The organism is Staphylococcus sp. GDY8P94P (genome assembly GCF_017892255.1).
In the GTDB taxonomy this organism is placed as follows: domain Bacteria; phylum Bacillota; class Bacilli; order Staphylococcales; family Staphylococcaceae; genus Staphylococcus; species Staphylococcus cohnii.
Map to the genome: position 1 here is coordinate 115,343 of NZ_JAESKU010000015.1, position 57,671 is coordinate 173,013.

The window sequence follows — 57,671 nt, forward strand, 5'->3', positions numbered from 1 at the left end:
TGTGCACGTTTTGCTACACCTATTCCAATTCTTCCAGCACCAATGACACCTAACGTTTTGTTATAAAGTTCAGTTCCTCTATATGCTTTACGATCCCATTTTCCATTTTTCAATGATTGGTGGGCTTGAGGGACGTTACGTGCCATGGATAAAATCATTGCCATCGAATGTTCAGTAGCTGAAATTGTATTCCCATCAGGTGCATTAATAACGATAACACCATGTTTAGTAGCAGCTTCTACATCAATATTATCCACACCAACGCCTGCACGTGCGATGACTTTTAAGTTTGGTGCAGCAGCAATGATATTAGAAGTGACTTGGGTTTGGCTTCGTACAATTAGACCCTCATAGTTAGGAATGATTTCAGCTAATTCTGTTTCATTCAAATCAGTTTGAATGTCGACATTAAAATCGCTATGATCTGTTAAATTTTTTAAACCATCTGGTGAAATTGGATCTGAAACTAAAATTTTATACATATGCTTTTACGACCTCCATATATTGTGTGATAGCTTTACCAACATAAGATTCATTTCTAAATTCTGACAATAGTATTTCTAACGCTGATACAACTTGTAAAATATCAAAAGGCGATACTTGACCCATATGGCCAATACGTAATATTTGGCCTTTTAAATGACCCTGGCCACCAGCAATCGTAATGGCAAATCTATTTTTTAATTCATTTTTAATATAGTTTAGTTCATCTTTAGATTTTGGAATAAACGCTGTGACGGTAGGAGATGCATAAGCATCTTGGACCAATAACTCTAAATCTAATGCTTTCAAAGCTTGTCTTAGTCCATCTCTTATTGCATAGTGTCTATCTATTACTTGATCTAATCCTTCATCATTGACTAGTTCGGCATATGCGTTTACACCTCTAAATAAAGAAACATTAGGTGTGAAAGGTGTTGAATGCTCAGACAATGATTTTAAATATTTATTTAAATCTAAATAAAATCTAGGCGTTATTACTTCGTTAAATCGTTCTTTTGCACGATTATTATAAGCTACAAATCCAAGACCAGGTGGAAGCATAATTGCCTTTTGACTACCTGAAACAAGGACATCGATATAATCTCGATCTAAATCTACATCAACAGCTCCAATACAACTGACACCGTCAACCACAAAATAAATCGATGAATCAAAGTCGCTTAATGCTTTACCTAGTTCATGTACAGGATGTAATACAGCTGTAGAAGTCTCACAATATTGGCTAAAGACTGCTGTGATATCAGTGTTTAAAGATTTTAAAAAGTCGATAAAATCAGGAACATTAACTGCTTGACCCCATTCAACTTCGAATATATGTACATTATCGTAATAAGTCTCTGCAATTTGTTTAAATCTATTGCCAAATGCACCAGAAACAATAATAACAATGTCATCATCTGGGTTTGCTATATTCAGCATACTCGCTTCAAGTACGCTTGTACCACTTGAAGTAAGTATCATAACCTCATTTTTAGAACCAAAGATTGGTTTAAGTGATTTAAAAGCTTGTTCTGCGATTGCTTCAAAATCACTTGATCGATGTCCGACCATCGGTAATTGTGTAGCGTGTAATATATGTTCTGGTACAGGTGTAGGTCCTGGTGTAAGTAACAAAGGATGATAATATTTCATGTGTAATTCCCCCAATGCTTATGATTGTCAAGTTTAGCAAATTTTCAGAAAATATAAAAGTGTAAAAATTTAAAATTATTAAATATATTCAAATTTCAAATAATATGTAAGGGTATACATTGTTATTATAATCATATTCCGTCATACATAAAATGATTGCAAAATTATTTTAATATTGGTTCTATTTTGACGTCGACATTGCCTCTTATAGAATTTGAAATCATGCAATTATTGTCTGCAATCTTTAGTAACTTTGGTAGTTTCTTTTTTAATTGTTCTTTCTGTGTTGTATCCACTTTTATTTCTGGATAATGTGTAATCGTGTCCATTTTAAATTTGGCATTTTCGAATATAGCTAATCCAATTGTTGATTGTTGGATATCTATCTGCGTAAAACCTGAGCGTTCTAATACAGCTGCAAGGGAAATGATATAACAAGATGATGCTGCCGAAACTAGTAACTCATCAGGATTCGTACCAGTTCCATTTCCGCCTAAACCTGCTGGGATAGATATTTGTTCATCTAAAATATCACCAGATAGTTTACCGACTGATTCCCGTCCATCTGCCCATTTTGTAATTACTTTAAATTGATGTTGGACCATTGCTTTGACCTCCAATGTTTTTATGATAACTTAAGTTTAGATGATTCTACTTTATATTGAAAGGGGAGGGCACTTTTTATGACATTTGAATTCGAAGATCATCACATAATGTTAGTTGCGCATCGTGGCTTGGCAATGGATTATCCAGAAAATACTATCATTGCAATTCAAGCTGCCCTTCAAAGCAATGCAGATATATTAGAGATAGATTTACATAAAACGCGGGATGGTCAGTTAGTTGTGTTACATGATGATTCTATTGACAGAACATCCGATGGTAGTGGGAAGGTTAAAGAACAAACACTTAATGATTTAAGAAGATTTGATTATGGTATAAATAGTAATCCAAGATATAAAAAACAAACATTACCGACATTAGATGAAGTATTAACATTAATCAAAGCATCACCCAAGTTATTATTAATAGAAATGAAGCAACCTAAAAACTATCCTGGCATTGAAAATGATTTAATTGATAAATTAAAGCAATATGAGCTAGATAAAAATCAGGTGATCATTCAATCATTTGATCAAAATTTTATAAAACAACTATATCCGAAACATTATGGTTATCGACTAGGTGTTTTACTTAGCAAAAAACGATATTGGTATAAAATGCCATCTTTTAAAAAAATAGCTGAATATGCTGACTATGTTAATCCACACTACTCATTAGTGACTGAAGCGTTTATGAAGAAGGCACATGACTATGGATTGAAAGTAATACCTTATACTGTTAATGAAAAAAGGCAGGCAATAAAACTGATACGTATTGGTGTAGATGGTCTTATTTCGGACAAACCACATCGTTTATTTTGTTAAATCAAAGATTTGTTTTAAATAAAAGTTTGTGATGCCACTTTATCTGTTCTGTTAATGCATAAATTTAAATTGGAATATAGTATCAAAATTGACATGGTATAGCCATCGAAGTAACTTTTTTAACATGCAGTCTGACAAGGGAAGATAACTTAGATTTCAGGATTAGTTAAGCTAAAGCTCATGAATAAATCCCACTAACTCAATAAATTGAGAAGTGGGACTTATTCATGTTAGTTTAGAGAATATTTTCTATAATTTTGTTGCTTAAATGTAGTTTATATTTACATTACAAAAGTAAGTTTCATTTACAGTTATATGTTTATTTTTGTTGATTAATCCAAGCATCTCTTAAAAGTCCCATTACATGACAATCATTATATTTTCCTCGTGTATAGAAATGCTCTTGTAGGGTACCTTCAATTTTAAAGTTTTGTTTTTGGTATATATGTACAGCTTTTTCGTTCGTAACGTCTACAAATAAATATATTTTATGAAGGTTTAACACTAAAAAGGCATAATCTATAGCCATTTTAAATGCTTGAGAGGCATATCCTTTGCCACCATATCCCTCATCCACGATAATTTGTATTTCGCAATTGCTATGTATAAAATCAATTTCTACTAATTCAACGACTCCGATACGTTCAGAATCATTTTCAATAATAAATCTTCTTTCAGATTCATCTAATAGATGTTTTTTGTAGAGTGATTGTAATTCACTTAGAGACTGATAGGGTTCCTCAAACCAATAAGACATAATGGAATATTCATTATTTAAATGATGTACAAAGTCTAAATCTGTTTCTTCTAAAGCTCTGATTTTCAATGATAACACTCCTTTTTACTAAATATAAACAAAGTGAAGTAAAAAGTAAAATTGAAAGGGCGTGCAGAGGGGATGTTATATCTTTCTTAAACATTGAGTAAATGCAATGGCAAACAGGAAGAAGGCTTTTAACATAGCAAAATTTATTATGCATTAGCTCTGAAATGATAGCATAATGGTTCATTGCATATAAATTAGCATGGAGAAATAAAAAAACACCGACAAAATTGTCGGTGTTTGAGTATGAAACTTATTATCTTGAGTAGTACTCAACGATAAGTTGTTCATTGATTTCAGCTGGTAATTCACTACGTTCAGGAATGCGAATGAATTTACCTTTTAAGTTGTCTGCATCAAATTCTAAGTAATCAGGTACAAAGTTGTTGATTTCAACAGATTCAGCAATGATATCTAATTTAGCTGATTTTTCACGTACTGAAATTTCTTGACCAGGTTTAAGTGTGTATGACGGAATGTCAACACGTTTACCATCAACTTCGATATGACCGTGGTTAACGATTTGACGTGCTTGACGACGTGTACGAGCTAAACCTAATGAATATACAACTGCATCTAAACGTGCAGCAAGTAATTGCATGAAGTTTTCACCGTGTACACCATGTTGGTTACCAGCGATTTCGAATGTGTTACGGAATTGTCTTTCAGTCATGCCATATAAATAACGTAATTTTTGTTTCTCACGTAATTGTAAACCATACTCTGACATTTTTTTACGTTGGTTAGGACCATGTTGTCCTGGTGCGTATGGACGTTTTTCTAATTCTTTACCTGTGCCACTTAAAGAAATACCTAAGCGACGAGATTTTTTCCAGTTTGAACCTCTGAATCGAGCCATAAATTGACTCCTCCTTTTTCTCTTTTATTGTTATGAAAAAACAAAAAAGAGTGTTGTATGCTTAATTGGATATATTGTTTTATGTGTCCTCGCCTCATAGCTACGGTTACACGGCACGCCCACTTTGGGAACAACATAGCGCCAATTAATATACAACTGCTAATTTCGTTTATTCACACAAAGAACATTGTACCATGATATATTAATCTGTCAATAGTCGACTTTGCGTTTGTTTGTGATAGATAAGCATACAATTTATGATAATTGTTGTTCAATGATTTTTACAATCGCTTCTAATCCTTGTTTATCTTCATTATTAAAACGGTTTGTGATAGGTGCATCTATATCTAAAACACCTATTACATTATTATCTTTATGAATCGGTACTACAATTTCAGATTTACTGTTAGCATCGCAAGCAATGTGTCCAGGAAACGCATTGACGTCTTCTACTAATTGCGTTTTATCTTGGGCAACAGCAGTACCACATACCCCTTTACCAATAGCGATATGTACACAAGCAGGGTGACCTTGAAATGGTCCGAGAATCAATTCGTTATCTTCTACTAAATAAAAGCCAATCCAGTTAATTTGATCTATTGAGTCATTTAATAATGCAGATACGTTACTTAGGATAGCAATCATATTTGATTCATCTTCAATTAAACTTGAAACTTGTTTTTGTAATAAATCATAATTTGTTTCAGTGACCTCTAGCATAAAAAAACCTCACTTTTTACTTTTCATTTATTATAAAGACTGTTTTAATAGTAATCAATCAATAGATTTTATAAGTTTTTCAAAATATCGTTTTACATATGATTTAGGTGAGAATGAACTTATGATTAATTTTAAATAATTGAGATGATTCACTCATTTTCTCTTTAATGGGTAGGTATCTTACGTTATAATGAATAGTGATAAAATAGGAGGAGAAAACATATGGTATTGTATGTCATTTTAGCAATTATTGTTATTATACTGATTATTGTCGGTGTATTATTCTATATGCGTTCCAACAAAAGCCAAATGATTGAAAAGGCTGAAACGCGTAAATCAAAAGTAGAACAATTACCCTATGATGAAAGTCTATCTCAATTATCTGAGCTAACTTTAACTGGGGAAACAAAAACGACTTATAATGGTTTAAAACAAAATGCATTAGATAGTAAAAATCAATATTTATTGCCAGTAGAAGAAAAAATTCATCATGCGGAAGGATTGCTTGATAAATTTAAGTTTTCACAAGCTCAAACTGAGATTGATGAAGCACATGAACTCATGGATAAATATGAAGAAAACTACAATGAACTTAATTCAAATATTGAAAACATATTAAATCTACATAAAGAAAGTGATCACCTATATGAAGAATGTAAGGTGGATTATCGTGAAATGAAGCGTGATGTGTTAGCCAATAGACACCAATTCGGTGAAGCGGCTGCTCCATTGGAACAAGAAATTGAAACTTTTGTTCCAGAGATGGAAACGTACGAAACACTAAAAGAAGACGGCAACTATAACCAAGCGTATAATCACATCAAAACACTTAATGAAGATATGAATTATCTTAAAAAAGATATGGATGAAATTCCTGAATTAATTAGAGAAGCACAAAAGGAATTACCAGGTCAATTCCAAGATTTAAAATATGGATGTCGAGATTTGAAAGTCGAAGGTTATGATTTAGACCATGTCAAGATTGATAGCTCATTACAGACGCTTAAAACAGAATTGAGTTTCGTAGAACCGATGATTAGTAGGTTAGAATTAGACGAAGCAAATGATAAATTAAATAGTATCAATGATCGTCTTGATGAAATGTATGAATTAATCGAACATGAAGTGAAAGCAAAAAATGAAGTAGAAGAAACAAAAGAAGTCATCACAGATAATTTATTTAGAGCTAAAGAAATGAATTATACATTACAAACTGAAATTGAATATGTGCGTGAAAATTATTATATAAATGAAAGTGATGTTCAAAACGTCAGACAGTTTGAAAATGAAATTCAGAGTATGATTTCAGTTTATGATGAAATTCTACAAGAAATGGCAAAGTCAGCTGTAAGATATAGCGAAGTTCAAGATAACTTGAAATATATCGCAGAACATGTTGATGTTATCAATGAAAAACAGGAAAAATTACAAAATCATTTAATTCAACTTCGCGAAGATGAAGCAGAAGCAGAAGAAAATATCTTGCGTGTACAAAGTAAAAAAGAAGAAGTTTATAGAAAACTCTTGGCATCAAATTTACCAAGTGTACCTGAAAGATTCATCATTATGAAAAATGAAATAGACTACGAAGTGCGTGAAGTAAATAAAAAATTCAGTGTAAGACCGATTCATGTAAAACAACTTAAAGATAAAGTATCTAAAGTGGTCTTACAAATGAATAAATTTGAAGACGAAGCTACAGATGTCCTCGTTAATGCAGTTTATGCTGAAAAATTAATCGAATACGGTAACCGTTATCGTAAAGAAAGTTCAAATATTGATAAAAGTCTTAACGAAGCGGAACGTTTATTTAAAAACAATCGTTATAAACGCTCAATTGAAATATCTGAACAAGCACTTGAAAGTGTAGAACCGGGCGTTACAAAACAAATTGAATCACAAGTTATTAACTAAATAATAGTAATCTTTTTCGAGGCTGGAGCATTTTTATGTTCCAGCCTCGAATAATTTGTTGGACATAGATGTTCGCATTAATAGATGATTAATATGTAATGGTCATTCAAAAATTTATTTCGATAGTGATGAAGAAATTATATTTTAAAAATCAATTTCTGTTTCACTCTCTTTTCTTTTTAATAAAAGCGAGTATAATGCTAAAAGGGAAACTTTAAAATATGAAATGAAATGTTGACATAAAATATAAATATGAAGCGTTTAAAAATATAAAATGATATACAATTGGAGTGAAAACATTGATTTATCTTGATAATGCAGCGACAACAAAACCAAGACAAGACGTATTAGATACCTATATAAAAGTAAATGAGTCGTTATATTTTAATCCTAATAGCCCACATAAAGCAGGTATACAAGCAGAGCAGTTATTACAACAATCAAAAGATCAAATCAAAGCGCTATTTAAATTAGAAAAAGATTTTGATATTGTATTTACAAGTGGAGCAACTGAATCGAATAATATTGCAATTAAAGGAATTGCATACAAGAAAAAGGCATTTGCAAATGTCATAATTACCTCTGTTTTAGAACATCCTTCTGTTTTAGAGGTGGTACGTTCATTGGAAACTGAAGGGTTCGAAATAAGATATGTAAATATTACAAAAGATGGACAAATTGATTTAGAACATTTGGAATCGTTAATGTCAGACAAAGTAGCACTCGTGACTTGTATGCATGTCAATAATATTATGGGACAAATTCAACCTGTCGAAGCAGTGTCAAAAATAGTTCATCAATACCCTAAAGCACATTTACATGTCGATGCAGTACAAGCAGTAGGCAAAATTGCTTTAAATTTTGAAGCTGCTGACACACTGAGTTTAAGCGGTCATAAATTTCATGGCTTAAAAGGCCAAGGTCTTTTATTTGTTCGTAATTTACATCAAATTGAGCCCATTGTACATGGTGGCGGTCAAGAGTATGGACTTAGAAGTGGCACAGTCAATCTTCCTATTGATATAGCTATCATAAAAGCTTTAAAGATCGCTGCTAAAGAAAGTACGCAACTGTATGAAAAACTAAGTGAGTTCAATCAGGAAATTATACGATTTATAAATGAATTTACTGGCGTGAAAGTTAATTCTCCTAGCGGTGCATCACCACATATTTTGAATGTTGGCTTTCCGGGTGTGAAAGGTGAGGTTTTAGTAAATGCATTTTCAAAATATGATATTATGCTTTCTACTACAAGTGCGTGTTCATCCAAAAAAGCTTCATTGAACGAGGTGCTTTTAGCAATGGATATTCCAAAAAAGCAAATAGAAGGCAGTATTAGAATATCGATGGGTGCCAACACTACCGCTGAAGATATTCGTGATTTTAAAGATAAATTTAAGCTTGTATATGAAGAAGTGAAGGAGTTGTTAATATGATTTATGATCACATTTTAGTGAGATATGGTGAGTTGACTTTAAAAGGTGCTAACCGTAAAATGTTTGTTAATAAATTACGTTCGAACGTCAAGCGTGCATTAATGCCATTGCAAGGATATAACGTCAAAGCCAATAGAGATAGAATGTACATTGAATTGTATGAAGGTGCAGATATTGAAGAAATGTGTCGTCGACTAGAAAAAGTATTTGGTATTTATTCTATCAGTCCTGTATTAAAAATTGATAAAACAATAGAAGCAGTACGTGATATAGCAGTAAAATTTGCACAAGGTTATGCACATGGAGATACATTTAAGATTGATGTCAAACGTTCAGATAAAAACTTTCCGTTTGATACATATCAATTGCAAAAAGAACTCGGTGGTACAGTGTTAAACGCTACTGATAATCTAACAGTAGATGTACATAACCCTAACCATACGATTAAAGTAGAGGTTCGATTAGACGCTATTTATGTATATGATAAAGTAATTGCTGGATCTGGTGGATTACCAGTCGGTACTGGCGGTAAGACATTACTCATGTTATCTGGAGGTATAGATTCTCCAGTAGCTGGTATTGAAGTTATGAGAAGAGGCGTTACTGTAGAAGCCATTCATTTTCATAGTCCACCATTTACGAGTGAAAAGGCTAAGGACAAAGTAATTGAACTTACAAGAATCATGTCCTCTCATGTAGGTCCTATAAAATTGCATATCGTGCCATTCACTGCTTTACAAAAACAAATTAACAAAGTGGTACATGAGCGCTATACGATGACTTCAACACGTAGAATGATGATGAGAGTGGCGGACAAGCTTTTGCATGATATTGAAGGACATGCCATAGTAAATGGAGAGAATTTAGGGCAGGTTGCAAGTCAAACCCTTAAGAGTATGTATGCTATCAATCATGTGACGTCTACACCAATTTTACGACCGCTTTTAACATTAGATAAAGAAGACATTGTGAAGAAAGCTAAAGAAATTGGCACATTTGATGTATCTATCCAACCATATGAAGATTGTTGTACAATCTTTACACCTAAAAATCCTGTGACGGAGCCAGATATTGAAAAGGTGGAGAAATTTGAAACAGTGTATGATTTTGAACCACTTGTAAAGGAAGCATTTGAACAAATAGAAACATTAACAATTACGCCAGACTATCAAAGTGAAAAAGATACTGAAACGCAAGCACTGGCAGATGATTTATTTTAACTTTTATTATGAATATTCAATTCCATACAAACAACATTAGTTAATCAGACATAAGAATAAAACAGACAGGGGATGGAATTATGCTAGATTGGGATATTTCAATCGTTCTTATAATTATACTTCTAGGGTTTTTAGCAGCGTTTATTGATGCTGTTGTAGGTGGCGGCGGTTTAATTTCTATTCCGGCATTATTAGCTGTTGGTATGCCACCAGCCGTCGCTTTGGGTACAAATAAATTAGCAAGTTCATTTGGTTCACTTACAAGTGCATTTCGGTTCTTGAGATCGGGTAATGTCGATTTGAAGATAGTAGGGAAGTTATTTCCATTTGTATTTATTTTGGCAATTTGTGGCGCGAGTGTAGCCACATTTCTACCCGCCGAGCTTTTAAAACCACTGGTTATCATTATTTTGACGTTAGTCATGATTTATACATTGGTAAAAAAAGATTGGGGCAATGTACGTACATATACAAAATTGACATTTGGTAAAGCAATTTTATTTGTAAGTATTATGTCGCTTATTGGATTTTATGATGGTTTTTTAGGTGGCGGCACTGGCTCATTTATGCTTTTTATTCTACTAATGTTCGGTTTTGATTTTTTAGGCGCTGCTGGCAATGCAAAAGTATTAAATTTTGCTTCTAACTTAGGCGCTTTAATTTTATTTATGATTTTAGATCAAGTTGACTATTTTTATGGTTTGATTATGGCAGTGAGTATGATTTGTGGATCGTATGTTGGGGCGACATTCGCAATTAAAAAAGGTGTCAGTTATGTAAAAACTTTATTTATTGTAGTAACTGCTATTTTGATTATTAAAAATGCTTACGATTATATGATGCAATTAATCAATTGATTATGTTGAAAATTAAACTGTAATACTTCAATGGTATTCGGGTGTGTGCATGTGGCTGAGACAAAAAACTGTCTCAGCTTTTTTCATTTTAAAACGATTAGTTTTCTATACCACTCAGATCTTACTCTTATTTTATTTTTCTTATAAAGGTATACATTGTTTAATTGATTATGTTTAAATTGTATTTGGAACGATTGAAAAAAATTCTGGGAGTGAATACGTTATGTCGAAAAAGAGAATAATAGCAATAGTACTTGCCGTAATAATCGTGCTTGGTGGTATTGTTATGAGTTCGATATCTACTGTGATATCTTCGCTTTTTAGTGAAGATGGCATGTCAGAAATGGATCCTTTTACTGAAACGGTAGAATCAGAAGGTGACAGTTCAAAACGCATTGTACACCTAACTTTAAATGGTGAAATTAGTGAAGGTACTGGTGAAGGATTGTTTGGAAGCTCTGGTTATAATCATGAAGCATTTCTTAAACAGTTGGATAAAGTGAAAAAAGATAGCTCGATAAAAGGAGTTTTATTAACCGTTAATACACCTGGCGGAGGTACATACCCAAGTGATGAAATTTATAAAAAAATTGAAGAAATAAAACAAAAGGATAAAAAGGTATATGTACATATGGATGCGATGGCTGCGTCTGGTGGATATTATATTTCTGCTCCTGCCGATAAAATATATGCTGGCCCTCAATCTACTACTGGGTCCATTGGCGTTATTATGTCAAACGTTGATTATTCTGGATTACAAGAAAAACTTGGTATTAAAGAAAATGTCATTAAATCTGGTGAACATAAAGATATTATGAGTAGCTCTCGAGAAATGACTAATGAGGAAAAAGATATTTTGCAATCTGTATTAGATGATAGTTATGAAAGATTTATTAATATTGTTGCAGAAGGTAGAGATATGCCAGAGAAAAAGGTTAAAAAGTTGGCTGATGGACGTATTTATAGTGCACAACAAGCTGAAAAGAACGGTCTGATTGATGAAATTGGTTATAACGATAATGCATTAAAAGCTCTTAAGAAAGACATAAAAGCAAAAGATGCAGAAGTGTTTAAATATAGTGCAGATGAAGGTTGGTTTAGTTCTATCTATTCAACCAAATCAACAATAAACCAATTCAAAAACGAACTCAGTGATTTGAAATCAATTATAAGCAATGATACAGAAGCTGAACCTATGTATCTATATAAAGGTTAGGTGTATAAAATGGAGCATTATACAAATGAACAAACATTACAAACAACTCCAGAAAATGATAAATCTGATATAGAAGCAATGTATCATAACCAATTAGCACAGTCTGTATATGCAGGTTTTGGTATAAGGTTTTGGAGTTTTATTATTGATTTACTCATTATATTTGGTATACAGGGTCTGATATTGAAACCGATATATCATTTTACGCATATTGATGAACTTAAGTTATGGATTGAATATTTTAGCCTAGGACACCTTTTAGATGCGCTGGTATTTTATCTATACTTTGTATTATTAACTAAATTTTTCAAACAAACGATAGGTAAAATGATTTGTAACATTCGGGTAGAAAGAATAGATCGTCAATCACTTACATGGGCAGATGTGTTATTTAGAGAGTGGATTGGACGTATTATAAGTGGCGTATTATTTAATTTACCTTACTTAGTTATTTTGTTTACAAATAAACACAGAGGTATTCATGATATCTTCGCTGACACGGTTGTAATCAGAAATAAATTCGAAAAATTATTTTATTTAAAAAAATAAAAGTAAACTTTAGTTATCTATGAGTTTATTTTGAGACGATAGATGGGTATACTATGGTAGTAACAACTATTTAATAGGAGGGCGTGCAACATGGCACAAATTACATTCAAACAAGAACCAGTAACACTATATGGTTCACAAGTAAAAAAAGGAGAATATGCGCCAGATTTTACTGTTTTAGATAATGATTTAAATGAAGTTACTTTAGAAACTTATGACGGACAAAAAAAATTAATTAGCGTTGTTCCGTCTATAGATACAGGTGTTTGTGATCAACAAACACGTAAATTTAATGAAGAAGCTGCTAAAGAAGATGGTGTAGTTTTAACAATTTCTGCAGACTTACCATTTGCACAAAAAAGATGGTGTGCGTCAAATGGCTTAGAAAATGTAATCACATTGAGCGATCATAGAAACTTATCTTTCGGTAAAACGTACGGTGTTGTTATGGAAGAATTACGTTTATTAGCACGTTCTGTTTTCGTTTTAGATAAAAACAATAAAGTAGTTTATACTGAAATTGTTTCTGAAGGTACAAATTTCCCAGACTTTGATGCTGCATTAGAAGCTTATCGTAGTCTATAAATTATATAATATTGTCACATGATTATACTAGTAAAACTCATAAAACAGTATCGTTGACATTATAAATTAAACTGTCCATAATTATTTGGTAATATAAGTTAGGGTACTGACTTAATTTCAATTAAATTATGGACAGTTTTTTTAGAAAGGACTTTTAAATGGCACAAGAAGAAACAGTAATGGAACAATTATTTAAGGCACTTGATGAAAAAACCAAATCTTTAAATGAAGAGAATGGTCAAAGTTTCATAGAAAATTTAGGTCTTGCAATGGAAAATGTTTATTCTAATCAAAGATCATTGTTGGAACAAGCTACATTACAAGATAGACGTAAGGCATTTCAATTTGCTTATTTAAATTTAATGCAAAAAGAAGATATTCAAGCAAACCATCAAATTACACCTGATTCAATTGGAATGATTCTAGGATTCCTTGCCGAGCGTTTTTTAAAAAACAAAGAAGCATTTCATGTCGCAGATATTGCGAGTGGGGCTGGACATTTGAGCGCTTCTGTACACGAAGTATTAACTGAACATACAGTTATGCATCATCTTGTCGAAGTTGATCCAGTATTATCACGTGTAAGTGTACATTTAGCAAACTTTTTAGAAATTCCATTTGATGTTTATCCTCAAGATGCTATCATGCCACTTCCTTTTGAAGACGCAGATGTTGTTATCGGAGATTTACCAATAGGATATTATCCAGTGGATGATAGAAGTAAAGAAATGGACTTAGGTTTTGAAGAAGGACATAGTTTTTCTCACTATTTATTAATTGAACAAGCCGTAACAGCATTAAAAGCATCAGGATATGCGTTTTTAGTAGTACCTAGTAATTTATTTGAGGGTACGAATGTGAAACAGTTACAAAATTTCATTGCAACAGAAACAGAAATGCAAGCTTTTCTAAACTTGCCATCTACACTGTTTAAAAATGAAAAAGCGCGTAAGTCGATACTCATTCTGCAGAAAAAAGAAACTAATGTAACAAAGCCTGTAGAGGTTCTGTTAGCTAATATACCTGATTTCAAAAGCCCTCAACAATTCCAAGCTTTTTTACAAGATTTAAATGCTTGGATGATGGAAAACCATCCAGAAAATTAAACTGTAATATTCTTGAATTCTTACTGTATTAATGATTAAATAGATATGGATATAAAAAAACTTAATTTAAATTGGAGGCATTATGCTATGTCAAAATTAATTTTGGCTATTAACGCTGGTAGTTCATCATTGAAATTTCAACTTATTGAAATGCCGGAAGAAAAAATTATTACTAAAGGACTTATTGAACGTATTGGATTAAAAGATTCTGTATTTACTATTGAAGTAGGCGGAGAAAAACACAAATCAACATTAGATATTACAGACCACGAACAAGCGGTTAATATTATGTTGGAAAGCTTCAAACAACATGGTGTAATTGATAGCATTTATGATATCGATGGAACAGGTCATCGTGTCGTACATGGTGGTGAATTATTCCCAAATTCAGTATATGTTACAGATGAAGTTGAGGAACAAATTGAGTCATTAAGTGAACTAGCACCATTACACAATCCTGCAAATTTAATGGGCATCCGTGCTTTTCGCAAATTATTACCAGAAATTCCACATGTAGCTATCTTTGATACTTCATTCCATCAAACAATGCCAGAGAAATCTTATCTATACAGCTTGCCATATCAATATTATGAAGATTATGGTATTCGTAAATACGGATTCCATGGAACAAGTCATAAATATGTATCACAACGCGCAGCTGAAATTTTAGGCAAACCAATCGAAGAATTACGCATGATTTCATGTCATATCGGTAACGGAGCATCCATTGCTGCAATTGATGGTGGAGAATCTGTTGATACTTCAATGGGATTCACACCATTAGCTGGTGTTACTATGGGTACACGTTCAGGGAATATTGACCCTGCCTTAATACCATTTATTATGGAAAAAACAGGAAAAAATGCAGAAGAAGTTCTGAATACATTAAATAAAGAATCTGGTTTATTAGGTATTTCTGGTACTTCAAGTGATTTAAGAGATATTATTGATGAGGCAAAAGCAGGTAAAGAGCGTGCTCAATTAGCATTAGATGTGTTTGCATCAAGAATTCATAAATATATTGGTTCTTATGCGACACGTATGCACGGTGTAGATGTAATCATCTTTACTGCAGGCGTAGGTGAAAATTCTGATCCTGTTAGAGCAAAAGTTTTAGAAGGTTTAGAATTTATGGGTGTTTATTGGGATGCTAAGAAAAATGAAGCGATTCATGGCGAAGAAGGTTTCATAAACTATCCACATTCTCCTGTAAAAGTTATTGTTATCCCTACAAATGAAGAGGTAATGATTGCACGTGATGTAGTTAAATTTGGTAATCTTGAATAAATTTGATATCAAAAGTATGATAGATTAAAATGCACGATAGTTTTTTGACACAGTTTAAGATATAAAACAATGTTTAAAAATTGAAATCTATGATATAAATGTCTAGCTTATAAATAAGAGGACCAATCCTTAATGTGGATTGGTCCTCTTTATATTTAAAATATTACGATTTTGATCGTGCATGCTTGCCCGGGGATATGGCTCGAGCCTGTAGTCTCTCGCTCACTCATACTATTCACCCGGTGTCAGCACATTACAAAATCGCTACAATTTATATTTTAACTACCTATTTACCTTTAATTTAAATAGACATATATGAATTCCAAAAATAAAAGCTGTTTTGCAATTCTTAAGGTTTTATTTCGAATGCAGTAAGGTTCGTTTGTTGTTTTTGATTAAAGTTATTATCTGAAATAAGGACTAAACTGTCGTGACCATTTGGCAATTTTGGACCAAAAGACATACCTTCTATATTGTCAATATGTCCGATGTCTTGTTCATTAAGATTTGCAATTAACTGTTTTTTAACTGGCTTTACATGGTTTTTTTGCAGTGATTTGATATTTTTAATATTTGTTCCGCTTGTGCTATCAATTTTATAAATACGTATATAATTTTTGAAATTGTTATTTTTATCTTGAACACTGGCACGCTCGAGTACAAGTAATTCTTTTTTATTCAATGTTAAAATTTCAGCAATCCCATTTTCAGCATCTTTATTTTTTCCTGGTTTTTTTGGAATTGGATCTAGATTATAAGGTTTTTCTGAAATTACATCACCTTGACGATTATATTTTGTTAGGCGTGTCTTAGCGCCTGATTTTAAGGATGGTAATTGATCATCTTGAAGTAAAGGTGCTTCCATAGAAGTCCAAATATACTTACCGTCTTCGGAAAAACTGCTTCCTTCTAACGCGAGGTTATTTCTAAATCCATGTTTATTCTGATGGTCCATTTTAATAGGATTATGGATTTGGAGATTACTAATAAATGTGCCATTTCTAGTAGCTGTCCTTATAAACGGATTGAAACCAAGTTCGCGATCGCCTTCACTTGTATAAAGCAGACGTTTATTATTTAAAGGGTCGATTCTTATTGACTCAGGGTCAGCAACAACATCATGTTGACGCTTCTTAAATGATGACTTACTTGGATATTTTGTGCCATTTGGTTGTGTTAAATAGTGCATTTGCGTAAATTTCACTTTGTTAAATTTATGTTTATTGTAATTGATTTGGGCTTCATAAAACCTAGCTGGATTTTCTTCTGAGCGATCGTCGCTAATCATTAGCCACTTTTTGGATTTAGCATCATAAGAAATACCAGAAAGACCGCCTATTTTTGTATTTTTGAATGATTTATTATAAGGAATGGTTTCTGTATCAATATATTTTAATTGAGAAGCCGTTTTTTCATTTTTTCCATCATCGGTATAAGCATATGTATGTGTTGACGCAGAAAAAAAAAAAGCACTAATTGATAAACTAAGCACCATTATTCTCTTAAACTGGTTCATATCATTTACTCCTTTATGGTATGCCTTAATCTTATTTTACATATTTGATATGAAGTTCATTTAAAGATGATATAACAATTTCTTAACAACTAGATAGGGGATGTTAAGATGATTAAGAAAAAGATAGTTTACACGGATATACAGTGTAAACTATCTTTTTTCTATAGCTGAATGTCTTTATTAAAAAGGTTGAGCTTTAACATTAATGTGCTTGATACTTGGATCTGAATTCATCTGTAGCTACTTGTGGTTGGAAATCTTCAGGAAGTTCTTCTGTACGTACTACCAACACGTCACAAGGAGAGTGACGCACAATCGCTTCTGATACAGAACCTACGATAAATCTTTCAACTGCGTTTAAACCTGATGTACCACACATAATTAAATCTGCATCAACATCAGCAGCCAATTTTTTAGGTATGATTGCTTTAGGTGAACCAAATTCTAATCTTGTTTCAACTTCAGTAACACCAGCATTCGTTGCCACTTCTTTATAACCTTTTAATAAATCATCAGAGAAGTTTTTTGACTTTTCAGTAAATTGCGCATCATAAACTTCATAAGAAGAGTAAGTTCTTGAATCAATAACATTTACGATTGTTAGTTTTGAATCATTACGTTTTGCAACTTCTACAGCTTTATTAAATGCCCATTCAGCTTCATGTGATCCATCGACTGCGATTAAAATATTTTTATACGTTAGCATCACAATTACCTCCTTCATCTTCTTGCTTATATTATACCACTATTTACAGAATATTAACATAATTCTCCTTAATACATGTTGTAAAAATACTCTAAACTATGATTGCGCTTTCATATAATACGCGTTACTATAAATTTGGAGGTGGATAAAATGATAATAGGTATTCCGAAAGAGATTAAAAACAACGAAAATAGGGTGAGCTTATCACCAAGTGGTGTACATGCATTAGTAGAACAAGGTCACTCAGTTATTGTTGAAAAATCTGCTGGTTTAGGTTCATATTTTGAAGACGATGATTATATTACAGCTGGGGCTAAAATTGGTGATGGACCGGCTGAAGTATGGAACGTTGACATGGTTATGAAAGTTAAAGAACCATTAGAAGAAGAGTTCCAATACTTTAAGGAAGGGTTAATACTATTTACTTATTTACATTTAGCAAATGAAAAGAAACTCACCCAAGCTTTATTAGATAATAAAGTAATAGGTATTGCTTATGAAACAGTTCAATTGCCAGATAAATCATTACCATTATTAACGCCGATGAGTGAAGTAGCAGGGCGTATGTCTGCACAAATTGGCGCTGAATTTTTACAAAAATATAAAGGCGGTATGGGTATTTTACTCGGTGGTGTACCTGGCGTAGCTAAAGGTCGCGTAACGATCATCGGCGGTGGTCAAGCCGGTACAAATGCTGCTAAAATTGCATTAGGTTTAGGTGCCGATGTAACGATTTTAGATGTTAACCCTAAGCGTTTACAAGAGCTTGAAGATTTGTTTGATGGCCGTGTACACACAATTATGTCTAATCCATTAAATATTGAAGAATGTGTTAAAAATAGTGACTTAGTCATCGGTGCGGTATTAATTCCTGGTGCCAAAGCACCAAACCTAGTTACTGAAGACATGGTAAAATCCATGAAAGACGGTTCGGTAATCGTTGATATTGCTATAGACCAAGGTGGTATTTTCGAAACGACTGATCGTATTTCAACACATGACGATCCAACATATAAAAAACATGGTGTTGTACATTATGCTGTGGCTAATATGCCTGGTGCAGTACCACGTACTTCTACTATTGCATTAAATAATGCAACGTTACCTTATGCATTACAAATTGCTGGAAAAGGTTATTTAAAAGCATTACAAGATAATGAACCTTTATCATTAGGTTTGAATACAATTAATGGCGTATTAACCAATAAAGGTGTAGGTGAAGCTTTGAATTTATCATATTCTAATGTGGAAAGTACGCTAAAATAATAAAAAATAACAAACAAAAACTGGTAATCTCTTCCATATAGCAGAGATTACCAGTTTTTAATTTCAGGTTTAATACGATTTATTATAATTTAGTGCCGAGTAAATTTGTTATGTCATACAATTTTTGTACCGTGTACCTCTTGAAAAGGAAATGCACTAATGAGTTCTTGAACATTAGATTTTGTTAAACCGCCACCGGGCATGATTTCTATCTTTCCTCCAGAATTCACGACCAATTTACCAAGCTGATTTAAATTGTCAAAAATATTAGTATCAGCTGGCCCTCCATGTGTCAATAATCTACTAAAACCAAGTTCAATTAATTTGTGTAATGCTTTTACCTGACCTTCTAAATGTATTTCATCAAACGCCATATGACAAACAACAGGTATCGGTGATGCTAGTTGTTTTAAAGTTTTCATTTGCCATTCATTCAATGTGTTATCATCTGTTAAACAACCGAATACAAAATAATCAATATCAAATGATTTAATTGCTTTAATATCTCGTTGCATAATTTCAAAGTCATATAGGCTATATACAAAATCACCGCCGCGTGGACGAATCATGACAGCAATTTCTACGTTGTTTGCTTTGCAAATTTCAGTAGCAATTTCAATCATTCCTATACTTGGCGTGGTTCCTCCTACGTGTAAGTGATCACACAATTCAACACGATCCGCGCCATTTTCAATCGCATATTCAACTTGTTGGATTGTTTCGACTACGGCTTCTTTAATCATTTTTCGTAACCTGTCAAACTTTCGTTTCCATTTTCAGTTACGAGAATATCATCTTCTATACGGACGCCAGCTACACCAGGCACATAGATACCAGGTTCTACAGTTACAACCATTCCTGGTACAAATTCATTTGTATTTGTACTAGAAACATCTTGATATTCATGCTCTTCTAATCCAAGACCATGCCCTAATCGATGAGGGAAATAGTCTCCGTACCCAGCATCTGTAATAATACCTCGAGCAATAGCATCTATATCTTTAATTTGTACCCCAGGTTTAATTGCAGCGATTGCCTCTTGTTCGGCTTTTAATACGATATCGTATATGTTTTGAGCATCTGAGCTAGGTTGTCCAAATTTAATTGTTCTTGTCATATCACTACAATAATTATCATAAATGACACCTAAATCAAATAATACAAATTCATTATTTTGTAATTGACGATCACCAGGTATACCATGTGGTGACGCTGCATGGTCTCCGAAGAGGACCATTGTATCAAAGCTCATTTCATTAACGCCATAAGCTTTGATTTCATATTCAATGTGATTAACAACTTGTCGTTCTGTCACACCTTCTTTTAAGAAACTTGCCCCAATTTCAATACATTTATCTGCAAGTTCACAAGCTTTACGAATTTTAGCAATTTCAGAATCGCTTTTAACATTACGTAGTGACTTTATTGTTTGATCAATATCACCGAACGTTTTTACATCAAAAGCTTCGATTAATTCACGTTGACGTTGCACAGTTAAGTGTGCCGCTTCAACCAACATTTTATTGAAAGTAAAAGGATATTTATCTAATGCATTTTCTGTATCAAGGTAACCAATGATTTCACCATCAAATGGTGAAGCCTTTACTTCTTCGACTTCTAATTGTGGACAAAATAGGACTTGATCACCATTTTCCTTGATTAATAAAGCTAGTAAACGTTCATGAGGATCACTTAAATAGCCAGTGAAATAAAAGATGTTCAATGGGGTAGTAATCCATGCTGCGTCAGCTTGTTGTGATTTTAATGATTTTATAACTTGTTGTAACTTCATTTTTACTGCCTCCTAAATATATGATTATATTAATTTTATGTTAGTTGTGTAAGGAATTCAAAAATAATATGTTGAAATAAGGTATATTGCTAAAATTATTAAAGAATTATCAAATATAAGCGCGTATTTTGATATAAGCGTGTTATAACTATTAATAATTGTGGTATATATAAAACAAACAGTTTTTATGGGAGGAATTATCGATATGAAATTATCTTTTCATGGACAATCAACGATTTATTTTGAAGCGAATGGCAAAAAAGTAATTGTTGATCCATTTATTACGGGCAACGATTTATCCGATTTAGATGCTGAAACTTTAGAAGTTGATTATATTATTTTAACACATGGTCATGGAGATCATTTTGGTGATACGATTGAATTAGCAAATAGAAATCACGCAACAGTTATTGGTTCAGCAGAATTAGGTGATTATTTAACGACTACTAAAAATGTTGAAAATGTTAGACCTATGAATATTGGTGGTAAAGCAGAATTTGATTTTGGAACGGTTAAGTTTGTACAAGCGTTTCACAGTTCTAGCTTGACTGATGACAATGGTATTCCCGTATATTTAGGTATGCCGATGGGGCTAATTTTAGAAATAGAAGGCAAGACGATTTATCATACTGGGGATACAGGATTATTTGGTGACATGAAATTAATTGCTGAACGTCATCCAGTTGACATTTGTTTTATTCCAATTGGTGATAATTTCACAATGGGTATTGATGATGCTAGTTTTGCAATTAACCAATTCATTAAACCTAAAATTACAGTACCAATTCACTACAATACATTTGACTTGATCAAACAAAACCCAGATGACTTCAAGTCAGCTGTTTCAGAAGGTGAAGTACAGATATTAAATCCAGGTGACGCAGTTCAACTTTAAAGTGATTGCGATATAAACAATTTACACTAAAATGTAAACGCCAATTTCACTAACATCATAGTAGAAATTGGCGTTTTCTTTGTTTTTATGGAATTGCACCATTTGTTGCTATGAGATGATTATCCCAGTCATTACATCGTTATACTATTTTACAATAAGCACAGGGATGCTTGCTCTTTTAGCTACTTTGTGACTCACACTACCTAGTACGAATTTTTTCTTTTCTTCGGCACGACGGTTACTGAGAACAACTATTTCATATTTACCACTATTTGCTTCTTTTACCAATTGTTCTTTGGCATTACCACGCACAATGATTTCATCATATTTGATGCCATATTCATCGAGTGTATTTCGAGTGCTTTCTAACCCTTTACTACGTTTTTCAACGAGTTTATCTAAATGAACACCAGATTTAATCGATGCTTGTGCATCTTGTTCACTGATTGCATTAAGAATTGTTACAACAGAGTCTTCACCAGCTAATTTAGAAACTTCTTTAAGTGCTTTTTCATTTTTAAGTGTTGTATCAACACCTAGTAAAATATTTTTAAACATTATTCCATCCCTCCTTAATTCTATTCTAATTAGAGTTTATCACAAATCAAATTAAAAATTATATGTTTTCATATTAACAGAGTAAAAAGTTTTATAGATATTAATATCTTAGTGAATATATGTCATAATTAAAGTTAAAATATATTTTTTAAGTGATTAAATCGCAATTTTAATTATAAAAAGTTATAATATCATAGAAAATGTCCAAAAATGAGGTTATTACCATGACAAAGCATGAGCAAATTTTATCTTATATCGAATCTTTAGCAGTAGGGCAAAAAATTTCTGTTAGAAAAATAGCGAAAGATTTAAATGTCTCTGAAGGGACAGCTTATCGAGCGATCAAAGATGCCGGTAGAATTGGTTTAGTAGCAACAATCGATAGAGTTGGCACTGTCCGAATTGAAAAGAAAACACGTGAACAAATTGAACAACTTACATTTGGAGAAATTGTAAAAATAATTGATGGACAAGTATTAGGAGGAAGAAATGGCCTCATCAAGACATTAACAAAATTTGCTATTGGCGCAATGGAAATTGAAGATGTGGTAAAGTATTTAAGTCCACATACATTGTTGATTGTAGGAAATCGAAAAGATGTCCAACTAGCCGCTTTGAAAAGAGGAAGTGCAGTATTGATTACTGGTGGTTTTAGAACTTCCAATGAAATAATCAAATATGCTGATGAACATGATTTACCAATACTATCATCTAATTATGATACATATTTAGTTGCGAATATTATTAACAGGGCGATGTATAATCAAATGATTCGGAAAGAAATATTAGTCGTCGAGGATATAGTAAAATCTGTGAATGAAGATACTGTGGTTTTTGATAATATGACGTTGCACGATTATAAAGAAAAAGCAAAACGCACAGGTCACTCCAGATTCCCAGTTATTGATGAACATTGGCGCTTAGTTGGTATCATTACGAGTAAAGAAATAATTAAAATGGAAGACAAGGATACTTTAGCACATTTTATGACTAAGTCTCCGCTTAATGTACAACTTTCAACTACAGTAGCAAATTGTGCGCACATGATGATTTGGGAAGGTATCGAATTATTACCAGTGATTTCACCAAGCAAAAAATTAATTGGTGTAATTACAAGAAAAGATGTATTGACAGCAATGCAATTACTGAGTCGTCAGCCCCAGGTAGGCGAAACCATTAATGATCAAGTAGCTAAACATATTACAATTGCAAATGATGATATTCAAGTACAAACTTCGCCTTTACTTACAAATCAGTTTGGCACACTGAGTAAAGCGGTGTTTGTAGCTATTATTGAAGAAACTGTGCGTTATGAAATGCGAAAATTAAAGAAACTTGAAGTTATGATTGAAAGTTTAAATATCATTTACATTAAGACTGTGCAAATTGAATCTGAAATTAATGTACATTATGATATGTTAGATGTAGGAAGAAATTTTGCTAAATTAGAAGTAACGATGACAAGTGATGGTAAACAAGTTGCAAAAGCAATGATTATTTGTCAAATGATAGATTAAAAGGTACATATATAACTTTAAAAAAGGAAGATAAAAATGACGATAGAATTTAATCAAATTATGGATGAAATAAAAGCGGTTCGAACAGTAATCATACATAGACATGTAAGACCAGACCCAGATGCTTATGGGTCACAACTTGGAATGAAAAATTATTTGAAACTCAAATTTCCAGAAAAGAATATTTATGCGGTAGGAGAAGGGGAACCGTCACTTGATTTTATCGGCACTTTTGATGATATTAGTGATGACCAATATAACGAAGCATTGGTTATCGTATGTGATACTGCTAATTCACCTAGAATCAGTGATCATAGATTCAATGCTGGCAAGCGCCTTGTTAAAATAGATCATCACCCAGCAGTTGACCAATACGGAGATATTAACTATGTGAATGACCAAGCATCATCAACGAGTGAGATTATTTTTGATTTCATAAGTCATTTTAACGATCAATCGCTAATTGATGATTCTGTAGCAAGAGTATTATATTTAGGTATTGTAGGAGATACTGGACGGTTTTTATTTAATAATACAACACCGCATACTATGGAAGTCGCAAGCCAATTATTAAAATATTCATTTAACCATCAACAAGAATTAAATAAATTAGGAGAAAAAGATCCGAAACTATTACCTTTTCAAGGCTATGTTTTACAGAATTTTGATTTAAATGAAAAAGGTTTTTGTAAAGTGAAAATCACCAAAGATGTACTTGAGCAATTTGATATTGTAGCGAATGAAGCTTCGCTTTTTGTCAATGCGATTGCTGATATTCAAGGATTGAAAATATGGGTCTTTGCGGTAGATGAAGGTTCCGAAATTAGATGTCGCATTCGTTCTAAAGGTATCGTCATTAATGATATTGCTAATGCATTTGGTGGTGGAGGTCATCCGAATGCATCTGGTGTTTCAGTTGCAGATTGGCAACAATTTGAAGAATTAGCACAAGCATTAAATAATAAATTGTAAGATTAAGGAGGTATTTGCTGATGGTTGCGCATTTAAACGTTCATACATCGTATGACTTATTGAATTCAAGTATTAAAATTAAAGATGTCATTGCGAAAGCAACGAAAGAAGGTTATACATCGTTAGCAATTACAGATACAAACGTTTTATATGGTTATCCTCAATTTTATGACGCGTGTATTGCAGCAAATATCCATCCTTTATTTGGAATGACGATTTATCTTACAGATGGTTTATCATCAGTTGAAACTATAGTACTTGCTAAAAATAATCAAGGTCTTAAAGATTTATTTAAATTATCTTCTGCAATAAAAATGAAAGAGAAGACTGAAACGCCAATAGAGTGGCTGAATAAATATATTGATCATTTGGTTATCATATTTAAAAATGTTACGGAAGCACACCAAAGTATATTACAAAATTTCACTGATAAAGAAGATATATTTGTAAATCACAATAGCCAACAACGATTAGATTTTCCTGTTGTATGGGCGCAAAGTACCAATTATTTAAATGAAGATGATGCGGATACTTTAACGGCTTTAGCTGCTATAAAAAATAATGAGAAATTAGATTTGGTCAAAGAAGTTCATAATTATAATGCTCATATGTATAGTCGGACCGATTTGGATACGTTAAATTTAAATGAGCAAATTTGGCAAAATACAAATTACATCGCGTCCATCTGTAATGCTGAACTACAATATCATCAATCGTTATTACCTAAATTCAAGACACCGAATAACCAACCGTCTAAAGATTATCTTTATCAAGTTCTCCAACAAAATTTGAATAAACTAAATTTACCCAAAGCATCATTACAAAAATACGATAACAGGCTTAATCATGAATATGAAATTATTACACGTATGGGTTTTGAAGATTATTTTTTAATTGTTAGTGATTTAATCCATTATGCCAAAACGCATGATGTATTAGTCGGTCCGGGTCGTGGTTCATCTGCTGGCTCCTTAGTCAGTTATCTATTAGATATTACGACGATTGATCCCATTAAATATAACTTGTTATTTGAGCGATTTTTAAATCCTGAACGTGTTACTATGCCAGATATTGATATCGATTTTGAAGATACGCATAGAGAAAAAGTGATTAAATATGTACAAGAAAAATATGGTGATAACCATGTTGCTGGCATTGTGACGTTTGGTCATTTATTAGCGAGGGCAGTTTCAAGAGATGTAGGTCGAATTATGGGATTTGATGAAATAACATTAAATGAGATCTCATCTTTAATCCCTCATAAATTAGGTATTACATTAGATGAAGCATATGAGAAAACTGAATTTAAACAATTTGTGCATAGAAATCATCGGCATGAACGCTGGTTTGAAATTTGTAAAAAATTAGAAGGATTGCCACGACATACGTCAACGCATGCAGCAGGGATCATTATAAACGATCATCCTTTATATGAATATACACCATTAACCTTAGGAGATACGGGGTTATTGACGCAGTGGACCATGACTGAAGCTGAACGTATTGGCCTTTTGAAAATTGATTTTCTAGGTTTACGAAACTTATCTATTATTCATCAAATTGTTAAACAAGTAAAAAGAGATATGAATATTGATATAGATATTGAAGCCATTCCTTTTAATGATCCAAAAGTATTTCAGTTACTCTCGCAAGGTGACACAACAGGTGTATTCCAATTAGAATCTGATGGCATACGAAATGTATTGAAAAAATTACAGCCAGAACAATTTGAAGATATTGTGGCAGTAACTTCTTTGTATAGACCAGGTCCTATGGAAGAAATTCCAACCTATATTACAAGAAGACACTTCCCTGAAAAAGTACAATATTTGCATAAAGATTTAGAACCTATATTAAAAACTACTTACGGTGTAATTATTTATCAAGAACAAATTATGCAAATCGCGAGTAAGTTTGCTCATTTTAGTTATGGTGAAGCAGATATATTAAGACGTGCTATGAGTAAAAAAAATCGTGCAGTATTAGAGAGTGAGCGACAACATTTTGTGGAAGGTGCTTTAAGTAACGAATATGATGAACGATTAAGCAAGCAGATTTTTGATTTGATTTTAAAATTTGCAGACTATGGCTTTGCACGTGCACATGCAGTGAGCTATTCTAAAATAGCTTACATTATGAGTTATTTAAAAGTGCACTATGCTAATTATTTTTATGCCAATATATTAAGTAATTCAATTGGCAGCGAAAAAAAGACGGCACAAATGATCGATGAAGCGAAACATCAGCAATTAAATATATTGGCACCTAATATTAATGAAAGTCATTGGTTTTATAAAGCAAGTAATAAAGGTATTTATTTATCTTTAGGTGCGATTAAAGGTATAGGTTATCAAAGTGTTAAACTCATTGTAGATGAAAGAAAAAGCAATGGTGCATATAAAGATTTCTTTGACTTTACGCGTCGTATACCTAAAAGAATAAAGAGTAGGAAATTACTTGAGGCATTAATATTAGTCGGCGCTTTTGATACATTTGGTAAAAACAGAGCGACTTTATTGCAGTCTATTGACCAAGTGTTAGATGACGTCTCCGATGTTGAACAAGATGGTTTTATTTTCGATGTGTTGACACCTAAAACAACATATGAAGAAAAAGAAGAGCTACCAGATCAAGTGTTAAGTGATTATGAAAAAGAATATTTAGGATTTTATGTATCTACACATCCTGTAGAAAAAGCATTTGAAGAAAAACAATATCTTGGTATTTATAAACTTAATAATGCCAGAGATAATCAACCAATCTTTGTTCAAATCGACCAGTTAAAACGTATTCGTACTAAAAATGGACAAAACATGGCATTTATTACATTAAATGATGGTCTTAACAATTTAGATGGTGTGGTGTTCCCAGACGCATATAAAAAATTTGAAGCTTATTTAAACGATACAGATACGCTTATCGTGAAAGGAAAATTTGAAAATAGAAATAATAAAAAGCAACTTATTATTAACCAAATAGAAAATCTTGCGTCGTTTGAAAGCAATAAATTAGCAAATGCGAAACAAGTAATCATAAGAAATATTGAAAGTTTATCGGAAATAAAACAATGGTTAAATTCACAGGAAACTGCAGACGATATCCCAGTGAAATATTTTCAGGAAAAACAAAATCAATTTAAAATTATAGGTTTTATATCACGTGAAAAAGAAAAAATCGAAGTGCTTATATCTAAGTTCTCACCGTGGGATATAAGGATAATTTAACTTTATCAAGTCTATAAACTATGATATAGTAAACTGATGGTTAAGTTGAAACTTACCATCAGTTTATATTAAATGATGGTATCAATCCTTCATGTAAAATATATGTTTTTATTACAAAAGTTAACATACAATTTGTACTTGCGATTTAATACTAACGATAACATTTGTAATTTATGTTAGATTGTAATAAAAATATATATGACTGATTAAAATTATTGAATGTAAGGGGTAGGTTTACATGACATTAAGAGACGACGCACTAGAAATGCATAGAATAAATCAAGGTAAATTAGAAGTTACACCAAAAGTTCAAGTGACCAATAAAGAAGAGTTGAGTTTAGCGTATTCACCTGGTGTAGCTGAGCCATGTAAAGAAATACACGAAGACCCTAGAAAAGTATTTGAATATACAATGAAAGCAAATACAGTCGCAGTTGTTACAGATGGTACAGCTGTACTTGGACTGGGTGACATAGGTCCAGAAGCTAGTATTCCAGTAATGGAAGGTAAAGCGGTTTTGTTTAAAAGTTTTTCAGGTATAGATGGTGTGCCAATTGCACTAAATACTACGGATACAGATGAAATTGTTAATACAGTGAAGTTATTAGAACCTAACTACGGTGGCATTAATCTTGAAGATATTTCTGCCCCACGTTGTTTTGAAATAGAAGAGCGTTTGAAAAAAGAAACAAAAATACCTGTTTTTCATGATGACCAACATGGGACAGCAATTGTTACAGTTGCAGGTATGATAAATGCGCTGCGCATTATAGATAAAGAATTATCGGATATAAAAGTGGTGCTTAACGGAGCTGGTGCAGCAGGTATGGCAATTGTTCAATTACTGTATTCATATGGTGTTAGAGATATGATTATGTGTGATTCAAAAGGTGCAATTTATGAAGGTCGTTCCCATGGAATGAATGATACAAAATCATTTGTAGCTAAATGGACAAACAGAGATAGAGTCGAAGGTTCGTTAAATGATGTAATTAAAGATGCTGACGTATTTATTGGTGTTTCTGTAGCTGATTTATTAACAAAAGAAATGGTTGAGTCAATGGCTAAAGACCCAATTATATTTGCAATGGCGAATCCGAACCCTGAAATCAACCCTGATGTAGCAAAAGAAGCAGGCGCTAAAGTAATTGGAACTGGTCGTTCTGATTATCCAAATCAAATCAATAACGTACTTGCATTTCCTGGTATATTCAGAGGTGCATTAGATGTAGAAGCTACACACATTAACGAAGAGATGAAACAAGCTGCAGTAGAAGCAATTGCAGACTTAATTAAACCGGAAGAATTAAATCCAGATTACTGTATTCCAGGTCCATTTGATAAACGGGTTGCACCTTCTGTTGCTAGAGAGGTTGCAAAAGCAGCAATGGAAACAGGGGTAGCAAGAACAGATATGGATCCAGAAGAAATTTATAATAAAACAATGAAATTAACAGACTTAGATAAATAATATTCATGAATACTGATCTCAAAATATTGAGTTTATAATATTGGAAAGACAGTAATGGTTAAGTGGAGGTTTAAAATGTTTAAAGATTTTTTCAATAGAAGTAGTAAAAAGAAAAAGTATGTGACTGTTTCCGATTCAAAACAAAGTGATGTTCCAGCGGGAATTATGACGAAATGTCCGAAATGTAAAAAGATTATGTATACCAAAGAATTAGCTGAAAATTTAAACGTATGTTTCAATTGTGATCATCACATCGCTTTAACAGCGTATAAAAGAATTGAAGCCATTTCTGATGAAGGTACATTCACAGAATTTGACAAAGGAATGACCTCTGCGAATCCATTGGATTTTCCAAGTTATGAAGAAAAAATTCAAAAAGACCAACAAAAAACAGAGTTAAATGAAGCTGTTGTTACTGGTACAGCGTATTTAGACGGCATTGAATTTGGTGTAGCTGTGATGGATGCTCGATTTAGAATGGGGAGCATGGGATCAGTTGTTGGTGAAAAGATTTGCAGAATTATAGAACACTGCACTGAGCACCGTTTACCATTCATCCTATTTTCTGCTAGTGGTGGTGCTAGAATGCAAGAAGGTATCATATCATTAATGCAGATGGGTAAAACAAGTGTTACATTAAAAAGACATATGGATCATGGATTGCTATATATTTCATATATTACAAACCCAACAACAGGTGGCGTATCGGCAAGTTTTGCTTCAGTTGGTGATATTAATTTAAGTGAACCTAAAGCACTCATTGGTTTTGCTGGCAGACGTGTAATCGAACAAACGATTAATGAAAAGTTACCTGACGACTTCCAAACTGCTGAATTTTTATTAGAACACGGACAGCTAGATAAAGTTGTACATAGAAAAGAAATGAAAGTAACACTTTCTAATATTCTAAAAATGCACCAAGAGGTGAAAACGAATGCTTGACTTTGAAAAGCCGCTTTTTGAAATAAAAAATAAAATTGAATCGTTGAAAGAATCACAAGAAAAAAATGATGTGGACTTACAGGAAGAAATTGATATGCTTGAGGCGTCTTTAGAACGTGAAACAAAAAAAGTATATACTCATTTAAAGCCTTGGGACCGTGTACAATTAGCGCGTTTACAAGAAAGACCTACATCATTAGATTATATACCACACATTTTTGATTCCTTTATTGAGTTACACGGTGATCGTAATTTTCGAGATGATCCAGCTATGATTGGTGGTATTGGATATTTAAATGGCCAAGCAGTAACAGTAGTTGGCCAACAGCGAGGAAAAGATACCAAAGATAATATTTATCGTAACTTTGGTATGGCACACCCTGAGGGGTATAGAAAAGCATTACGTTTAATGAAACAAGCTGAAAAATTCAACCGACCTATTTTCACTTTTATTGATACAAAAGGTGCTTACCCAGGAAAAGCAGCAGAAGAACGTGGTCAAAGTGAGTCTATAGCTAAAAATCTCATTGAAATGGCAGCACTTAAAGTGCCAGTCATTGCAGTTGTAATAGGTGAAGGCGGAAGCGGTGGGGCTTTAGGTCTCGGTATTTCAAATCGTTTATTAATGCTTGAAAATAGTACTTATTCTGTTATTTCACCAGAAGGTGCATCTGCATTACTATGGAAAGATAGTAATTTAGCACAAATAGCTGCCGAAACAATGAAGATTACGGCAGAAGATTTATATGAGTTGAAAATTGCCGATGAGGTTTTAAAAGAACCACTTGGTGGTGCTCATCATGATATTGAAACGCAAGCACAAAGTATTAAAAAAGCATTTTTAAATCATTTGAGTGAATTGAATGCATTTAAAGAACAGCAAATCATAGATGATCGTTATGATAAATTTAGAAATATTGGATCTTTTAATGAATAACAAAAGCACTTAATATTTACATTAACAAAACATTTTTTTAGTACACATAGTAGAGATGAAGTATTAATAATCTAAGGTTTTCAAAGAGCATGAAATTGGAGTCAGGTTTTCAATACTTGATTTCATATTAGTGCTCTTATTTTTATTGGATAAAGCAATGTAAAAATGGAAAATTGAGATCTCTGTTTAATAAAGTGAAGTTAAAGGTATGATAAAGTATAGTGGTTTTGACAATATGAGATAAAATAAAAGGAAACGCTTTCGTATTGTAAAATGTTTTTTTACTATAATTAAAAACGTTTACATGAGTTACTAAGCCTTATTTTAATGGCACCTTCTATGATTTTATGGTATTTTTAGAATAAGAAATACATGTTAGAAAGGTATGTCGTCATGAAAAAAATTGCAGTGTTGACTAGCGGTGGAGATTCACCAGGCATGAACGCGGCTATTAGAGCTGTTGTTAGAAAAGCGATTTATAATAATATTGAAGTTTATGGTGTTTACCAAGGCTATCGAGGATTATTAAACGATGATATCGAGAAGTTAGAGCTCGGTTCTGTTGGTGATACAATCCAACGTGGCGGAACTTTTCTGTATTCAGCGAGATGTCCTGAATTTAAAGAAGCAGAAGTTCGGAAAAAAGCTATAGATAACTTACGTAAAAGAGGAATTGAAGGACTAGTAGTTATCGGAGGAGACGGTAGCTATAGAGGTGCTCAACGTATAAGTGAAGAATGTAAAGAAATTCAAACGATAGGAGTACCAGGAACAATTGATAATGATATCAACGGTTCAGATTTTACAATAGGATTTGATACTGCTTTAAATACCATTATAGATTGTGTTGATAAAATTCGTGATACGGCCTCAAGTCACGCAAGAACATTTATCATTGAAGTTATGGGTCGTGATTGTGGCGACTTGGCTCTATGGGCTGGACTTTCAGTTGGGGCAGAAACAATTATTGTCCCAGAAGTAGAAACGGATATTAAAGATGTTGCAGAGAAAATTGATAATGGGATAAGACGTGGGAAAAAACATTCCATTGTTATGGTTGCAGAAGGCTGTATGTCTGGAGAAGATTGCGCAAAAGAATTGACAAAGTACATTAATGTCGATGCGCGCGTATCTGTACTTGGCCATATCCAACGTGGTGGTAGTCCAAGTGGTGCAGATAGAGTACTTGCTTCACGATTAGGTGGACATGCTGTAGACTTATTGCTAGAAGGAAAAACAGCAATTGGTGTTGGTATCCGCAACAATGAATTAACAGACACATCATTTGAAGAAATATTCAGATCAAATGAACACAAGTTTGATTTTGAAACTTTTGCTTTAGCAAATGAATTATCGATATAAAATACTGGGAGGCATTAATAATGAGAAAAACTAAAATTGTTTGTACAATAGGACCTGCATCAGAGTCTGAAGAAATGCTAGAGAAATTAATTAAAGCTGGAATGAATGTTGCGAGATTGAATTTCTCACATGGTGATCATGCAGAACATAAAGCTAGAATTGATAGAATTCGTGAAGTGTCTCATAGATTGGGCAAAACAGTCGCTATATTATTAGATACAAAAGGTCCTGAAATTCGTACGCACAACATGAAAGATGGTGTTATTGAACTTGAAAAAGGTACGGAAGTCATCGTAAGTATGACTGAAGTTGAGGGAACACCAGAAAAATTCTCAGTAACTTACGACAATCTAATAAATGATGTTCAAGAAGGTTCATATATTTTATTAGATGATGGTCTTATTGAATTACAAGTGAAACAAATAGACAAAGCTAACGGTGAAGTTGTTTGTGATGTTTTAAATACTGGAGAGTTAAAAAATAAAAAAGGTGTAAACTTACCAGGTGTTAAAGTAAGTTTACCTGGCATTACTGATAAAGATGCTGAAGATATTAAATTCGGTATAAGTGAAAATATTGACTTTATCGCTGCAAGTTTTGTTCGTCGCCCAAGTGATGTATTAGATATTCGTAGATTACTTGAAGATGGTAAAAATACAAACATCAGCATTATTCCTAAAATTGAGAATCAAGAAGGTATAGATAACATTAAAGAAATACTTGAAGTTTCAGACGGTTTAATGGTTGCACGTGGTGATATGGGTGTTGAAATACCACCTGAATCAGTACCAATGGTGCAAAAAGACTTAATCAGACAATGTAATAAATTAGGTAAACCAGTTATCACAGCGACGCAAATGTTAGATTCAATGCAACGTAATCCTCGTGCGACACGTGCTGAAGCAAGTGACGTTGCGAATGCCATCTATGACGGTACAGACGCAGTTATGCTTTCAGGCGAAACTGCTGCTGGATTATACCCAGAAGAAGCAGTTAAAACAATGCGTAATATTGCAATTTCAGCTGAAGCTGCACAAGATTATAAACGATTATTATCAGATCGTACTAAATTAGTGCAAACTTCATTAGTTAACGCAATTGGTGTTTCAGTAGCCCATACTGCGTTAAATTTAAATGTAAAAGCGATAGTCGCAGCAACTGAGAGTGGGTCAACTGCTAGAACAATTTCTAAATATCGCCCTAAATCAGATATTATTGCAGTTACACCTCATGCTGAAACTGCGCGTCAATGTGCATTAGTTTGGGGTATCCATCCTGTTGTTAAAGAAGGACGTAAAACAACAGATGCTATGCTGAACACAGCAGTTGCTACAGCAGTTGAAACTGAAAAAGTTCAAAATGGTGATTTAATCATTATTACAGCAGGCGTACCTACTGGTGAAAAAGGAACTACAAATATGATGAAATTACATTTAGTAGGTGATGAGTTAGCTAAAGGTCAAGGTATCGGTAGAAACTCAGTAGTTGGAAATACTTTAGTTGTTAATGATGCGAGTGAACTTGAAGGCAAAGATTTAAGTGAAACGGTCATTGTAACAACTTCTGTGGATGAAACGCTCGTCCCTTATATTGAAAAAGCAAGTGGCTTAATAGCTGAAGAAAGTGGTATTACGTCACCAAGTGCAATTATAGGTCTAGAAAAAGGTATTCCAACAATTGTAGGTGTTGAAAATGCGACTAAAGAGATACAAAATGACATCTTGATTACAGTAGATGCAAATCAAGGTAAAGTATTCGAAGGATATGCGAACGTTCTTTAATCATATTGGCGTTTCCATTAGTCTTTATTCATGCATTAAGCAGCATAAATGACGATATAAATAAAATGAGAAGTTAGGACATAAATCCTCATTCTCAAAATAAGAGGGCCAATCCTTAATATGGATTGGTCCTCTTTATATTTAAAATCTCAATAAGTGATGTGTTTTAATACAATAGAAAAAAGCTTCGTATTATTTAACTTATACAACTAATAGCAAGTCATATTTTTAATTAACCAAAAGATATAACTTAATATGAATACACATGATGGATGAGTCCTTTTTATATTTAAAATCTTCCGATTTTGACTGTGCATGTTTGACTGGGGATATAGCTCGAGCCTGTAGTCTCTCGCTCATATCATTTCCCCGGGCGTCAGCACGTTACAAAATCGGTGCAATGTATATTTTGTTATTCAAAAAAATAAGGCATTTCGTATAATTTAATAAATACCACTAAAATTAACGAAGTGCCTTATGTATAAAGATTACAACATGACTCAACTTACACTACCAATGGAAACTTCAATTCTTATTCCCACAAATGATATGTCACGACATGTGAATGAAATCGTTGGAGCAATCCCTGAAAATGAATTTGATAAATTCAAAATCATCGCGGTGTAACCTCATATCATACCAAAATGATGTTAAAAATTATTCTATATGCGTATACACAATCTGTTTTTTTGGTCGAAAAATAGAAAAGTTACTTAATGATAGCATTAGAATAATATAGCTCTCTAAAAATCCTATATCTTATCTTTCTTACATAAAAAGATTGCGCTTATGGAGAGAGTTTAGAACGTATAAACAACTCGAAATTGAATGTACATTTTAACGATCTTGTTATGATACATATACAACGAAAATTAAAATACGCAAATATTATAGTTCTAGACAAAACATATTGATTGTCGTTCATTCTCTTTCCATAAAATAAAGCCCAAGACTATTTTTATGTCTTGGGCTTTTGTATCAACTAATTGAAATAGTAAAGTTGTTATGCAAGATTAATGATACAGTTATTTTACATCTGAACTTGCGAATTTTTTGTATCTTAGATACATAAGGCTCAAGATGATAAACCAAATAGGTGTTAAATAGACTGCTCTTCTTGTTTCTACATTTACGAAAAGTAAGCAAAACACTAAAAAGAAGAAAGCCAAAATGATATATCCTATATATTTACCACCAAATAATTTATATGTAGCATTTTTGTGCATTTCTGGATTTTGGCGATGATAATTAATATAAGCAACTATGATTAGGGCCCAAACGACTAAAAATAACACTGTAGAAACGGTTGTAATATACGTGAATACTAAAGTTGCATTTGGAATAATGTAATTTAATAATGCTGAAATTAATAATAATGCACATGATACTAAGATAGCTATATGAGGCACTCCATTTTTGTTTGTTTTTTCAAAAATAGGCGGTGCTTGTTTTTGATTTGAAAGTCCAAATAACATACGACTGTTTGAAAATATACCACTATTACAAGAAGAAGCAGCAGCTGTTAATACTACAAAGTTAATGATTCCTGCTGCAAATGGAATGCCGATTAAAGCAAATAATCTAACAAAGGGACTTTCTTCAGGATTAATATTGTTCCAAGGGATGATGGACATAATTACAGTCAATGCACCGACATAAAAGATTAAGATTCTAATTGGAACACTATTGATTGCTTTTGGAATGGTTTTAGTTGGATCTTTTGTTTCACCAGCCGTTACTCCGATTAATTCAATTCCTACAAAAGAAAAGAGTGCCATTTGGAATGACATTAAAAATCCATTAATTCCTTTAGGAAAAATACCATGCTGATATAAATTGGTTAATGAAGTATGTCCAAATTGTGTGTCGTATGCCATGATAATCATTACCACACCAACGACGATAAGTGCCAAGATTGTAACTACTTTAATGATTGAGAACCAGAACTCTAGTTCACCGAAAAGTTTAGCACTCAGTAAATTTAATGACATTAAAATTAATACGCAGAATAGAGCACTTATCCAATTAGGTATATGTGGAAACCAGAAACTAACATATTTTGCAACTGCTGTTACCTCGGCCATACCTGTGATAATCCAGCACAACCAATACGTCCATCCGGTAACAAACCCAGCAAATGAACCTATATATTGATTTGTCACATCAGCAAAGGATTTAAAATCTGTATTTGTTACAAGAATTTCTCCTAAGCCACGCATAAACATAAATAATATAAATCCTATAATAATATATGTAAGTAAAATAGAAGGACCTGTTAATGCTATGGTTTGACCAGCACCTAAGAAAAGTCCTGTACCGATTGCGCCTCCAATTGCAATTAACTGTATATGTCTATTGCTGAGTTCTCTTTGTAGCTGTTGTTTTGCCATAAGTTTTAACTCCTTTATTAAGTTATTTATTATTATGATACGCAATCTAAAATAAAACAATACTTTTTTATAGTTGTACCTCAAAAAGTCAGTGTAATATTATATTAATAATTTGTTATTAATCATGATAACCAATTAAAAACTTTGATAAATTGAAGAAAGGGTAATTACATATTAGAATGATGATATAACAACGTTCATTAATTATGACGTGTTTATGAGCATATAAACAAATTATCGTTTCTTAATGATTAATCAGGACTTTAAACGGAAATATTCACAAAAACGTAAATATTGGCTATAATAGTTTATGAAAGCCGTTTCATTATGAAATAGAAAAGGGGAATATATATGGCAGAGTTACAAAAAGGTTTAGAAGGGGTAATTGCAGCAGAAACAAAAGTGAGCTCAATCATTGATAGTCAACTTACATATGCTGGCTATGAAATTGATGATTTAGCCGAAAATGCTGAATTTGAAGAAGTTGTCTTTTTATTATGGCATTACAGATTACCTAATAAAGAAGAACTACAAACATTTAAAGAAAAACTCTTTAAGTATATGACATTAAATCCTAGAGTGTATAATCACTTTAAAGAATATGCTACTAGTAATGTACATCCAATGACAGCGCTAAGAACATCAGTGTCTTACGTTGCACACTTTGATGAACATGCTGAGGATGAAAGTGAAGATCAAACAATGGAACGTGCAGTGCGTATCCAAGCTAAAATCGCCTCACTAGTTACAGCGTATGCTAGAGTTAGAGAAGGTAAGGAACCTGTCAAACCTAATAGTGATTTAAATTATGCCGGGAACTTCTTATATATGTTACGTGGTGAATTGCCAACAGATATTGAAGTTGAAGCATTTAATAAAGCATTGGTACTACATGCTGATCATGAGTTGAATGCATCTACCTTCACTGCTAGATGTGCAGTGTCTTCATTATCAGATATGTATTCAGGTATTGTAGCAGCTGTCGGATCTTTAAAAGGTCCATTACACGGTGGGGCAAATGAACGTGTGATGAGTATGCTATCAGAAGTTAAGTCTATTGATGATGTAGATGAATACATTGATAATAAAATTAAAAATAAAGAAAAAATAATGGGATTCGGTCACCGTGTATATAAAAATGGTGATCCAAGAGCGAAATTCTTGAAAGAGATGAGTAGAAAAATTACATCAGAAACAGGTCAAAGTCAGTTATTTGATATATCTGTAAAAATAGCTGATAAAATGAAAGAAGAAAAAGGCCTTATCGCCAATGTGGACTTCTATAGTGCAACTGTATATCACAGTATGAATATTGAACATGATTTATTCACACCTATTTTTGCAGTTAGCAGAACTTCAGGTTGGATTGCACATATTCTTGAACAATACAGAGACAATAGAATTATGCGTCCAAGAGCACAATATATTGGTGAAACTAATAGAACATATGAACCAATTGAAGAAAGATAATTACGAATTAGCATTTTAAAAATAATACAAATGACGGAGGTATTTTTACATGGCAGGAGAAAAAGTAGTAAAATCAGCAGAAGGGTTAACTGTACCAAATAACCCTATCATTCCTTATATTATTGGTGACGGTATCGGGCCAGATATTTGGTCAGCTGCTAGCAGAGTCATCGACGCAGCTGTAGAACAAGCTTATAATGATGAAAAGAAAATTGAATGGAAAGAAGTACTTGCCGGTCAAAAAGCTTATGATGAAACAGGCGAATGGTTACCGCAAGAAACTTTAGATACAATTAATGAATATTTAATCGCAATTAAAGGACCACTAACTACACCAATCGGTGGGGGTATTCGTTCATTAAACGTTGCACTACGTCAAGAACTTGATTTGTTTACTTGTTTAAGACCAGTACGTTGGTTCCAAGGCGTTCCATCACCAGTTAAACGTCCGGAAGATACTGATATGGTTATTTTCCGTGAAAACACAGAAGATATCTATGCTGGTATTGAGTTTAAAGAAGGTACTCCAGAAGTTAAAAAATTAATTGAATTCTTACAAGATGAAATGGGCGCTAAAAACATCAGATTCCCAGAAACATCAGGAATTGGTGTAAAACCAGTATCTAAAGAAGGTACAGAGCGTTTAGTACGCGCAGCAATTCAATATGCTCTAGATAATAATCGTAAATCTGTAACTTTAGTTCATAAAGGTAATATCATGAAATTTACAGAGGGTGCTTTCAAACAATGGGGTTATGATTTAGCACATAATGAATTTGGTGATAAAGTATTTACTTGGCAACAATATGATGAAATTGTTGAAAAAGACGGTAAAGAAAAAGCAAATGAAATTCAAGAACAAGCTGAAAAAGACGGTAAAATTATTATTAAAGATTCTATTGCAGACATTTTCTTACAACAAATCTTGACACGTCCTGCAGATCACGATGTTGTTGCTACGATGAATCTTAATGGTGACTATGTGTCAGACGCCTTAGCAGCACAAGTTGGCGGCATTGGAATTGCACCAGGAGCAAATATTAACTATGAAACTGGCCATGCGATATTTGAAGCAACGCACGGTACTGCTCCAAAATATGCTGGTTTAAATAAAGTAAATCCATCTTCTGAAATTTTAAGTGCGTCATTAATGCTTGAGCACTTAGGTTGGCAAGAAGCTGCTGATAAAATTACTGAGTCTATTGAAAAAACAATTGCTTCAAAAGTTGTTACTTATGACTTTGCACGTTTAATGGACGGTGCAAAAGAAGTATCTACTTCTGAATTCGCTGATGAATTAATCAAAAATATTAAATAAATTAACAACCAATAGTATAACGAAGCATTTTTCAAATGAAGATGCATCATTTTACTTAAGAGCGAGAATAAGAAATCACTTTTATAATGATTTCTATCTCGCTCTTTTTTAATTTACTTGAATCCATGTTACTAACTAGCAACGCTTGGCCTTAATATGGTTGAAATGAAACAATTGTTAGTTTTAATATAAAGTTAATGTTAAGTTAGTATTAACATAAACAATATTATTTATTTGAAATGCTGGAGATAGATTCATTGAAGAATTGTTTAAGAAGACGATACAAATTCTTTGTTCATTCTTTACAAATAACTAATTATTTTCTATTTATTAAGTTTATGTAAAAAAACTTTTAAGTATGTTATTTTTATTAAAATTTACGTTATAATTAATTTGTAATCATAAAATTGGAGGTATACTATGTCACAAAAAGTACTTGTAGTAGATGATGAGCAATCAATTGTAACCTTGTTAAAATATAATTTAGAGCAAGCTGGATACATAGTGGATGTCGCCTATGATGGTGAAGAAGCATTAGAAAAAGTGAATACTGTAAATCCGGAATTGGTTGTATTAGATGTTATGCTTCCTAAAAAAGATGGTATCGAAGTTTGTAAAACGATTCGATCTGATAAAAATTTAGTACCAATTTTGATGTTAACTGCTAAAGATGATGAATTTGATCGTGTTTTAGGTTTAGAGCTTGGTGCAGACGATTATATGACTAAACCGTTTTCACCGAGAGAGGTTGTTGCAAGAGTTAAAGCTATTCTAAGACGCTCTGCAATGATCAATGAAGCAGTACCAGTTGAAAATGATGAGGATGATATTTTAATCGGCTCTATAAGAATTAGACCAGAATATTTTGAAGTTTATCGTGAAGATGAATTATTAGAACTCACACCTAAAGAGTTTGAACTGTTACTTTACCTTATTGAAAGACAAGGCAGAGTAATCACGCGAGAACATATGTTAAATTCTGTTTGGAATTATGAATTTGCAGGTGATTCAAGAATTGTGGATGTACATATAAGTCATTTAAGAGATAAATTAGAAGAGAATCCAAAACAACCTAAATTGATAAAAACAGTTAGAGGTTTAGGTTATAAATTGGAAAGACCTAAAGTCTAATGTTAAAGTTTCACCAAAGACTCTTATTTTTATTATGTACCATCGTTATCATTAGTTTTGTTGCATTAGGCGCAATAATTACACATGTTATTTATAATACTGTCATTTCAAGCCAACAAGGTGATTTAGAGCATCAAGCACAACATTTAGTCAGTTTATATAATCATGATAAAACAGATGAAATCAAAGATATTGCAAAAAAAGAAAATTTTACATTTATACTCACGAAAGATAACGATGAAGTGTTTTCCACAAAAGAAAGAACCCAATTTAACGACGACATTAATAATGAAGCGAATCCTTCTAAAATAATTTACGATAAATTTGGGGATGATCGAAGATACACTTTTAAAACATCGATAAGAGATAAAGATGTGATTATCAGTGGTATTAATAATCAAATCCTAGAATTACAAATAGGTATATGGAAATATGTTGGCCTAATTGGATTATTTGTTTTGGTTATTATTTTCTTTGTCGTCAGAAGCATTAATAGAACTTACATTAGACCCATTAATGAAGTGACATATGCTACCAATCTTTTAGCTGAAGGTTATTATCATGTAAGAGTTCCAGAAAGTAATGTAAAAGAAACAAGGGAACTATTTGTCACTACTAATGAGCTAGCCAGAAGACTACAACGCTTAAATCATAAACAAAAGTTGCAATCTAATCGCTTGAAAACAACGATAGAAAATATACCTAGTTCAATTTTAATGATTGATAAATATGGCGAAATTGTAATTGCAAATAAATCATATTATGATGTGTTTAGTCCAGACAATGTTGTAGAACATAAAAGTTATATTGATTTTATAGATCCAGAGATACAAAAGTTGATCGCTGCAGCATTTAAAATTGAAAAACCAACATATGATCAAATCGAGTTGACGATTGACCAAGTCCATCAAAAATATTTTGACACAGCATGTATTCCAATTTTATCTAAAAATAAAAAAAATCTTTATGGTATGGTTGTTGTACTACATGATATTACGAATTTGAAAAAGTTGGAAAATTTAAGACGTGAATTTGTGGCTAATGTATCTCATGAATTGAAAACACCAATCACATCTATAAAAGGTTTTGCTGAGACACTGTTAGACGGTGCAAAAGATGATGAGCAAACATTAAATGACTTTTTAAAAATTATTTCTAAAGAATCTAATCGTATTGAAACATTAGTATATGACTTGTTAGATTTATCTCATGTTGAACAACAAACGCAATTGGAAACAGAGCCAACAAGTTTGTCTGAAATTGCTGAATCAACAATGAGGCATATGCAAAATATCGCAGAAAGTAAAAATATAACAATCGTTAATGAAATTGAACCAGATATTATTATTGAAGCGAATAAAGATAAAGTTTCGCAAGTAGCACTCAATTTACTTTCGAACGCGATAAGTTATTCTAAAGTATCTGGACATGTCATCGTGCGTGTTTACAAAGAAGGTAATAAGCGCATGCTTGAAGTTCAAGATTTTGGTATTGGCATTAGCCAGCAAGATCAAAAACATATATTTGAACGCTTTTATCGTGTAGATAAAGCACGTAGTAGAGATTCTGGAGGTACTGGTTTAGGTTTATCTATTACGAAACATATTATGGAAGCGCATCAAGGTAGAATTAATGTGTTTAGTGAACCGGAAAAAGGTTCTACCTTTAGAGTCACATTTTTTGAATAAAATAATAACTGCAATCGATTTAACCATAAATGGTCAAGGTTAAATCGATTGTTTTATTTTGTTAATGTAAAATGTGAAAGAAATAGATGTTTAATCAATTTGATGGTGCTTGTGTTGTCTTGTGCATGCGTAAAGTTGCACAGGGATGAATAATAAGATAGAGGATTAATTGAGCTGAAACTCATACGCTTGTATCAGTCGTACAAGTACATAAAATTAAAAAGTAGGCCTTTATCAGTGACTACCAATATAACGATAATTGATTGAGAAGCTCAATTTGACGCAACCTCATCGAATGAATACGGATTGTCCTATAATTTATGATAAAATGAAAAGTAAATATGTGTTGGAGGTTAAAATATTGAATAAATTAATTTTAATTGATGGAAACAGTTTGAGCTTTAGAGCTTTTTATGCGTTACCATTATTACAAAATAAAGCTGGTATTCATACGAACGCCGTTTATGGTTTTGCAATGTTGTTGGAAAAGATAATTAAAGAAGAGCAGCCCACACATTTTTTAGTCGCTTTTGATGCTGGGAAAACAACATTTAGGCACGCGCAATATAGTGAATATAAAGGTGGACGACAATCCACTCCTCCAGAACTTAGTGAGCAATTTCCATACGTGAGACAGCTATTGGATGCTTATCGCATTAAACGTTACGAATTAGAAAACTATGAAGCAGATGATATAATAGGTACATTAAGTAAACAAGCTAATCAAGAAAACTTCCAAACAATAATCATTACAGGAGATCGTGATTTAACTCAATTAGCAACAGATGATGTAACAATTTATTATACTAAAAAAGGTGTTACAGACGTCGACCATTATACACCAGCGTTTATAGCTGAAAAGTATAATGGTCTAACACCGAAACAAATTATCGACATGAAAGGTTTAATGGGTGATACTTCAGATAATATTCCTGGAGTAGCTGGTGTCGGAGAAAAAACAGCAATTAAGCTATTGAAGCAATTTTCAACTGTTGAAAATGTATACGATCATCTAGATGAAGTATCAGGAAAAAAACTGAAAGAAAAACTTGAAAATAGTAAAGATGATGCTTTAATGAGTAAAACATTAGCAACGATCAATTGTGATAGTCCGATTGATGTATCGTTAGAGGATACAAAATTACCGGATCACGCAGACACTGATGACAAAATTGAACTATTTAAAAAGTTAGAATTCAATCAACTCTTAGATCAGATGGATGCTTCAAATAATGTATCTGAAGTTCAAGACATGGATATTGAAATAGAAGACGATTTTACAAACATTGATTTCAACTTATTAGAAACAGCTACCATCCATTTTGAATTGGATGGTGCCAACTACTTAAAGGATAATATTTTGAAATTTGGCTTGTTTGATGGCCAACATTATATCGTAGTTAATGCAGAACAATTAGTACAGAATCAATCATTAGTTGCTTGGCTTGAAGACGATAAGACTGAAAAGATCGTTTATGATGCCAAAAAATCTTATATTGTAGCACATCGACTCGGTATTAGTATTAAGCATATTGTGTTCGATGTGATGCTAGCAAGTTACATTATTGATCCTTCACGTACAATAGATGACGTGAATTCTGTGGTGGCAAACTACGGTCAACATTATGTCCAATCAAGTGTAACGATATATGGAAAAGGCAAGAAAAAACAGATACCTACAGATGACGTATTAAATCCTTATGTGGGTTCTATTATCAATGCTATCAGTCAAGTTAAACCCAAGATTCAACAACAATTGGATGAATATAATCAAACCGATTTACTGTATGATTTAGAACTACCATTAGCACAAATATTAAGTGAAATGGAAGAAACTGGAATTTATACAGAAATCAGTGAATTGCAACAAATGGAAACAGAAATTCAAAGTAAATTAGATGTATTAATTGATAACATCTATGATGCTGCTGGTGAAAAGTTTAATATTAACTCACCAAAACAATTAGGTGTCGTATTATTTGAAACATTAAAATTACCTGTGATTAAAAAGACTAAGACAGGATACTCTACTGCAGTTGATGTGTTAGAACAGTTGCAAGGGGAACATCCAATCATAGAATATATTTTAGAATATAGGCAATTAGCGAAATTACAATCTACCTATGTTGAAGGGTTACAAAAAGTAATTGCTGAAGATAATCGTATTCATACTCGTTTCAATCAAACATTGGCTCAAACAGGACGTTTATCATCAATTGATCCAAACCTTCAAAACATACCAGTACGTTTAGAAGAAGGTCGAAAAATTAGAAAAGCATTTAAATCAAGTGATAAAAATAACGTTATATTTTCAGCCGATTATTCACAAATTGAATTAAGAGTATTGGCACATATAACGCAAGATGAAAGTTTGAAACAAGCGTTCATCAATGATGAAGATATCCACACAGCCACAGCGGTAAAAGTGTTTGATGTAGACCCTGAAAATGTAGATAGTTTAATGCGTAGACAAGCAAAAGCCGTGAATTTTGGTATCGTATATGGTATAAGTGACTATGGTTTAAGCCAAAGTTTAGGTATAACTAGAAAACAAGCTAAAAAATTCATAGATGATTATCTAGATAGTTTCCCTGGCGTCAAACAATATATGGAAGACATAGTTAAAGACTGTAAAGCACAAGGCTATGTAGAAACACTGCTTCATAGAAGACGCTATATTCCAGATATCACTAGTAGAAACTTTAATTTAAGAGGTTTTGCTGAAAGAACAGCGATGAACACACCTATACAGGGTAGCGCAGCAGATATTATCAAACTTGCGATGGTACATTTTGCTAACGAGGTTAAAAATACCGATTTTCATGCTCAGCTATTATTACAAGTTCACGATGAGTTGATTTTTGAATTACCAAAAGAAGAAGTAGATGACTTTGAAAAATTCATTGAAAAAATAATGGATAATGCATTGAAGTTAGATGTTCCATTGAAAGTTGAATCTAGTTATGGACAAACATGGTATGACGCGAAATAGAAAGAAGGGAATATAGTGCCTGAACTACCTGAAGTTGAACATGTTACAAGAGGAATAAGACCTTTTGTACAAGGTCAAAAAATTGAGGATGTTATTTTCTCTGATAAAGTGATAGAAGGAAAAAATAATCAAAAAGAAACGATTATTAAAGGTCTATCATTAGATACATTCAAAAATTTTACTGAAGGCTACACGATTAATAATATTGAAAGACGTAGTAAGTATATTGTCTTTTATATTCAAAATAATTCAACACAAAGAATTCTTATTAGTCATTTAGGTATGGCTGGTGGTTTTTTTGTTGTAGATCATATAGAAGACATCAGTGCTCCTAATTATCGTAAACATTGGCATGTTATTTTTAAATTAGATAATGACAAACTATTAGTTTATTCAGATATTCGCAGATTTGGAGAAATTAGAAATGTTGCTTCATTTGAAGGATATCCATCATTTTTAGAAATCGCACCAGAACCTTTTGAGAAAGAAGCATTACCACATTATATGTCTTGGTTTGATAAAAAATTATATCTAAACAAACCAATCAAACAAATGATACTAGACCATAGAGTGATTTCAGGTTGTGGTAACATCTATGCTTGTGAAGCATTGTTTCGAGCTGGCATTCACCCAGCACGTATATCTAAGGATTTAAATCATCAAGAAAAAGAAATGTTATTTTATTATGTTCGAGAAGTATTAGAAGCGGGTATAAAATATGGTGGTACCAGTATTTCAGATTATCGTCATGCGGATGGAAGTACTGGTACAATGCAACAATATTTAAATGTATATAAACAAAAGACATGTAAAGTGTGCGGAAATGATATTGAGACACAGATTATTGCAACACGCAATAGTCATTTCTGTCCTGTATGTCAAAAATGAAGGAAGAGTGAAATTATGCCTAAAGTTATTGGATTAACTGGTGGTATCGCATCAGGAAAATCAACTGTTTCAGAATTGTTAACGGCACATGGTTTTAAAATTGTAGATGCAGATATTGCATCACGTAAAGCTGTTGAAAAAGGTTCTGAAGGACTTGAGCAAGTTCGTGCAACATTCGGAGAAGAAGCAATTGATGAAGATGGTAATATGAACCGTGGATATGTAGGAGATATCGTCTTCAACTACCCCGAAAAAAGATTAGAATTAAATGAAATCGTCCATCCAATTGTTAGAAACATTATGGAACAAGAAAAAAAAGCGTTTTTAAAAGATGGCTATAATGTAATTATGGACATTCCGTTACTTTATGAAAATGAATTGCAAAATACGGTAGATGAAGTATGGCTTGTTTATACTTCAGAAAGTATCCAAATAGATAGATTAATGCAACGTAATGATATTTCTATGGAGGATGCAAAGGCACGGGTTTATAGTCAAATATCCATAGACAAAAAACGCAGAATGGCAGACCATGTCATCGATAATCGAGATTCTAAATTAGATTTAAAACAAAATTTAGAACAATTATTGACCGATGAAGGCTATATTGAAAGTGAAACAAATCATTCGCAAGAAATATAAATATCAAATGTGTGTATTAAAAACATACGCACTTAATTCCTTCAAAGTGGACATTTAATAAATGAAAACTTTGGAGGGATTTTTTTATACATTTATAGAGATTTTGTAACGTGCAGATTATGAAGGAATAATAAGAATCAGAGGCTACAGGATTGAACCATACCATCAGGCAAGCATGCATGAAAAATCACAGGTTTGAAATATCAAAGAAATAAATGATGATTTTATAAAAAATTAATCGTTTAGAAAACTATAATTTTAACTGTTTTAAGATTTTTAAATTTTTATTCAAGAAAACGCTTTCGCATTTATCGATTTATGTTATACTAATTCCATAAAGTATAACACTAAAACGAGGGGTGCTTCGAATGACGACAAATATTGCAATTAATGGAATGGGTAGGATAGGTAGAATGGTATTAAGAATAGCGCTTAAAAACGAAAATATGAATGTAGTCGCGATTAATGCCAGCTATCCACCGGAAACAATTGCTCACCTAATCAATTATGATACGACACATGGTAACTACGATTTAAAAGTAGAACCTATTGAGAATGGTATAAAAGTCGATGAACAAGAAATTAAACTTGTAGCTGACAGAAATCCAGAAAATTTACCGTGGGCTGAACTTGATGTAGATATTGTAATTGAAGCTACTGGTAAGTTTAATCATGGAGATAAAGCAGTGGCTCATATTACTGCTGGAGCTAAAAAAGTATTGTTAACAGGACCATCAAAAGGTGGAGATGTTCAAATGATTGTTAAAGGTGTGAATAACGATCAATTGGACATTGAAAAATATGATATCTTTAGTAATGCTTCTTGTACAACGAATTGTATTGGACCTGTAGCTAAAGTGCTTAATGACCAATTTGGTATTCAAAATGGTTTAATGACAACAGTACATGCTATTACCAATGATCAAAATAATATCGATAACCCACATAAAGATTTACGACGTGCACGTTCATGCAATGAAAGTATTATTCCTACTTCGACAGGCGCTGCTAAAGCACTAAAAGAAGTTTTACCTGAACTAGAAGGAAAACTTCACGGTATGGCTTTAAGAGTACCAACTAAAAATGTATCATTAGTTGATTTAGTCGTTGATTTAGATACTAATGTGACAGTAGAACAAGTTAATGATGCTTTCAGAAATAACACATTAGAAGATGTGATTGCTACTGAAGATGCGCCACTTGTATCTATGGATTTTAACACAAATCCACATTCAGCCATTATCGATACGCAAAGTACAATGATTATGGGTGATAATAAAGTGAAAGTGATAGCTTGGTATGATAACGAATGGGGTTATTCAAATAGAGTTGTTGATGTCGCTGAAGAAATTGGTCAATTACTAAAAAGTAATGTATCAACTGTTGTTAATTAATAGTGTAATTACTGTTAGAGTTTTACATGATTATTGCTTTGTAATTGCTTAATCAAGAAAAATAATTTATTGTTAACTTATATCTAAACCTCTCGTTAAAGTGAAATAATATTTTCACTTTAACGAGAGGTTTTAACTTTAAATATGAAGAACAAGTGAATCTAAATAAATAAATGAAATTATTGTGTAATACCATTCTTTTGTGGCTTAAGGATTTATAGTATAATGAATGGTAATCAAATTGAGAGGGTGGTAATTCGATGAAATGCCCGAAATGTAGTTCAACGCACTCTCGCGTTGTAGATTCACGACATGCTGATGAAGTAAATGCGATTAGACGTAGAAGAGAATGTGAACAATGCGGCACAAGGTTTACTACGTTTGAACATATTGAAAAAAGACCGTTAATCGTTGTGAAAAAAGATGGTACACGTGAGCAATTTTTGCGTGAAAAAATACTCAATGGCTTGGTGCGCTCTTGTGAAAAAAGACCTGTGCGTTATCAACAATTAGAAGATATTACTAATAATGTGGAGTGGAAACTAAGAGATGAAGGACGTGCTGAAATATCTTCAAGAGAAATTGGGGAACACGTCATGAATTTATTAATGCATGTAGATCAAGTTTCTTATGTGCGTTTTGCATCTGTTTACAAAGAATTTAAAGATGTTGATCAATTATTACAATCAATGCAAGGGATTTTAGCAGAAAACAAACGGAGTGATTCTTAAATGGGATTACAATCCTATGATTATGGTTTAAGACCACAAGATGACTTTCATGTGTTACGTCATTTTTATTTAAATCATAAGCATTTAGAAATTCTAAATAGATTATTTACGCCGATGATTGGATCAAATGCAATCGGTTTGTATCATTATTTGAATCAATTTGTAGAATTTAAACAAGATGTTGTCTTGACTCATTATATTATTATGAATGAATTGAAAATAAATCTACTTGAATTCAGGAAAGAAATGGATTTGTTAGAAGGCATAGGTTTATTAAAATCTTTTGCTCATCATTCTAAGCAACACTCTTCTTTCGTTTACAAACTCATACAACCACCATCAGCACAACAATTTTTTAATGATCCTATGCTATCCGTATATTTATATAGCCAAGTAAACAAGCAACGTTACTTACAATTGAAATCACATTTTGAGGATCAAATGACTATTGATTTAAATCAGTACCAAGATGTTACACGCACATTTACTGATGTGTTTAAAGTTCCTAACCAAGCACTCACTGAGGATGAACAGATGATTGAAGGTGAAGAAACTTATGGTGGCATGGATTTATCTAATGTGAATTTTGATTTTGAAGTACTTTATGATTTATTACAAAATCATTTTATTAGTACTAAAATGATTGATGGTGAAGCTAAAGCGCTGATCACACAAATTGCGACTTTATATGGCTTGACACCAGAAGCAATGAAACGCATTATTTTAAAATCAATCACTAGTGCACAAGAACTTTCTTTTGAAGAGATGCGTAAACATGCTAGAACGTATTATCTTATAGAGCATGAGCAACAGCTTCCCAAATTAAATGCTAAAAAATCAAATTATATCAATGATGACAACACAGAAAATAATAATCATACAAAAGGTGATTCAAAAAATTGGCTAAAGCAATTGGATGAAACTAGTCCTATTGATATGCTTGCTTCGTGGTCAGAATCTGAACCGACGACTCAACAAAAATATATGGTCGAAGAATTGATAGAAAGAGAACAATTACCGTTTGGTGTGATTAACATACTTTTACAATTTGTAATGTTAAAAGAAGATATGAAACTCCCTAAAACCTATATCTTTGAGATTGCATCAAATTGGAAAAAAAAAGGCATCAAAACTGCAGAGGAAGCATATCATTATGCTAAAAAGGTAAATCAACCTACATCCAATCAATCAAATCAAACTAAAAGTGGTAGTTATAAACCTAAGCAACTCGTTTCTAGAGAAATGACGCCTAAGTGGTTAGAAGAAAGGGATAGTAAAGATACGAAAAGTCAAAGTTTAGAAAATCATACTAATCCAGATGAGGATGAAGCATTAAAACGAGACCGTGAAGCACTGTTAAAACGATTAAATAGCAAGCGAGAGGAGGAGTAATATATGAAGTCTTTCAATCATATTATGGGTGATTCTAAAGATTTAAGTAAGCGCATTGAAAAGATAAAACAAGATGTTATCAATGACCCTGACGTTAAGACGTTTCTAGAATCGCATCAATCTGAAGTGACGAATGCGATGATTGATGAAGATTTGAATATTTTACAAGAATATAAGGATCAAGAAAAACATTATGATGGACATGCTTTTAAAGATTGCCCTAATTTTGTTAAAGGTCACGTACCTGAATTATATGTAGAAAATCAACACATTAAGATTCGTTACTTGCCTTGCCCATGTAAAATTAAACATGATGAAGAAAAATTCGATGCACATTTAATTGCGTCACATCATATGCAACGAGATACATTAAATGCCAAATTAAGCGATATTTATATGGATAAGAGAGATCGTATAGATGTCGCAATGGCAGCAACGGATATTTGTGAAAAAATAGTAGAAAAAGCACCCCAAGTTAAAGGTTTATATATACACGGTCCTTTTGGTACAGGTAAGTCATTTATCTTAGGTGCAATTGCCAATGAATTAAAAGTTGAAAAAGTACCTTCTACGATTGTATATTTACCAGAATTTATTCGCTCTTTAAAAGGCGGGTTTAAAGATGGTAGTTTCGAATCAAGGCTTGCAAAAGTACGTGAATCACATGTATTAATGTTGGATGATATCGGTGCTGAAGAAATTACACCTTGGGCGAGAGATGAAGTGATTGGTCCATTATTACATTATAGAATGGTTCAAGAGTTACCAACGTTCTTTAGCTCTAACCTAAGTTTTGAAGAATTAGAATATCATCTTTCTGTTACGCGTAATGGTACAGAAAAAACAAAAGCAGCTAGAATTATGGAAAGAATTAAATCTTTAGCAACACCATATTTTTTGGAAGGCAAAAATTATCGTAACGATTGAATTATAAAAAAAATGTTGTATAATATAATTAAATCTAAATCAAGCGAAATAAAATGAAGACATGATAGGTAAATGGTTACTTCACAGAGAACCAATGTGTGATGAGAATTTGGTAAGTATCATTATCTGTTACTACTTCATTATAGATGTTTTAATCAACATCCGGCTCAAGACCGTTAACTTATGTAGAGTAAAGTTGTTTCATTGTTACAGAAATAACTTTAATTAGGGTGGTACCACGAAGACCTCGTCCCTTTTAGGGATGGGGTCTTTTTGTTTTACATTTGTAATTATGTCCTTTTCGCTATGATTTAAGGCAAGTATAAATAGGAGGAATTTAAATGGCTCAAATAAATATAACTTTTCCAGATGGTAATGAGAAAGCATTTGAAAAAGGAATTACTACTGAAGAAATTGCGCATTCAATCAGTCCAGGTTTAAGAAAAAAGGCAGTTGCAGGTAAATTAAACGGACAACTCATTGATTTAACAAGACCCATTGAAACAGATGGTGAAATTGAAATTGTAACACCTGGTAGTGATGAAGCTTTAGAAGTTTTACGCCATTCTACTGCACATTTAATGGCACAAGCATTAAAACGTTTATACGGAGATGTGAAATTTGGTGTAGGTCCAGTAATTGATGGTGGTTTTTATTATGACTTTGATATGACTGAAAGTGTGTCATCCGATGATTTTGAAAAAATTGAAAAAACAATGAAACAAATTGTTAATGAAAACTATCCTATAGAGCGAAAAGTAGTTTCGAGAGATGAAGCTAAAACATTTTTTGCAGATGATCCATATAAGCTAGAATTAATAGATGCCATTCCAGAAGATGAAAATGTTACTTTATATTCGCAAGGTGAATTTACTGATTTATGTCGTGGTGTTCATGTACCGTCTACTTCCAAAATTAAAGAATTTAAGCTTTTATCAACTGCAGGTGCATATTGGCGCGGAGACAGCGATAATAAAATGCTTCAACGTATATACGGTACTGCTTTCTTCGATAAAAAAGATTTAAAAGCACATTTACAAATGTTAGAAGAACGTAAAGAACGCGATCACCGTAAAATTGGTAAAGAGCTAGAATTATTCTCAAATAATCAATTAGTAGGTGCTGGGTTACCATTATGGTTACCAAACGGTGCAACAATTCGTCGTGAAATTGAACGATATATTGTAGATAAAGAAGTGAGCATGGGTTATGATCATGTTTATACACCGGTGATGGCTAATGTAGATTTATATAAAACATCAGGGCATTGGGATCATTATCAAGAAGACATGTTCCCAACTATGAAATTAGATGAAAATGAAGAAATGGTGTTAAGACCCATGAACTGTCCTCACCATATGATGATCTATGCTAATAAACCACATTCCTATCGCGAATTACCAATTCGAATTGCTGAATTAGGTACAATGCATCGTTATGAAGCAAGTGGTGCTGTTTCTGGGTTACAACGTGTTAGAGGAATGACTTTAAATGATGCACATATTTTTGTAAGACCAGACCAAATAAAAGAAGAGTTCAAACGGGTTGTTAATTTAATCGTCGATGTTTATGAGGACTTTGGGTTTGAAAATTATAAATTCCGCTTAAGTTACAGAGATCCAGAGGATAAAGAAAAGTACTTTGATGATGAAGAAATGTGGAATAAAGCAGAAAGTATGTTGAAAGAAGCGGCTGATGAACTTGGTTTAGAATACGAAGAAGCTATTGGAGAAGCGGCATTTTATGGTCCTAAGTTAGATGTCCAAGTTCAAACAGCTATGGGTAAAGAAGAAACATTATCAACAGCACAATTAGACTTTTTACTACCTGAAAAATTTGAGTTATCATATATAGGAAAAGACGGTGAGCAACATAGACCTGTAGTCATCCATCGTGGCGTTGTTTCGACAATGGAACGCTTTGTTGCATTTTTAACAGAAGAAACTAAAGGCGCTTTCCCTACATGGTTAGCGCCAAAACAAGTTGAAATTATCCCTGTAAATGTGGACTTGCATTATGATTACGCTAGACATTTGCAAGATGAACTTAAATCACAAGGCGTAAGAGTCGAGATAGACGATAGAAATGAGAAAATGGGATACAAAATTAGAGAAGCTCAAATGCAAAAAATCCCTTATCAACTTGTAGTTGGAGATAAAGAAATGGAAAATAATGAAGTGAATGTTAGAAAATATGGTTCTCAAGATCAAGAAACGGTTGAGAAAGAGTCATTTATTTGGGATTTGGTAGATGAAATCAGACTTAAAAAACAAAGATAACCTTGAAAGTAATCTTGAAATCATGTATATTAAATCTTAGTGAAATAAAAAAATAAAAAAATTGAGTTAGAGGTTGCGTTTTTAATCAGTAACAATCCGGAAGCTATTTGGAGCGTATGTAGGATTTGTGAAAGGTGAAAATGCCGAAACCAAAAGTGACCATTTGCGCTATTGGTTGGGTCAGTTTTCGAAAGGGACTGGACTGTCACATATGTGATGTGCTACCTATATAAATGCTATTACTAAAATGGTTGCATATCTAATAGGTATGTAACCATTTTATTTTAGGTTGAAGATTATTATTCATACTAAAACGGGAAATTTAAAGCAAATTGATTAAATAACATGTATATTCCAATATTAACGTTATTAATGACTATAAAAGTATAATTATAATCGCATAGTAAGTTGGCCTCTAAGTTTAAAGGAAAGGGAGCATCTATGGCAAAAGAAGGAAATCAAAATAATGGAGTTAAAAGAGGACTAAAAGATCGTCATATATCCATGATAGCAATTGGTGGTTGTATTGGTACTGGTTTGTTTATGACTTCTGGTGGTGCAATTCATGATGCAGGCGCCTTGGGTGCATTACTTGCATATGCAATTATTGGTGCAATGGTATTTTTCCTTATGACATCTTTAGGAGAAATGGCTACTTATTTGCCTGTTTCTGGGTCATTTAGTACATATGCTACGCGTTTCGTTGACCCATCACTTGGTTTTGCATTGGGATGGAATTATTGGTTCAACTGGGTTATTACAGTTGCTGCGGACGTTACCATTGCTGCACAAGTGATTCAATATTGGACACCACTTTCAGGTATACCAGCATGGAGTTGGAGCTGTTTGTTCTTAATGATTATATTTGGACTAAACGCATTGTCCGTTAGGGTATATGGTGAAAGTGAATACTGGTTTGCATTAATTAAAGTTGTTACAGTTATTATCTTTATCGGAATTGGTCTACTTACTATCCTAGGTATTATGGGTGGAGAATTCGTAGGTTTTGACACATTTACTAAAGGTGGAGGGCCAATTCTTGGTGACGGATTAGATGGTAGCCTACTAACAATCCTTGGGGTATTCTTAGTAGCAGGATTCTCATTCCAAGGTACTGAATTAATCGGTATTACAGCTGGTGAATCAGAAAACCCAGAACGAGCAGTGCCTAAAGCAATTAAACAAGTATTTTGGAGAATCTTGATTTTCTATATATTAGCGATTTTTGTAATCGGTATGTTAATACCATATGATAGCTCAGCGTTAATGGGCGGTGGAGATGATATTTCAACTTCGCCATTTACATTAGTATTCCAAAACGCAGGATTGGCTTTTGCTGCTTCATTTATGAATGCAGTTATCTTGACATCTGTATTATCAGCGGGTAATTCTGGAATGTATGCATCGACTAGAATGCTATACTCTATGAGTAAAGATAAATTAGCTTATCCAATTTTTGGTAAAACAAATAGAAACGGTGTTCCATATGTATCGCTAATCACGACAGCAATCATTGTCGTAGGTATCTTTATATTACAACATTTGAGCGGTGACGCTTATGAATATATCGTTGCTGCAAGTGGTATGACTGGCTTTATCGCATGGGTAGGTATTGCGGTTAGTCATTATAGATTTAGAAAAGCATTTGATAAGCAAAATTATGATAAATCTAAATTAAAATACAAAGCTAAATTATTCCCTTTTGGTCCAATCTTTGCTGGTATACTTTGTGTGTTAGTCATTATTGGACAAGATGTTGATTTTATCAAAACAGGTGAATTTAACTTGAATCGTTTTGTAATCACGTATATGGGTATTCCGGTATTTCTTGCTTTCTTTATTTATCATAAATTGCGTTATAAAACTAGAATGGTTCCATTAGAGAAAGTGAACTTACATCAAGATGTAGATATGGACGAAATTAAATAATAATTAAAACAAACTGTTGACTTATATTAATATTGTTGCTAAGATAGGTAATGTTGAATACGAAACGAACCAAGTAGAAGCTCCCGCTTCTCACCTGTGGCGACGCTAAACGCAGTTGGCAGGTCTATATATACATGGAAATATCATGTGTAGAGAAGAGCGGGTATATTGTATACTCGCTCTTTTTGCTTGGGATAATTTCGTAAAAATCTTGGAGGTGTCAACCATAGCAAAAGATCAGACTCAAGTTAACGAAAAGATTCGCGCAAAAGAATTACGTTTGATAGGGCAAGATGGAGAACAAATTGGTGTTAAATCAAAATCCGAAGCCCTAGAAATGGCTGAAAGAGTAGGTTTAGATGTAGTCTTAATGGCTCCAAATGCTAAACCACCTGTTGCAAGAATTATGGATTACGGTAAATACAAATTCGAACAACAGAAAAAAGAAAAAGAAATGAAGAAGAAACAAAAAACAATCAACCTTAAAGAAATTCGCTTAAGTCCAACAATCGAGGAACATGATTTCCAAACTAAATTGAAAAACGGACGTAAGTTCTTAGAAAAAGGCGATAAATGTAAAGTTTCTATTCGTTTCAGAGGACGTGCGATTACGCATAAAGAAATTGGTCAACGAGTTTTAGAAAAATTCGCTGAAGAATGTAAAGATATCGCAACTATTGGGCAAAGACCTAAAATGGACGGCCGTCAAATGTTCATTATGCTTAACCCGATAAACGAAAAATAATACTAGATAATACAGGAGGAAATGAATCATGCCTAAAATGAAAACACACCGTGGAGCTGCTAAACGTGTTAAAAGAACTGCTTCAGGTCAATTAAAACGTTCAAGAGCTTTCACTTCACATATGTTTGCAAATAAAACGACTAAACAAAAACGTAAATTACGTAAAGCTTCATTAGTACACAAATCAGACATGAAACGTATAAAACAATTATTATCTTATAAAAAATAATTAGCGAGATAGCGAAAGAAACAACGAAAATATTATGCATGTACACATTTTAAGGAGGAATTTATTATGCCACGAGTAAAAGGTGGAACAGTAACAAGAGCTCGTCGTAAAAAGACGATTAAATTAGCTAAAGGTTACTTCGGTGCGAAACGCACATTATACAAAGTTGCAAAACAACAAGTAATGAAATCAGGACAATACGCTTTCCGTGACCGTCGTCAAAGAAAACGTGACTTCCGTAAATTATGGATTACACGTATTAATGCTGCAGCACGTCAACATGATATGAGTTATTCAAGATTAATGAACGGCTTGAAAAAAGCTGATATCGACGTTAACCGTAAAATGCTTTCTGAAATCGCAATTTCAGATGACAAAGCTTTCGGTGAATTAGTAGCTAAAGCTAAAGAAGCTTTAAAATAATTTTAAAATAAAGCCTGGGACACCATATTGTCTCAGGCTTTTATGTGGTATCGGCAAAGCGTAAGTACTTTAAAATAGAGGGCTTGAACGAATGTCAATATAATAATTATTTTCAACTCAGAGATTTGAATATGAGATGATTAAAAATTTCACTGCTGGTTAGAGCTTTGACATTAGTATTATTTTGAGATACTTAAATGTTTTGATAAAATAACAAAGAAGTCACACATGAAGGAGAAACTAATGTCTAAATTTGATGAAATGATTACAGTCGTACCAAGAAAAATTTTATTTGATAATGAAAATAATCAATTTAATGGATTTTTAGATAAAAATTCGAATAAAGGACAAGACATTTTTGAAACACTATCGAATTATGAAATTAAACGTCGTGGTGATATGGAGGAAAATTCAAGTTATAAACAACTTATTTCATATTGTATATTAGAAAATGAACACGATGAAATTTTGGTTTATGAACGTCTATCTGGTGGTGGAGAAACGCGTTTACACGGACAATCTTCAATCGG

The 57,671-nt window shown here is 32.7% G+C and carries 49 protein-coding genes, 1 pseudogene, 1 riboswitch and 1 other annotated feature (2 of these 52 running past the window's edge); of the genes and pseudogenes, 38 read left to right on the forward strand and 12 right to left on the reverse strand.

Features of this window, described 5'->3' with window-relative positions; genetic code table 11:
* The 3 genes from serA to KA926_RS10010 form a co-directional block, all read right to left on the reverse strand.
* Positions 1-482 carry the 5' portion of a phosphoglycerate dehydrogenase gene (gene serA, locus KA926_RS10000; protein ID WP_210144239.1) on the reverse strand. 1,135 nt of this gene lie to the left of the window's left edge, so the window shows 482 of its 1,617 coding nt (coding positions 1-482); the start codon lies at positions 480-482; the stop codon falls past the left edge of the window.
* Positions 475-1,635 carry a pyridoxal-phosphate-dependent aminotransferase family protein gene (locus KA926_RS10005; RefSeq protein ID WP_210144240.1) on the reverse strand — a complete coding sequence of 387 codons (1,161 nt, stop codon included), beginning with the start codon at positions 1,633-1,635 and terminating at the stop codon, positions 475-477. The genes serA and KA926_RS10005 overlap by 8 nt, the downstream gene beginning before the upstream one ends.
* Before the next feature lie 164 nt (positions 1,636-1,799).
* The gene (locus KA926_RS10010) at positions 1,800-2,240 is read right to left on the reverse strand and encodes an SACOL1771 family peroxiredoxin (RefSeq protein WP_210144241.1); all 441 of its coding nucleotides are present in this window, start codon (positions 2,238-2,240) and stop codon (positions 1,800-1,802) included.
* Positions 2,241-2,318: 78 nt separating this feature from the next.
* On the opposite strand from KA926_RS10010, the gene KA926_RS10015 reads away from it, so the two are divergent.
* Positions 2,319-3,062 carry a glycerophosphodiester phosphodiesterase gene (locus KA926_RS10015; RefSeq protein WP_210144242.1) on the forward strand — a complete coding sequence of 248 codons (744 nt, stop codon included), beginning with the start codon at positions 2,319-2,321 and terminating at the stop codon, positions 3,060-3,062.
* 319 nt (positions 3,063-3,381) lie between these two features.
* On the opposite strand, the gene KA926_RS10020 is transcribed toward KA926_RS10015, so the two are convergent.
* From KA926_RS10020 to KA926_RS10030, 3 genes are all read right to left on the reverse strand, one after another.
* On the reverse strand, positions 3,382-3,888 hold the full coding sequence (locus KA926_RS10020) for a GNAT family N-acetyltransferase (RefSeq protein WP_210144243.1): 507 nt from the start codon (positions 3,886-3,888) through the stop codon (positions 3,382-3,384).
* A gap of 253 nt (positions 3,889-4,141) precedes the next feature.
* Entirely contained in the window at positions 4,142-4,744 is a 603-nt protein-coding gene (gene rpsD / locus KA926_RS10025; RefSeq protein WP_181187731.1) for a 30S ribosomal protein S4, read from the reverse strand.
* 255 nt (positions 4,745-4,999) lie between these two features.
* Complete coding sequence (locus KA926_RS10030) at positions 5,000-5,464, reverse strand: GAF domain-containing protein (RefSeq protein WP_107505145.1); 465 nt, start codon at positions 5,462-5,464, stop codon at positions 5,000-5,002.
* Positions 5,465-5,686: 222 nt separating this feature from the next.
* Here KA926_RS10030 and ezrA point away from each other — a divergent pair, with 222 nt between their 5' ends.
* The 9 genes from ezrA to KA926_RS10075 all read left to right on the forward strand — a co-directional run bounded on the left by ezrA (position 5,687) and on the right by KA926_RS10075 (position 15,634).
* On the forward strand, positions 5,687-7,378 hold the full coding sequence (gene ezrA / locus KA926_RS10035; protein WP_210144244.1) for a septation ring formation regulator EzrA: 1,692 nt from the start codon (positions 5,687-5,689) through the stop codon (positions 7,376-7,378).
* A 299-nt stretch (positions 7,379-7,677) separates the two neighbouring features.
* Positions 7,678-8,814 carry a cysteine desulfurase family protein gene (locus KA926_RS10040; protein ID WP_210144245.1) on the forward strand — a complete coding sequence of 379 codons (1,137 nt, stop codon included), beginning with the start codon at positions 7,678-7,680 and terminating at the stop codon, positions 8,812-8,814.
* Complete coding sequence (gene thiI, locus KA926_RS10045) at positions 8,811-10,034, forward strand: tRNA uracil 4-sulfurtransferase ThiI (RefSeq protein WP_210144246.1); 1,224 nt, start codon at positions 8,811-8,813, stop codon at positions 10,032-10,034. Before KA926_RS10040 ends, thiI begins: the two co-directional genes overlap by 4 nt.
* Positions 10,035-10,114: 80 nt before the next feature.
* Positions 10,115-10,891 (forward strand): sulfite exporter TauE/SafE family protein, encoded by a 777-nt coding sequence (locus KA926_RS10050; protein WP_210144247.1) that lies wholly within the window; start codon positions 10,115-10,117, stop codon positions 10,889-10,891.
* 223 nt (positions 10,892-11,114) lie between these two features.
* On the forward strand, positions 11,115-12,107 hold the full coding sequence (gene sppA / locus KA926_RS10055; RefSeq protein WP_210144248.1) for a signal peptide peptidase SppA: 993 nt from the start codon (positions 11,115-11,117) through the stop codon (positions 12,105-12,107).
* A gap of 9 nt (positions 12,108-12,116) precedes the next feature.
* Positions 12,117-12,656: an RDD family protein gene (locus KA926_RS10060; protein ID WP_210144249.1), complete on the forward strand. Its 540-nt coding sequence runs from the start codon at positions 12,117-12,119 to the stop codon at positions 12,654-12,656.
* 90 nt (positions 12,657-12,746) lie between these two features.
* Entirely contained in the window at positions 12,747-13,241 is a 495-nt protein-coding gene (gene tpx / locus KA926_RS10065) for a thiol peroxidase (protein ID WP_210137747.1), read from the forward strand.
* A 158-nt stretch (positions 13,242-13,399) separates the two neighbouring features.
* A complete protein-coding gene (locus KA926_RS10070; RefSeq protein ID WP_210144250.1) occupies positions 13,400-14,347 on the forward strand; it encodes a class I SAM-dependent methyltransferase in 948 nt (315 codons plus the stop codon).
* Positions 14,348-14,434: 87 nt separating this feature from the next.
* A complete protein-coding gene (locus tag KA926_RS10075; protein WP_107383789.1) occupies positions 14,435-15,634 on the forward strand; it encodes an acetate kinase in 1,200 nt (399 codons plus the stop codon).
* Between the two features lie 349 nt (positions 15,635-15,983).
* Here the strand turns inward: KA926_RS10075 and KA926_RS10080 are convergent, their stop codons facing one another.
* A complete protein-coding gene (locus KA926_RS10080; protein ID WP_210144251.1) occupies positions 15,984-17,150 on the reverse strand; it encodes an esterase-like activity of phytase family protein in 1,167 nt (388 codons plus the stop codon).
* 202 nt (positions 17,151-17,352) lie between these two features.
* On the reverse strand, positions 17,353-17,856 hold the full coding sequence (locus KA926_RS10085) for a universal stress protein (protein WP_019468610.1): 504 nt from the start codon (positions 17,854-17,856) through the stop codon (positions 17,353-17,355).
* 150 nt (positions 17,857-18,006) lie between these two features.
* Between KA926_RS10085 and ald the strand changes: the two genes are divergently transcribed.
* A complete protein-coding gene (ald, locus tag KA926_RS10090; RefSeq protein WP_210144252.1) occupies positions 18,007-19,122 on the forward strand; it encodes an alanine dehydrogenase in 1,116 nt (371 codons plus the stop codon).
* 113 nt (positions 19,123-19,235) lie between these two features.
* Here the strand turns inward: ald and KA926_RS10095 are convergent, their stop codons facing one another.
* Together KA926_RS10095 and KA926_RS10100 are read right to left on the reverse strand one after the other, a co-directional pair.
* Positions 19,236-19,865 (reverse strand): copper homeostasis protein CutC, encoded by a 630-nt coding sequence (locus KA926_RS10095; RefSeq protein ID WP_119536005.1) that lies wholly within the window; start codon positions 19,863-19,865, stop codon positions 19,236-19,238.
* Complete coding sequence (locus KA926_RS10100; protein ID WP_210144253.1) at positions 19,862-20,914, reverse strand: M24 family metallopeptidase; 1,053 nt, start codon at positions 20,912-20,914, stop codon at positions 19,862-19,864. Before KA926_RS10100 ends, KA926_RS10095 begins: the two co-directional genes overlap by 4 nt.
* A gap of 205 nt (positions 20,915-21,119) precedes the next feature.
* Between KA926_RS10100 and KA926_RS10105 the strand changes: the two genes are divergently transcribed.
* Positions 21,120-21,809 (forward strand): metal-dependent hydrolase, encoded by a 690-nt coding sequence (locus KA926_RS10105; RefSeq protein WP_107383784.1) that lies wholly within the window; start codon positions 21,120-21,122, stop codon positions 21,807-21,809.
* A gap of 144 nt (positions 21,810-21,953) precedes the next feature.
* Here KA926_RS10105 and KA926_RS10110 read toward each other — a convergent pair whose 3' ends face one another.
* Complete coding sequence (locus KA926_RS10110; protein ID WP_210144254.1) at positions 21,954-22,367, reverse strand: universal stress protein; 414 nt, start codon at positions 22,365-22,367, stop codon at positions 21,954-21,956.
* A 224-nt stretch (positions 22,368-22,591) separates the two neighbouring features.
* Between KA926_RS10110 and KA926_RS10115 the strand changes: the two genes are divergently transcribed.
* From KA926_RS10115 to KA926_RS10155, 9 genes and pseudogenes are all read left to right on the forward strand, one after another.
* Entirely contained in the window at positions 22,592-23,884 is a 1,293-nt protein-coding gene (locus KA926_RS10115; RefSeq protein ID WP_107383783.1) for a DRTGG domain-containing protein, read from the forward strand.
* 36 nt (positions 23,885-23,920) lie between these two features.
* Positions 23,921-24,856, forward strand: coding sequence for a DHH family phosphoesterase (locus KA926_RS10120; RefSeq protein ID WP_210144255.1), 936 nt, complete (start codon positions 23,921-23,923; stop codon positions 24,854-24,856).
* 20 nt (positions 24,857-24,876) lie between these two features.
* A complete protein-coding gene (locus tag KA926_RS10125) occupies positions 24,877-28,080 on the forward strand; it encodes a DNA polymerase III subunit alpha (protein WP_210144256.1) in 3,204 nt (1,067 codons plus the stop codon).
* A gap of 238 nt (positions 28,081-28,318) precedes the next feature.
* Positions 28,319-29,551 carry an NADP-dependent malic enzyme gene (ystJ, locus tag KA926_RS10130; RefSeq protein ID WP_107504887.1) on the forward strand — a complete coding sequence of 411 codons (1,233 nt, stop codon included), beginning with the start codon at positions 28,319-28,321 and terminating at the stop codon, positions 29,549-29,551.
* A gap of 75 nt (positions 29,552-29,626) precedes the next feature.
* On the forward strand, positions 29,627-30,493 hold the full coding sequence (accD, locus tag KA926_RS10135) for an acetyl-CoA carboxylase, carboxyltransferase subunit beta (protein ID WP_107383779.1): 867 nt from the start codon (positions 29,627-29,629) through the stop codon (positions 30,491-30,493).
* Positions 30,486-31,430, forward strand: coding sequence for an acetyl-CoA carboxylase carboxyltransferase subunit alpha (locus tag KA926_RS10140; protein WP_192946639.1), 945 nt, complete (start codon positions 30,486-30,488; stop codon positions 31,428-31,430). Before accD ends, KA926_RS10140 begins: the two co-directional genes overlap by 8 nt.
* 393 nt (positions 31,431-31,823) lie before the next feature.
* Entirely contained in the window at positions 31,824-32,792 is a 969-nt protein-coding gene (gene pfkA, locus KA926_RS10145) for a 6-phosphofructokinase (RefSeq protein ID WP_192946640.1), read from the forward strand.
* Between the two features lie 20 nt (positions 32,793-32,812).
* Entirely contained in the window at positions 32,813-34,573 is a 1,761-nt protein-coding gene (gene pyk / locus KA926_RS10150) for a pyruvate kinase (protein WP_192946641.1), read from the forward strand.
* A gap of 477 nt (positions 34,574-35,050) precedes the next feature.
* Positions 35,051-35,309 (forward strand): annotated as a pseudogene (locus KA926_RS10155) (transposase); the annotation flags it as partial.
* Between the two features lie 289 nt (positions 35,310-35,598).
* Here KA926_RS10155 and KA926_RS10160 read toward each other — a convergent pair.
* The gene (locus tag KA926_RS10160; RefSeq protein ID WP_192946642.1) at positions 35,599-36,963 is read right to left on the reverse strand and encodes an amino acid permease; all 1,365 of its coding nucleotides are present in this window, start codon (positions 36,961-36,963) and stop codon (positions 35,599-35,601) included.
* A gap of 351 nt (positions 36,964-37,314) precedes the next feature.
* Here KA926_RS10160 and KA926_RS10165 point away from each other — a divergent pair, with 351 nt between their 5' ends.
* From KA926_RS10165 to KA926_RS10245, 17 genes are all read left to right on the forward strand, one after another.
* The gene (locus KA926_RS10165) at positions 37,315-38,433 is read left to right on the forward strand and encodes a citrate synthase (protein ID WP_019468626.1); all 1,119 of its coding nucleotides are present in this window, start codon (positions 37,315-37,317) and stop codon (positions 38,431-38,433) included.
* A gap of 49 nt (positions 38,434-38,482) precedes the next feature.
* Positions 38,483-39,751, forward strand: a complete 1,269-nt coding sequence (icd, locus tag KA926_RS10170; protein WP_192946643.1) for an NADP-dependent isocitrate dehydrogenase — start codon at positions 38,483-38,485, stop codon at positions 39,749-39,751.
* A 420-nt stretch (positions 39,752-40,171) separates the two neighbouring features.
* Entirely contained in the window at positions 40,172-40,882 is a 711-nt protein-coding gene (locus tag KA926_RS10175; protein ID WP_019468628.1) for a response regulator transcription factor, read from the forward strand.
* A complete protein-coding gene (pnpS, locus tag KA926_RS10180; protein WP_210144257.1) occupies positions 40,882-42,570 on the forward strand; it encodes a two-component system histidine kinase PnpS in 1,689 nt (562 codons plus the stop codon). Before KA926_RS10175 ends, pnpS begins: the two co-directional genes overlap by 1 nt.
* Before the next feature lie 361 nt (positions 42,571-42,931).
* Positions 42,932-45,562: a DNA polymerase I gene (gene polA, locus KA926_RS10185; RefSeq protein WP_210144258.1), complete on the forward strand. Its 2,631-nt coding sequence runs from the start codon at positions 42,932-42,934 to the stop codon at positions 45,560-45,562.
* Positions 45,563-45,577: 15 nt separating this feature from the next.
* Positions 45,578-46,450, forward strand: a complete 873-nt coding sequence (gene mutM / locus KA926_RS10190; RefSeq protein ID WP_192946646.1) for a bifunctional DNA-formamidopyrimidine glycosylase/DNA-(apurinic or apyrimidinic site) lyase — start codon at positions 45,578-45,580, stop codon at positions 46,448-46,450.
* 15 nt (positions 46,451-46,465) lie between these two features.
* Entirely contained in the window at positions 46,466-47,092 is a 627-nt protein-coding gene (gene coaE / locus KA926_RS10195; RefSeq protein WP_192946647.1) for a dephospho-CoA kinase, read from the forward strand.
* A 368-nt stretch (positions 47,093-47,460) separates the two neighbouring features.
* Complete coding sequence (gene gap / locus KA926_RS10200; protein ID WP_107383770.1) at positions 47,461-48,486, forward strand: type I glyceraldehyde-3-phosphate dehydrogenase; 1,026 nt, start codon at positions 47,461-47,463, stop codon at positions 48,484-48,486.
* Between the two features lie 260 nt (positions 48,487-48,746).
* The gene (nrdR, locus tag KA926_RS10205; RefSeq protein ID WP_040030011.1) at positions 48,747-49,217 is read left to right on the forward strand and encodes a transcriptional regulator NrdR; all 471 of its coding nucleotides are present in this window, start codon (positions 48,747-48,749) and stop codon (positions 49,215-49,217) included.
* Complete coding sequence (locus KA926_RS10210; protein ID WP_192946648.1) at positions 49,218-50,609, forward strand: replicative helicase loading/DNA remodeling protein DnaB; 1,392 nt, start codon at positions 49,218-49,220, stop codon at positions 50,607-50,609.
* Positions 50,610-50,612: 3 nt separating this feature from the next.
* A complete protein-coding gene (gene dnaI / locus KA926_RS10215; protein WP_192946649.1) occupies positions 50,613-51,536 on the forward strand; it encodes a primosomal protein DnaI in 924 nt (307 codons plus the stop codon).
* Positions 51,537-51,877: 341 nt separating this feature from the next.
* Positions 51,878-53,815: a threonine--tRNA ligase gene (gene thrS / locus KA926_RS10220; RefSeq protein ID WP_192946650.1), complete on the forward strand. Its 1,938-nt coding sequence runs from the start codon at positions 51,878-51,880 to the stop codon at positions 53,813-53,815.
* Positions 53,816-53,874: 59 nt separating this feature from the next.
* A riboswitch (Lysine riboswitch) is annotated at positions 53,875-54,047 on the forward strand.
* Positions 54,048-54,256: 209 nt separating this feature from the next.
* Entirely contained in the window at positions 54,257-55,744 is a 1,488-nt protein-coding gene (locus KA926_RS10225) for an amino acid permease (RefSeq protein ID WP_019468475.1), read from the forward strand.
* 65 nt (positions 55,745-55,809) lie between these two features.
* Positions 55,810-55,938: a sequence feature (ribosomal protein L20 leader region), on the forward strand.
* A 23-nt stretch (positions 55,939-55,961) separates the two neighbouring features.
* Positions 55,962-56,489: a translation initiation factor IF-3 gene (infC, locus tag KA926_RS10230; RefSeq protein ID WP_037539866.1), complete on the forward strand. Its 528-nt coding sequence runs from the start codon at positions 55,962-55,964 to the stop codon at positions 56,487-56,489.
* A 28-nt stretch (positions 56,490-56,517) separates the two neighbouring features.
* Positions 56,518-56,718, forward strand: coding sequence for a 50S ribosomal protein L35 (gene rpmI / locus KA926_RS10235; protein WP_210144259.1), 201 nt, complete (start codon positions 56,518-56,520; stop codon positions 56,716-56,718).
* A gap of 66 nt (positions 56,719-56,784) precedes the next feature.
* On the forward strand, positions 56,785-57,141 hold the full coding sequence (gene rplT, locus KA926_RS10240; protein ID WP_019468478.1) for a 50S ribosomal protein L20: 357 nt from the start codon (positions 56,785-56,787) through the stop codon (positions 57,139-57,141).
* 243 nt (positions 57,142-57,384) lie between these two features.
* Positions 57,385-57,671 carry the beginning of an NUDIX domain-containing protein gene (locus tag KA926_RS10245; RefSeq protein ID WP_192946651.1) on the forward strand. It continues 325 nt past the right edge of the window, so 287 of the gene's 612 nt are visible here — the first part of the coding sequence; it begins with the start codon at positions 57,385-57,387; its stop codon lies off the right edge, out of view.

Bases quoted from the DNA above. Each gene is read 5' to 3' on its own strand.
- KA926_RS10005 (WP_210144240.1), bottom strand. From the start codon at position 1,635: ATGAAATATTATCATCCTTTGTTACTTACACCAGGACCTACACCTGTA.
- KA926_RS10010 (WP_210144241.1), bottom strand. From the start codon at position 2,240: ATGGTCCAACATCAATTTAAAGTAATTACAAAATGGGCAGATGGACGG.
- KA926_RS10015 (WP_210144242.1), top strand. From the start codon at position 2,319: ATGACATTTGAATTCGAAGATCATCACATAATGTTAGTTGCGCATCGT.
- rpsD (WP_181187731.1), bottom strand. From the start codon at position 4,744: ATGGCTCGATTCAGAGGTTCAAACTGGAAAAAATCTCGTCGCTTAGGT.
- KA926_RS10030 (WP_107505145.1), bottom strand. From the start codon at position 5,464: ATGCTAGAGGTCACTGAAACAAATTATGATTTATTACAAAAACAAGTT.
- ezrA (WP_210144244.1), top strand. From the start codon at position 5,687: ATGGTATTGTATGTCATTTTAGCAATTATTGTTATTATACTGATTATT.
- thiI (WP_210144246.1), top strand. From the start codon at position 8,811: ATGATTTATGATCACATTTTAGTGAGATATGGTGAGTTGACTTTAAAA.
- KA926_RS10050 (WP_210144247.1), top strand. From the start codon at position 10,115: ATGCTAGATTGGGATATTTCAATCGTTCTTATAATTATACTTCTAGGG.
- sppA (WP_210144248.1), top strand. From the start codon at position 11,115: ATGTCGAAAAAGAGAATAATAGCAATAGTACTTGCCGTAATAATCGTG.
- KA926_RS10060 (WP_210144249.1), top strand. From the start codon at position 12,117: ATGGAGCATTATACAAATGAACAAACATTACAAACAACTCCAGAAAAT.
- tpx (WP_210137747.1), top strand. From the start codon at position 12,747: ATGGCACAAATTACATTCAAACAAGAACCAGTAACACTATATGGTTCA.
- KA926_RS10070 (WP_210144250.1), top strand. From the start codon at position 13,400: ATGGCACAAGAAGAAACAGTAATGGAACAATTATTTAAGGCACTTGAT.
- KA926_RS10075 (WP_107383789.1), top strand. From the start codon at position 14,435: ATGTCAAAATTAATTTTGGCTATTAACGCTGGTAGTTCATCATTGAAA.
- KA926_RS10080 (WP_210144251.1), bottom strand. From the start codon at position 17,150: ATGAACCAGTTTAAGAGAATAATGGTGCTTAGTTTATCAATTAGTGCT.
- KA926_RS10085 (WP_019468610.1), bottom strand. From the start codon at position 17,856: ATGCTAACGTATAAAAATATTTTAATCGCAGTCGATGGATCACATGAA.
- ald (WP_210144252.1), top strand. From the start codon at position 18,007: ATGATAATAGGTATTCCGAAAGAGATTAAAAACAACGAAAATAGGGTG.
- KA926_RS10095 (WP_119536005.1), bottom strand. From the start codon at position 19,865: ATGATTAAAGAAGCCGTAGTCGAAACAATCCAACAAGTTGAATATGCG.
- KA926_RS10100 (WP_210144253.1), bottom strand. From the start codon at position 20,914: ATGAAGTTACAACAAGTTATAAAATCATTAAAATCACAACAAGCTGAC.
- KA926_RS10105 (WP_107383784.1), top strand. From the start codon at position 21,120: ATGAAATTATCTTTTCATGGACAATCAACGATTTATTTTGAAGCGAAT.
- KA926_RS10110 (WP_210144254.1), bottom strand. From the start codon at position 22,367: ATGTTTAAAAATATTTTACTAGGTGTTGATACAACACTTAAAAATGAA.
- KA926_RS10115 (WP_107383783.1), top strand. From the start codon at position 22,592: ATGACAAAGCATGAGCAAATTTTATCTTATATCGAATCTTTAGCAGTA.
- KA926_RS10120 (WP_210144255.1), top strand. From the start codon at position 23,921: ATGACGATAGAATTTAATCAAATTATGGATGAAATAAAAGCGGTTCGA.
- KA926_RS10125 (WP_210144256.1), top strand. From the start codon at position 24,877: ATGGTTGCGCATTTAAACGTTCATACATCGTATGACTTATTGAATTCA.
- ystJ (WP_107504887.1), top strand. From the start codon at position 28,319: ATGACATTAAGAGACGACGCACTAGAAATGCATAGAATAAATCAAGGT.
- accD (WP_107383779.1), top strand. From the start codon at position 29,627: ATGTTTAAAGATTTTTTCAATAGAAGTAGTAAAAAGAAAAAGTATGTG.
- KA926_RS10140 (WP_192946639.1), top strand. From the start codon at position 30,486: ATGCTTGACTTTGAAAAGCCGCTTTTTGAAATAAAAAATAAAATTGAA.
- pfkA (WP_192946640.1), top strand. From the start codon at position 31,824: ATGAAAAAAATTGCAGTGTTGACTAGCGGTGGAGATTCACCAGGCATG.
- pyk (WP_192946641.1), top strand. From the start codon at position 32,813: ATGAGAAAAACTAAAATTGTTTGTACAATAGGACCTGCATCAGAGTCT.
- KA926_RS10160 (WP_192946642.1), bottom strand. From the start codon at position 36,963: ATGGCAAAACAACAGCTACAAAGAGAACTCAGCAATAGACATATACAG.
- KA926_RS10165 (WP_019468626.1), top strand. From the start codon at position 37,315: ATGGCAGAGTTACAAAAAGGTTTAGAAGGGGTAATTGCAGCAGAAACA.
- icd (WP_192946643.1), top strand. From the start codon at position 38,483: ATGGCAGGAGAAAAAGTAGTAAAATCAGCAGAAGGGTTAACTGTACCA.
- KA926_RS10175 (WP_019468628.1), top strand. From the start codon at position 40,172: ATGTCACAAAAAGTACTTGTAGTAGATGATGAGCAATCAATTGTAACC.
- pnpS (WP_210144257.1), top strand. From the start codon at position 40,882: ATGTTAAAGTTTCACCAAAGACTCTTATTTTTATTATGTACCATCGTT.
- coaE (WP_192946647.1), top strand. From the start codon at position 46,466: ATGCCTAAAGTTATTGGATTAACTGGTGGTATCGCATCAGGAAAATCA.
- gap (WP_107383770.1), top strand. From the start codon at position 47,461: ATGACGACAAATATTGCAATTAATGGAATGGGTAGGATAGGTAGAATG.
- nrdR (WP_040030011.1), top strand. From the start codon at position 48,747: ATGAAATGCCCGAAATGTAGTTCAACGCACTCTCGCGTTGTAGATTCA.
- KA926_RS10210 (WP_192946648.1), top strand. From the start codon at position 49,218: ATGGGATTACAATCCTATGATTATGGTTTAAGACCACAAGATGACTTT.
- dnaI (WP_192946649.1), top strand. From the start codon at position 50,613: ATGAAGTCTTTCAATCATATTATGGGTGATTCTAAAGATTTAAGTAAG.
- thrS (WP_192946650.1), top strand. From the start codon at position 51,878: ATGGCTCAAATAAATATAACTTTTCCAGATGGTAATGAGAAAGCATTT.
- KA926_RS10225 (WP_019468475.1), top strand. From the start codon at position 54,257: ATGGCAAAAGAAGGAAATCAAAATAATGGAGTTAAAAGAGGACTAAAA.
- rpmI (WP_210144259.1), top strand. From the start codon at position 56,518: ATGCCTAAAATGAAAACACACCGTGGAGCTGCTAAACGTGTTAAAAGA.
- rplT (WP_019468478.1), top strand. From the start codon at position 56,785: ATGCCACGAGTAAAAGGTGGAACAGTAACAAGAGCTCGTCGTAAAAAG.